Consider the following 56,173-nt stretch of genomic DNA (forward strand, 5'->3'; position numbering starts at 1 on the left):
CGGCGGCGGCGACGACGGTCGAAGACCAGCTCGTGAACAGGACCTGATAGTCGCGCCCGACCGAATCGAGCGCCGCGCAGGCGATCTGCCGCCACTGGCAGTCGCGCCGGCCGACGGCGAGCGGCACCGGCGCGTTTTCCGGCAGGGGATGGTTGGCCGACATGACCCAGCAGAGCGGCTCGGTCCTGACGACGTCGGACTGCCGCTGGCGCGGATTGTGCGTCACGAGCGCGATGTCGAGTTCGCCCTTGGCCATCTTCTCGGCCAGATCCACCGAGGGCTCGCAGACGATGTAGAGCTCGACATTGGGATGCGTCTTGGCGAAGCGCATGATGATTTCCGGCATGTAGCGGTCGGCATAATCATCCGGCGTGCCGATGCGCAGCATGCCCTCAAGGCGATTGTCGTCGAAGGCGGCGATGGCCTCGTTGTTGAGGCGCAGCATGCGGCGGGCATAGTTGAGCAGGCGCTCGCCTTCGGCGGTCAGCCGGTTGCCGCGGCCGTCCTTCATGAAGAGCTGCTTGCCGATGCGCTCCTCGAGGCGCCGCATCTGCATCGAGACGGCCGACTGGGTCTTGAAGACCCGCTCCGCCGCCCGCGTGAAACTCCCGGTATCTGCAATCGCAACGAAGGTCTGGAGCTGGTCGATGTCTAACGGAGCGGACATAACGATACTCATAAGATTGTTTGATTGATACTATTAGAAACATTCGTTGGACTGATCAATGGGATTCTGCGAAAAAGCAATTGTTGAACGATTGATCCGGGATGCCGGGCACGTTCGGCAGGATCTGCCGCTTCGCCAAGACCTCCCGGCTGTGGCTCTTCTTGAGACTTGACCTTTGAACCGCCGCCCAAACCCTGTGGGCGGCGAACGATCACGGGCGTCGTGCGAAACCCCATCGAAGGACGATGGAGCGCCGCGCCGGAAAGGAGAAATGCCATGCGCATGATCGACCGCAGAATGGAAATCGATATTCTCGCAACGCGCCGTCCGGCTCCGAGCCTCTTCGGGCGTGTCCGCAGCGCCGCCGGGAAACTCGTCCGCGCCTGGCAGAATCGCCGCGTGATCAACCGGCTCAGCGAGCTCGACGACTACCAGCTCTATGACATGGGGCTGTGCCGCAACGACGTTCACGAGCTCCGGTCCGCGTCCTTCTTCTCCGATGCGGGCCTGCATCTGACGATCACGGCGCGCGAGCGCGCCCGCCGTCACCTGCGCAACGGCCGCCTGGATTGATTTTTACCGGCGTCGTCCTACCTCTGAGGGCGGCACCTAGCTTCCCCGCAGGGTGAGAGCCAATAACCCTGCCGCTTGCCCGGCGCGTGACTCCCAAGGTCCGCGTCGGGCTTTTTCGTTCGGTGCTAGATTTCGGTTAGCGCCCGCGTCATTTCACGACGATGGCGACGACGCCCGATTGATAGCGGTGCACCTCCGAGCCGGCGGCGACGCCGGTCGCGTTCACGGCGCGGGTGGGAACGCGCCTCCCGCAATCCTTGCTGACGCGGCTGGACGGCCCGCCGTCCGAATAGGTGACGATGGCCGATTTCGGCAGGCGGCTGGCGATCGCGTCGAAGCTCGGCGGCGTCCCGCCGCAACCGTTCGCCCGGTAGGCGGTCAGATGCCGGGTTTGCCCCACGGAAAGCTCGACCGTCTTGTCCGCGCTGCCGGCGCTGACGCAGCCCGTCATCACCAGTGCGGCAAGTGAAAGGCCGGCTAGAATTCTGTATTCCCTCATCATTTTTCCCTCGATCGATAGAGCGCCCCAGGCGCTGCCCAGCAGGTCCGGATGTTCGGACCCGGAAGGATTGAGGGCGGAGATCGCGCTGCCCCGCAAAGGAAAAGTCGAGTGATTTTCGGAAAGTCCGGAAACTCCGCAGCAAATCCGTATTCCTATCAACCTGAAACGACTTATAATTCCGGTCTCTGCGAGTAGGGGCGGGGTGATTTGTTGGAACTCGAAAACCGGGAAGATTTCCGGACCTGGCATGAAATGTTCGATCTGCTTTGCCAGCGTGCGGGCTATAGCGGCAATGCCGAGCTGGCGAGCCGCTATTGTTCACGGATCGGCAAGACGGGGCGGGATGATTTCGAGGCGGTCCAGAAGAATTTGAGAAACTGGCGTCTGGGGCGCCATCTGCCGCTGCGCCGCAATCTCGTCCTGCTGGCGGACCTGCTGCGCGTGCAGGAGGACCGGGAGCTTCTGCGCCGGTGGAACGCACTCTACACGGCGGCGCGCGGAGAGGTGCCGCAGGCCGACCTCGTGGCGGATGCCAGTGGTGAAGCGACAGCAACGGCCGTCTCTCCTTCCGCGTCTCCCTCGCATCTGCGGCGGCTCGCGCCCTGGGCGGCGCTGGCGCTCGGGATCACGGTCGGCGGCGGCCTGGCATGGAGCGCCTTCGACGAGCACCGGCAATTCAAGCGCCTTCCAATGATCGGATACGATGCGAGGGTGAAGATGGTGGTGGGCGAAACGCGTCTCATCCATGGAGACCGCGGCGATTGCGGGGGAGAGCCGCCGGACTGGTACTACATCCTGCCGCAGGTTCCGCCGAGCGCGCTGGGCATTTTCTCGGACGGCGGGATCGCCCGCAAGATGGACAATGGCTGCAACGCGGTGGTGCGGGCGCGGGCGGTCCGCTTCACGGCAAGGACAGCTGGTTCCGAAGAGCTCAAATTGCTTGGGGACTACATGAAGATCGTCGTGACGGACCGCGGCCATCCGCGGACCGAGTGATTATTCTGCCGGAGGGGAAGGATGGAAGAACAGGATCTGATCGATGCCGAGACATGGCATGTGCTCTTCAACGAATTGTGCAATCGCGCCGGCTATTTCGACGATGCCGCCCTAGCCGCGGCCTATTGCGGCCTGATCGGCAACAAGGACCAGAAACAGTTCGATACGGTCCTGCGCAACCTCAACAACTGGCGCTCCGGCCGCCATCTGCCTCGTTCCGGCAACCTGCGCATCCTCGAAAACCTCCTCGCGATCCGCAAGGGAACCGCATTGCAGGCGCGCTGGCGCGAACTCCACCGCATGGCAAAGCCCCTCGAGGAAGAGGTGCGCGCGATGCCAGACACGACGAGGGTGCAGACGTCCCCTCCCGTGCCGACGCGCGCAAGCCAGGCCGGGCGCTGGAAGGTGGCGCAGGCGGTTTGCGCGGGGATCGCCCTGTTCTGCGCCGGCGCCTTGGCGGGCGGCGGCGTGGTGGCGTCCGGCTGGCGCCCCTGGGCGGGCCCCGCCGACAACGCCCCGATCATTCCCTTCCGTCCTGACATCACGATGAAACGCGGGGAAACCCGGCCCATCTATGCCGTTCGCGGCGATTGCGGGGAACTGCCGAAGGACTGGGCGGACCTGTTGCCGGATCTCCCCGAGACCCGGACGGGAAGCCTTTCCGACGGCGGTCTCGCCCGCCGTCACAGCAAGTTCTGCCAGGGCCTGACGCCGGCGCGCGCCATCCGCTTCACCGCCAGCGTCGTCGGCACCGAGGAATTCGAGATTCAGGGCGATTTCTTCAAGATGACAGTGACGGAGTAGAACCGCGCGGAGGGTCCGGACGATACGCCGCCGGCGAACGCCTGTGCGTCAGGCCTTCTTGCCGCCATCGGCTGCCGCGCCACCTCGCATCGTCTCGAAGATCGTCTCGACATTGCGCTGGTAGTCCTTCTGCATGTCGAGGCCGGTGTCGAACATCGTGTTGACGAGGGTCTTCAGCGAATCCGCCGGCGAGGCGTCGGGCTCGCTCGGCTTCTCGCTTGCCGCCGTCTGGCCGCCGGCGCTCGCCATCATGTCCTGGAAGGCCTTGGCGAACGGATTGTCGGTGAAGGGGTTGGCCGGCGCATCCTTCTTCTGGTTCGTGCCGAAGAATTCCTGTGCCGCCTGCGTGAAGGGGTTGTCGGTGAAGGGGTTGGCCGGTTCCGGCTTCTTGGCAAGACCTGTCGCCTCGGCCCATTGCTGCATCATCTCGGCGAAGGGATTGGCCTGCGACGTGCCGGCGCCGGGGAAGAACGGCGCGAGCGACTGCTTGAAGATGCCGCCCATCAGCGTGCTCGCCATGACCGGCAGCATCTGCTTGTAGATTTCCTGGCCGATGCCGGTCATCTGGGCCGCCTGCGCGGCGATGGCGCGGGAGACGTCCTTGTTGCCGAAGAGATGGCCGAGAATGCCGTTGCCCTCCGCCATGCCCTGCGGCGTGAAGGCCTTGCTGATATCCTCGAAATACTTGGCGTGCTCGCCCGATGTCAGCGCCTTCATGAAGGCGGCAAGGTCGTAGGGGTTGGCGGCGTTGCGCTTGAAGCCCTCGGAAAAGGCCGGCATCAGCGCGGCGACAGCCTTGGCCGCCTGCTCCTGCGCGAGGCCGAACTGCCGCGCCATGGTCTCCACGGCATGGCCGTTCTGCGCCTGCATCATCATGTCGTAGAGCGAAAGCATGGCGAACCTCTTCCCGTTGGCAGGCCTGTGGCAGGCATGTATCTGCACTATAACGGGAATTTCGGCCGCGCAAACTGCTTTCTTAGGGGGCGCTCAGTACTGGTAGTCGGTGAAGACCGGCTCGACCGAACCGTTCCAGCGCCCGTTGTAGAGCGCCAGCATGTCCTCGGCGAGCGTCGCCTTCTTGGCCAGAACCTCGTCGAGCGGCGCGAGGAAGATCGTCTCGTCGATGCCGTCGCCATTGAGGCGGGCGCGGGCGGCAAGGCCCTGGCGGGAGATCGAGACCACCTCGCGCGCGACGTCGAGGAGCGGCTTGCCGCGGAACTCGGCCCTGAGGCCTTGCGCGGGCACGGCATTGCGCAGCGCGGTGACTTCCTCGACCGTCCAGTCGCGCGTCAGCCGCTCGGCGGCGTCGAGCGCGCCGTCGTCGTAGAGCAGGCCCACCCAGAAGGCGGGCAGCGCACAGATGCGCCGCCACGGCCCGCCGTCGGCGCCGCGCATTTCGAGGAACCGCTTCAGGCGCACGTCCGGGAAGAGCGTGGAGAGATGGTTCGTCCAGTCGCCGAGGTTTGGCTCCCAGTCGGATATCTCGCCCTTCAGCGCGCCGGCCATGAACTGGCGGAAGGTGATGTGCGTGCAGTCGTGGTACTTGCCGTCGCGCACGACGAAATACATCGGCACGTCGAGCGCCCATTCGACATAGTCGGTGAAGCCGAAGTCCGGCTTGAAGGCGAAGGGAATGAGGCCGGAGCGGTTGTTGTCCGTGTCGCGCCAGATGTCGCCGCGCCAGGAGAGCAGGCCGTTCGGCTTGCCGTCCCTGAAGGGCGAGGAGGCGAAGAGGGCGGTCGCCATCGACTGCAGCTTCAGCGAGACCTGCATCTTGCGGCGCATGTCGGTCTCGGAGGAGAAGTCGAGGTTCACCTGGATGGTGCAGGTGCGGTACATCATGTCGAGGCCCTGGCTGCCGACCTTCGGCATGTAGCGGGTCATGATGTCGTAGCGGCTTTTCGGCATGCGCGGCGTCTCGGCGAAGGTCCATTTCGGGCTGCCGCCCATGCCGAGGAAGCGGATGCCGAGCGGTTCGGCGATCTCGCGCAGCGTCGCAAGGTGCTGGTTCGATTCCTTGCAGGTCTGGTGCAGGTTCTCAAGCGGCGCGCCGGAAAGCTCGAATTGGCCGCCCGGTTCCAGCGAGATCGCGCCCATGCCCGAGGGCTCGGCCAGGCCGATGATGTTGCCGGCATCCATGATCGGCTCCCAGCCGGTCTTGGCCTGCATGCCGTTGAGCAGCGCCGAAATGCTCGCCTCGCCGAAATAGGGGACGGGGCTGTTGTCGGCCGTAAAGAAGACGAATTTCTCGTGCTCGGTGCCGATGCGGAACTTCTCCTTCGGCTTGTTGCCGGCGGCGAGGTATTCCGCCATGTCCGCGACGGTGCGGACGGGCGTCTGGTCGGTGGTGTCACGGGCCATGGGCGTCTTCTTCTGAACGGATGGCGCCCGGCGGAACCGTCGGGCCTTGAGAGGGTGCTTGAACCGGAATTAGATGCGGTGCAAGCGAATTCCTTTCAAGGCAGATTCAAAAAAACCCATTCGACTTTCGGAAATATTATTCCCAGTCCCCGATCGCTGCCTGGATGACCGCCATCGCCGCCACGGCCGCCGTATCGGCGCGCAGGATGCGCGGGCCGAGCGGAATGGCGGTCACGAAGTCGAGGCCGCGCAGAAGCGTGCGCTCCTCGTCGGAAAAGCCGCCTTCCGGGCCGACGAGCAGGGCCAGCTTGCGCTCCTTTATGCCTTGCAGCACCGGCAGCGGATTCTGGCTGCCATGGCCCTCGTCGCAGAAGACGATGCGCCGCTCGCGCGGCCAGTCGGCGAGGAGGTCGTCGAGCCTCCTCGGCGCCGCCACCTGCGGAATGGCCAAAATGCCGCACTGTTCCGCCGCTTCGACGGCATTGGCCTCCAGCCGTTCGAGGCTGGTGATCTTGCCCTGCACATGCTGCGTCATGACGGGCTGGAGAACGCCGGCGCCCATTTCCACCGCCTTCTGCACCAGATAGTCGAGCCGCCCGACCTTCAACGGCGCGAAGAGATAGTGAAGGTCGGAAGGGGCGGGCTGCGGCCGGGTCTGTTCCACCGGCATCAGCAGCAGGCGCTTGCGGGTCGGGAAGGAAAGCTCGGCCCGCCACTCGCCGTCGCGCCCGTTGAAGACGAGCACGGCATCGCCTTCGGCCATGCGCAGCACGTTGGCGAGATAGTGGAAATGTTCCTTCGCGGCCTCGAAGCCTTGTCCCGCTGCGAGGGCGTCGCCGACGAAGAGGCGCTGCATCCGATAGTTGGCGCGCATGGTCGGCCTCTTACGTGAACAGCAGGTTGAGGGCGAGGAAGACGAGGGCGGAAAGGACCGCCGAGATAGGCAGGGTCACGATCCAGGCCGAGACGATGGTCATGAAATGCGAGCGCCGCACGAGATAGCGCCGGCGCGTCTCGTCCGGGTTCGACGGCTCTTCTTCAGGCGCGATGCGGTTGCCGCGGTTGCGGATATAGTCGATGCGGCGCTGCGAGTTGCGCGTGTACCATTCGCGGAACAGGCCGACGCCGAAGACGGCCCCGACGGCGATGTGCGTCGAGGAGACGGGAATGGCGAAGGCGGAGGCCGTCAGCACGGCGACAGCGGAGGAGAGCGCCACGCAGAAGGCGCGCATCGGGTTGAGCTTGGTGATCTCGTTGCCGACGATGCGGATGAGGCGCGGGCCGAAGAGCAGCAGGCCGAGCGAGATGCCGAAGGCGCCGATGACCATCACCCAGAGCGGAATGGCCGCCGTGCTGCCGTCCGTGCCGGAGCGCAGCGCCGAGACCACGCCGTAGAGCGGGCCGACGGCATTCGACACGTCGTTCGCCCCGTGTGCGAAGGAAAGCAGCGCCGCCGAACAGATCAGCGGGATGCGGAAGAGCGTGCGCAGCGACTGGTTGCGGTTGTCGAGGCCTTCCGCATGGCGGCGGATGATCGGGCGCGTAACGACATAGGTGGCGATGCCGAAGGCAAGGCCGATGAGGAGCGCCTTGGAGAAGGAGAGATCGTAGAAGCGGTTCGTGCCGCCATTGGCGAGGAACGCGGCGAAGGAGCCCGCCATGATCGCCACGAGCACCGGAACCCAGGTCTTGGCCGCGTCGATCTTGTCGTCGCGGTAGATGATGAATTCCTTGATGAAGTAGAGGAAGGCCGCCGCGATCACGCCGCCCAGGATCGGCGAGACGGTCCAGCTCACGACGATGACGGCGATGGCGTCCCATTGCACGCTGTGGAAGCCGCTGGCCGCCGCGCCGGCGCCGATGACGCCGCCGATGATGGCATGGGTGGTGGAGATCGGCGCATTGGCGAGCGTTGCGATGTTGATCCACAGCGCGGCCGAGACGAGGGCCGCCATCATGGCAAGCGCGTAGGCATCGGGGGTCGGAAAGATCGCGCGGTCGACGATGCCGGAGGCGACGGTCTGCGCCACGCCCTGTCCGGCCAGCAAGGCCCCGGCGATCTCGAAGACCGCGGCGATGACGAGCGCGACACCCATGCTCATGGCGCGCGCGCCGACGGCAGCGCCCACATTGTTCGTCACGTCGTTCGCGCCGATGTTCATGGCCATGTAGGCCGCGAGCGCCGCGGTGACGGCGACGACGAGCACGCCCGGCGTGCCGGTGGCGAAACTGCTGGCGACGGCCATGGCGATCAGCAGGAAGACCAGGGAGATGCCCACGCCCGTCCACGACCGCAGCACGAAATGCGTGGCCTGTTCGGTGAAGGTGAGTTTTTCGAGGTCCTTGTCCAGCGTCGGCTTGCGAAGCTGGACCTGAGAATTCGCCATTCATGCTGCTCCGTCTTTGCCGACAGGCACTATCGCCTCATGGCATCGGCGGCAATATGACAATGGCCAGATCAGGTGCCGGTCGTGCCGTTTTTGGCAATGGGTCCGAGCCCGGCGAGGATTTTCTGCTCGAAGGCGAGGATGAGCGTCTTCAGGCCCGGTTCCTGCACGCGGCTTGCCGCCTCCGCGCAATCGACCCATTCGGCCTGGCGTTCGCCCTTTTCGGGAAAGTTCTTGCAGATGTCGTCGACGGCGAGGGCGAAGACGCGCACCCGGCAATCGACCTTCAGCCCTTCCGGCAGGCCCTTCATATAGTGGTAGTTGCCGATCGGTTCGTTGTCGACGACGCCCTTGACGCCGGCTTCTTCCCAGGCTTCCCGGGCAGCGGCGGCGGACGCGCTCTTGCCGTCCATCGGCCAGCCCTTGGGAATGACCCAGCGGCCGGTATCGCGGCTGGTGATGAGGAGGATCTCGACCGCCGAACGCTTCTTCTTCACCCGATAGCACAGCGCTCCATATTGCTCGCGGACGGGCCGCCGGAACATGAGATGAACGTCGCTGGCAATACGGTTGAGAATGTTCAAGGTCTTTTTCATTCCTTTTATCGGGATACGCTCGCTGAGTCGTTATCGGATATCTTGCTTGCGCGAGATTTGCGGCGCAAGTCAGGCTTGTGGGAGAGTCCCGTGTTTTTGCATGCGCAATTGGGAGATTCTCTGCCATTCGCCACTGCGCTCGGCTTCCCGGATCGCGACGGCGATATAGTCCATATGCGCTTGGGCGGCATGCCGCGCCGCAGGCCCGTCGCCGGCCATGATCGCGGCATAGATCGCCTCGTGCTGGGCGAGCAGGTGTCCGCGCGCTTCCGGCGAGGAGAAAACGAGGTGGCGGTGGAAAAAGATCCCCTGCGCCAGCAGCCGGTAGCAGGCCCTGAGCGTATGGAGCAGCACGATATTGTGCGCCGCCTCGCCGACGGCGTTGTGTAATTCGACATCGGTTTCCAGCTCCGCGTCGAACGAGCCGTTTTCATGCGCCGCGCGCATCGCCCCCATGATGCGGGTCAGCATCTGCCGGTCGTAGTCCGTCGCCCGGCGCGCGGCGAGTTCCGCAGTGATGCCCTCCAGCTCGCGGCGGTATTCGATATAGTCCTCCGTCGCCCGCTGGTGGCGGGCGATGAGGTCGACGACGGGGCGGGAGAAGACCTGGCCGATGATGTCGGCGACATAGGTGCCGCCGCCGTGCTGGCTGATCAGCAGCCCGCGGTTCTCCAGCTCCTTCAGTGCCTCGCGCAGGATCGGCCGAGACACGTCGAAACGCTTGGAAAGTTCCCGCTCACCGGGCAGCCGGTCGCCGTCGCGCAGCACGCCCTCGAGCAGCAATAGCTCGATCTGCCGCACGACCTCGTCGGAGGTCCGGCTGTGGCTGATGCGGCCGAAAAGGTCGAAGGCGGTGTCTGTCACGCCGCCACTCTACCAATGCGCGCGGAAACTGGTCAATAATCTTGTCCACTCTTCTCCTGTGGCCCTGCGTCAATGCGCCCTATCGGCGCATCCCTGACATTTGTTAAGACTATGCTGTTGCACATGAGGGGAAGGTGCAGACACATGGCAAAAGGCAGCTTCGCCTTTCCGCAGGCGACAGCGCGTGCGCAGGCGCTCGGCGAAATTCATGCAAGACCGTATGCGCTGGTGCCGTCGCCGCGCGTCATCTTCCAGCTTGCGTTCCTCACGGAAGGCGGCTCGGCGGTGGACCATGCGGTAATGGCGGAACTGTCGCGCTCGCGCGGCATCTCGCCGCCGGGGCGCGATTCCAGCCACCACGTTTTGAGCTGGGGGCAGGGCACGCTGCGCTGGGAGCGGCATACGGAATTCTCGACCTATTTCTGGGATGCGCCCGCGCCGGAGAAATTCGGCGGCGAGGTTCCGGTGCATCCGTTCGGCGACAGCTTTTCGCCGCCCGGCACGCTGATCTCCGGCATCCGCCTCGAAATCCGGCCGGATTCGCCGGAAGCGCGCGAGGCGGTCTCGGCGTTCGACCCGACGAGCCTCTGTTACAGCGAGATCAAGAACGGCCAGGGCGTCGTGCTCACCGACTTCCGCCAGAACGGTGACGGGCTGACGCAGATCCTCGTCATCGACCGCGGCATGACGGAGGCCGGGCGCGGCGCGCTCGTCCAGCGCCTGCTCGACATCGAGACCTATCGCACGCTGGCCATGATGGGCCTGCCGCTCGCCCAGTCGCTTTCGCCGGATATCCGCCGCATCGAGGACGGGCTGACGGGCATCACCAACGCGATGAAGCAGCACGCCCGCGAAAAGGCCGACGAGCTGCTGACGGAAATCACCCGGCTTGCGGCGGAGCTGGAGGCGAATGCCGCGCTCAGCCTCTACCGCTTCGGCGCCAGCCGCGCCTATTACGGCATCGTGCAGGAGCGCATCCGCACCCTGGCGGAAATGGCGGTGCCCGGCTACGAAACGCTCGGCTTCTTCCTCGAGCGGCGCCTGGCGCCCGCCATGCGCACCTGTCAGTCGGTCGAGGAGCGGCAGGCGAACCTGTCACGAAAGCTCGCCCGCGCCACGGCGCTGCTCAGGAGCTGGATCGACGTGGAGCTGGAACAGCTCAACTCGACGCTGCTCAATTCGATGGACCGGCGCGCCAAGCTGCAGCTCCGCCTGCAGCAGACCGTCGAAGGCCTGTCCGTGGCGGCGATCTCCTACTATGTCGTCGGGCTTTTCGGTTATGTCGCCAAGGCGGCGCACGGGTTGGGCCTGCCGGTGAAGCCGGAAACGCTGACCGGCATCGCGGTGCCCTTCGTCATCCTCGGCATGTGGCTGCTCGTTCGCGCGATCCGTCATCGCCACGCGGAAGAGGACAAGCACTGATCCGGCAGGTCAGGTGGAAAGGTCGCACTGGTAGCTGGGCTCGCCGTTCGTGACGGCAAAGCCCGTCGTCCAGCCGAAACCGCTTTGGTCCTGCGCCGCGAGCTTCTTCTGCGCCGCAAGGCCGCGTGCCTTGAAGGCTGCCTCCGCTGCTTTCAGGGCGTCCGCCGGAAAGACCACGGCGTGCGAGCTGAACCCGCTTTCGAGCGGGGTGATATAGGCGTCGATCTGCCTCACCGGCACGCCCCGCCAGGTGCCGTCCGTCACCGGCAGGGCGATGTGCAGATAATCCTCCACCGGCGTGACGGTGGGCGTGCCGAAGGCCGCCTCGTAGCCGGCGGGGATGACCACTGTGCCTTCCTTGCGGGCGAAGGCATAACTCGACTGGAGCAACGCGCCCAGCGCATCGGTATAGCTGCAGGCGTCGTCGAAGCCTTCGAGCAGCGGATCGAGCGGCACGGCGCTCGCCGGTGCCGCCGCCAGCCCGAGCAGGGCCGCCAAGCCTATCGTTCTGCCGATCATGCATCTTCCTCCCTGGATATCTGCAAGCCAGCCGGTCGTCGTCACCGCTCCCAATAGGGCAGGGGACCGTAGAGATCGGCGAGATAATCGATGAACAGCCGCACCTTGACCGGCAGGAACTGCCGGCTCGGATAGACGGCGGAGAGCACCACGTTGCGCGAGCCTTCATAGTCCGGCAGCACCTGGCTGAGCTCTCCGGTCTTCAGCGCCGGGCCGACATCCCAGGTCGAGCGCAGCGCGATGCCCATGCCGGAGAACACCGCCTCGCGCACCACCTCGCTGGAATTGGTGTAGAGCGGTCCGTGCGGGCGATAGGTGACGTTGCCTTCCGGGCCCTCCAGCCGCCAGACATCCTGCGTGTGCGGCGGCAGGCAGACGTGGTTCGCTAGGTCCTCCAGCGAGGCCGGCATGCCGTGGCGGGCGATGTAGTCCGGCGAGGCGCAGAGCACGCGCCGCACCGAGGCGAGCCTGCGCGCGACGAGCGAGGAATCCGACAGTTCGCCGATGCGGATCGCCAGGTCGAAGCCGCCGCCGACGATGTCGGAGAAGTCGTCGGTCAGGAGGAGATTGACGACGAGTTCCGGATAGGCGTCCATGAAGCCCTTGAGATTGGGCGCGATGTGCATGCGGCCGAAGGAGGTGGGGGCGGAAATCCGCAAGGTGCCGCGCACCGCGCCGGACCGGCCGGAAACGAATGCTTCCGCCTCCTCGATCCCAGAGAGAATGCCGACGATGCGCTCGTAGAAGCCCTGGCCCGCTTCCGTCAGTGAAATCTGCCGGGTGGTGCGCTGGAAAAGTCGGGTGCCGAGGCGTTCCTCCAGCCGTTTCACGCGCTTGGAGACGACGGCGGGCGAAAGCCCGAGGGCCCGCCCCGCCGCCGACATGCTTCCCATTGAAATGACGCGGGAGAAGATTTCGAGATCGCCGAGATTTGTCACGCGCCGTTTTCCTTAAAGCCGCCCCTGGCCGGGTGGTAGGCTGCATGCGATTGCGCCGACTCCCGGGCACGCGACTGTCGCATTCGCGCTCCGGACGGTCAATCGCCTCTCGTTGCTACCGCCGCGTTTGGCGGTGGACGGCGGGTTGATGGTTGCCGGTGCGGCGGAAGTGCTTAGTATTTGCACCATGAAGGTGTGAGTGGTAAAGAAAAAAGACCACTTGAAAATGGAGGACGGAGATGGATCAGATCGGGTTCCTGGAGCCGCGGCCGGCGGTTCTTGCCCGCCGCCGCGAGATCGTCGCCGACCTTCTCGATCTCCTGCCGGAAGGCTGTCTCGTGCATGAGCCGCGCGAGCTCGTGCCCTTCGAGACCGACGCTTTCGTCTCCTACCGCCGCCTGCCGCTCGCCGTCGCCCTGCCAGAGACGACGCGCGAGGTCGCCGCCGTGCTCAAATACTGTCATCGCTACGGCGTGCCGGTCGTGCCGCGCGGTGCCGGCACCTCGCTTTCGGGCGGCGCGATCCCGCAAGAGGACGCCGTCGTCATCGGCCTCTCGAAGATGTCGAAGATCCTTGATGTCGATTACGCCAACCGGACGGCGACCGTTCAGGCCGGCGTCACCAATCTCAACATTTCCGAGGCCGTGTCCGCCGACGGCTATTTCTATGCGCCCGATCCGAGCTCGCAGCTCGCCTGCACGATCGGCGGCAATATCGGCATGAATTCCGGCGGCGCGCATTGCCTGAAGTACGGGGTGACGACCAACAACCTGCTCGGCGTCAAGCTGGTGCTGATCGACGGGACGATCGTCGATCTCGGTGGCAAGGCGCTCGATGCTGGCGGGCTCGACCTGCTCGGCCTCGTCTGCGGCGGCGAGGGCCAGCTCGGCATCGTCACCGAGGCGACGGTGCGCCTCATCGCCAAGCCCGAGGGCGCGCGCCCGGTGCTCTTCGGCTTCGACAGTTCGGAGGAGGCGGGCGCCTGCGTCTCCGATATCATTGCCGCCGGCATCATCCCCGTCGCCATCGAGTTCATGGACAAGCCGGCCATCGAGATCTGCGAGGCCTTCGCCCAGGCCGGCTATCCGATGGATGTCGAGGCGCTGCTGATCGTCGAGGTCGAGGGCTCCGAGGCGGAGATGGACGCGATGCTTTCAAGCATCATCGAGATCGCGGGGCGCCATGGCGTGAAGGTCGTCAAGGAAAGCCAGTCGGCGACCGAGGCGGCGCTCATCTGGAAGGGCCGCAAATCCGCCTTCGGCGCCACCGGCCGCATCGCCGACTATATCTGCATGGATGGCACGGTGCCGCTCGGCCAACTGTCTCATGTGCTGCGCGGCACGGCGGAGATCGTCGCGAAATACGGCCTGCGCGTCGCCAACGTCTTCCACGCCGGCGACGGCAACATGCATCCGCTGATCCTGTTCAACGCCAACGACCCGGAGGACGCGGCGCGCGCGGAAGCGGCCGGCAACGATATCCTGAAACTCTGCGTCGATGCTGGCGGCTGCCTTACCGGCGAGCACGGCGTCGGCATCGAGAAGCGCGACCTGATGCGCCATCAATATTCGCAAACTGACCTCGCCCAGCAGATGGCCGTGCGCGCCGCCTTCGATCCGCAATGGCTGCTCAATCCCTCGAAGGTCTTCCCGCTTGAAGGGCGCCCCGCCGCATGACGCCGATCCACGAACCGCTTTCCGAAGAAGGGGCCGCGCGCCTCATCCAGGTTGCCGCCCTCTCCAGGACGCCCCTTGTCATCCGCGGCGGCGGCACACGCAGCCTCCATGCCGCGCCCGACGGGGCGGATGCGCTTTCGGCGCGCGGCCTTTCCGGCATCGTCGCCTACAATCCCGCTGAGATGACCATGACGGCCCGCGCCGGCACGCCGCTGGAGGTGGTGGAGGCGGCGCTGGCCGAAAAGCGCCAGATGCTCGCCTTCGAGCCGAACGACCTGCGCGGCGTGCTCGGCACATCCGGTATCCCCACCATCGGCGGCGTCTTCGCCACCAACGCCTCCGGCCCCCGGCGCTTCGTGGCGGGCGCGGCGCGCGACAGCCTGCTCGGCGTGCGCTTCGTCAACGGCAGGGGCGAGATCGTGAAGGCCGGCGGCCGGGTGATGAAGAACGTCACCGGCCTCGATCTCGTCAAGCTGCTTGCCGGCTCGCACGGATCGCTGGCGCTCCTGACGGAAGTCACCTTCCGCCTGCTGCCCGTGCCGGAAACATCGCTCACCCTCGTCGTCTCCGGTCTCAACGACGCCGAGGCCGCCGCCGCGATGGCGACGGCCATGTCCATGTCGGTGGAGGTCTCCGGCGCGGCCCACCTGCCGGAAAGCGTGCGCGGCCGTTTCGCCGGCGGCGCGCTGCCGGACGGCGCGGCCACCGTGCTGCGCCTCGAAGGCCTTTCCGCCTCCGTCACCGTGCGCGCGGAAAAGCTTGCCGCCGCCATGACCGGCTTCGGTTCGCTCTCGCGCCTCGACGCGGACGTCACGCGCCGCCTCTGGCGTGAGATCCGCGACGGCGCGCCCTATGCCGACGGCACGCCGCGCCCGCTCTGGCGCGTCTCCGCCGCCCCGATCGCCGGCCAGCAGCTCGTCGCAGCCCTTCGTCTGGAAACCGGCGTGGATGCCTTCTACGACTGGCAGGGCGGCCTCGTCTGGCTGCGCATGGAGGCCGATCCCGAAGCCGAGATGCTGCGCCGTTACCTCAAGGCCGTCGGCGGCGGGCATGCCACGCTGCTGCGGGCCCGGCCGGACGTGCTGGCGGCGACCGAGGCGTTCCAGCCGCAGGCCGACGCCGTCGCGGCGCTTTCGGCGCGGGTGAAGGCGAGCTTCGATCCGGCGGGGTTGTTCGTGTCGCGGATGGTGGGGTGAGGGGACATTTATGGACGGTATTGCAATGATCCACCCCCCTCTGGCCTGCCGGCCATCTCCCCCTCACGGGGGGAGATCGGATGGAGAGCCGCTTCGCCCATCTTCGACGGTGCAATTCGAGCGAGGTTTCCGCCTCTTGCCGATCTCCCCCCTTGAGGGGGAGATGGCCGGCAGGCCAGAGGGGGGTATCCCCGCCGCGCCCTTCGACGAAAAGGACGCTCGCTGATGCAGACCAACTTCACCGCCGAGCAACTCGCCGACCCGCATGTCGCGACATCGGAAAAGATCCTCCGCAAATGCGTGCATTGCGGCTTCTGCACCGCGACCTGTCCCACCTATGTGACGCTCGGCAACGAGCTCGACAGCCCGCGCGGCCGCATCTACCTCATCAAGGACATGCTGGAGAACGGCCGGCCGGCCGATGCCGAGGTCGTCACCCATATCGACCGCTGCCTTTCCTGCCTTGCCTGCACGACCACCTGTCCCTCCGGCGTCGACTATATGCACCTCGTCGATCACGCTCGCATGCATATCGAGGAGACCTACCGGCGGCCCTTCTGGAACCGCTTGACGCGCAATGTGCTTGCCGCAGTGCTGCCCCATCCCGGCCGCTTCCGCCTCGCGCTGAGGGCGGCAAATATCGGCCGTCCCTTCGCCGGTCTCCTCAAGCGTTTCAAGCCGCTCGAACCGTTCGGCGCCATGCTGGACCTTGCGCCACGCAGGCTGCCCAAGGCTTCCGGAAGCGCCGGTCCGGGCACGCATCCGGCCATCGGCCCCCGCCGCGGGCGGGTGGCGATCCTCTCCGGCTGCGCCCAGCCGGTATTGAAGCCGGAGATCAACGCGGCGACGATCCGGCTGCTCACCCGTCTTGGCGTCGAGGTCGTGGCGCCGGCGGGCGAGGTCTGCTGCGGCTCGCTCGTGCACCATATGGGCCGTGAGGCGCAAGCGCTGGAAGCGGCGCGGCGCAATGTCGATGTCTGGCTCGACGAGGTCGAGAAGGGCGGGCTCGATGCCATTATCATCACGGCTTCCGGCTGCGGTACGACCATCAAGGACTACGGCTTCATGCTGCGCCTCGATGCCGCCTATGCCGGCAAGGCGGCGCGGGTCTCCGCCCTAGCCAAGGACGTGACGGAATATCTGTCGTCGCTCGACCTGCCGCAGCAGGAGGCGAAGGGCCTGACCGTCGCCTATCACTCCGCCTGCTCCATGCAGCACGGCCAGAAGATCACCATGCTGCCGAAGACGCTCCTCAAGAAGGCCGGCTTTACTGTCCGCGACCCGGCCGAAGGGCACCTGTGCTGCGGCTCCGCCGGCACCTACAACATCCTCCAGCCGGAGATTTCGGCAAAGCTCAAGGCGCGCAAGGTCAGGAATATCGAGGCGACGAAGCCCGATCTCATCGCGACCGGCAATATCGGCTGCATCACGCAAATCGCGACGGGCACGGAAATCCCGATCCTCCACACCGTGGAACTCATCGACTGGGCCTATGGCGGAGAGAAGCCCGCCGCGCTCTCCTGATCCTGCCGCGCACAGTAAAGATCGCCTGCGCCGTCGGCTGAAAAAAGAATGCCGGCGCGAGGCCGGCATTTTGCAGAGATGCGATGGTGTCGGCTCAGCCGCCGAAGCCGAACAGCGTGCCGAAGAAATCGACGCCGCGATCGTTGTAGCTGACGGCGCCCTGCCTGTTGCCGGGGCCGACCACGATGACCTTGGTGCCGATGTCGGCGCGGGCGTAGAGATGTTCCACGTCCTTGTTCATCATGCGGATGCAGCCCGACGACATGTTCTGGCCGATCGTCCAGGGCTGGTTCGTGCCGTGGATGCGGAAGATCGTGTCGCGGCCGCCCTTGAAGAGGTAGAGCGCGCGGGCGCCGAGCGGATTGTCCTCGCCGCCGGGCTGGACGACGGGCAGGATGCGGCCCTTCTTGGCCTCGCGCCGGCGCATTTCGGCCGGCGGCGTCCAGGTGGGCCATTCGGCCTTGCGCCCGACCTTCACCACGCCCGACCAGCCGAAGCCGTCGCGCCCGACGCCGATGCCGTAGCGCGTCGCCCTGTTCTTGCCCTCGACATAATAGAGGAACTTGTTGTTCGTATCGACGATGACGGTGCCCGGTTGCTGGTCGGTCACGAAGCGGACCTTGGTGCGCCTGAACTTCGCCGCGACCTGCTTCTTGCTCTGCGACTGCGCGACGAGCGTCACGTTGGAGGTCGTTTCGACCTGGCCGCCCTGCAGGGCGCCGGGAAAGGCGTTGGCCGACGTCGCCGGCATGATCGCCGTGGCGGCAACGGCCGCCGCGAGCAAGATCGATGCGTATTTCCGCATGGTATAGTCCCTCTCAATCCTCAATTCCGCGAGGCTAGCCGAGTCCTGAGCGATTTCAAGCCGGCCCACGGACAGTAGAACGATTGTGAGGGCGGATTTCTTCGGGGCGTTGCATTTCAGGCGACGGAAAAAGAACATCCCCGGCCATGCGAGCGGCCGGAGATGTTCAGTCAAGCCTGCGCTCGGCGCGGGTCCGTCAGATCACGATGACCTTGGTGCCGACCTTCACGCGCTCGTAGAGATCGACGACGTCCTCGTTGCGCATGCGGATGCAGCCGGAAGAGACGGCGTAGCCGATCGTCCAGGGCGCGTTCGTGCCGTGGATACGATAGAGCGTCGAGCCGAGATACATGGCGCGCGAGCCGAGCGGGTTCTCCGGGCCGCCGTCCATGAAGGCCGGCAGGTAGTGACCCTTGGCGGCCTCGCGCCGGATCATCTCCTTGGGCGGCGTCCAGCTCGGCCATTCCGCCTTGCGGGTGATCTTGTGCGCCCCGGCCCATTCGAAGCCCGGCTTGCCGACGCCGACGCCGTAGCGCCGCGCCTTGCCATCGCCGAGCACGAGATAGAGGAAGCGGTTGTTGGTGTCGATGACGATCGTGCCGGCCTTGTGCTCGCTGCCGTAGGAGACGATCTGCGGCAGGTATGTCGGGTCGAGCTTCGAGCGGACCGGGTTCTGCACGCGGCCCGTCACCGCCACCTGCTCGACGCGGGCCGCGCCCTCGCGGCGGATGACGCGGCGCTGCTGCACCTGCTGGCGCCGGATGATGCGGCGCGTGTTGACGGCTGGCTGCACGCCCTCGCCGGTGAGCTGCATCAGCCAGGGGGCGGTAAGGTCCGGGCTGACGATGACGGGCGGCCGGCTTCCGTACCGGTCGCTGGCATGGGCGGGGGCCGTGGTGGCCAGGATGGCTGCTGCAAGAAGGGTTCGTATCAACATCGGACGTACTCGCTACTGATCGTCGCCGGGCTGCGCCGCCAGATGGGAGAGACGGCGCCGGTTCGGGAAAATGCTTGCACCTTCCGATGAAGCGAATGGTAAACGGCGGTTCATTCGACTTGCACGATGCGGATAAAGCTTTGAGTAGGGTTATTGCCTGCTTTCCAAAGGTGGTTGATGAGTGGTAAAGCGGAACAAAATGGCAACGGAGACGGCAATGACGGAACGGGGATTGTTGGTTGGCGAGGATGGCCGGACGCGCTGCGCCTGGCACGGCGGGCTGGACGACTACCGCCGCTATCACGACGAGGAATGGGGCCATCCCGTCACCAGCGACCAGCGCCTTTTCGAGAAGATCTGCCTCGAAGGGTTCCAGTCGGGCCTGTCCTGGCTCACGATCCTGCGCAAGCGCGAAAGTTTTCGCGCCGCCTTCGCCGGCTTCGACTTCGACAAGGTGGCGACCTTCGGCGAGGAGGATATCGCCCGCTGTCTTGCCGATACCGGCATCGTGCGTCACCGCGGCAAGATCGTCTCGACGATCAACAATGCCCGCCGCGCGCAGGATCTGCGCGCCGAATTCGGCACGCTCGCCCGTTACTTCTGGAGCTTCGAGCCGAAGCCCGAGGAACGGCCGGCGCGGGTGGAATGGGACGTCATCGTCGCCAACCCGACGACATCGACCTCCGTGCGCCTGTCGAAGGACCTCAAGAAGCGCGGCTGGACCTTCGTCGGTCCCACCACGGTCTATGCTTTCATGCAGGCCATGGGCCTCGTCAACGACCATGTGGAAGGATGTTTTTGCCGCGCCGAAGTCGAGAACAAGAGAAATCTGCTCGCGCGGCCATGATTACTGCCGCAAGCCGGCAAACAGCTATTTGATTTTACAACGAATCATGTAGCCTAAGTTGAGCGGCAATTTCATACATCGGAAGTTCTGGGGTCGATCTGCGCGTGCGCAATCGCGATGTGCCGCTTTGTGCTGAATGATTTGGCATGGGGGAATCATGGCGCCAAACGCATCTGCAATCGAAGAATCTCGACTTGAACTCTGGGCCTGCGACAAGGCGCAGGAGATCATGCTGCGGGAAGGTTTCCGCCTGATCCGTTCGGCCCGCAGCGGCAGCAATATCGAAATTCGCGAGACGAGCCTGATGATGGCCCGGGCCATTGCGGCCTCGCTGGTCGAGGCTTCGTTCGCCCGCCAGCAGCCGGCCGGCGAGTAACCATGCAAGAAGGCCCGCCTCGCGGCGGGCCTTCCATGCGTTACTTGGCGTTCTTCGCCAGCCATTCTTCCATCATCTTGATCTCGCCCTCCTGGGCGGTGATGACGTCTTCGGCGAGCTTGCGGATCGCCGGGTCCTTGCCGTGCTCTAGTTCCACCTTCGCCATGTCGATTGCGCCCTGGTGATGGGCGATCATGCCGCGCACGAAGTCCACGTCGGCATTGCCGGTGAATGCGATGTCCATCGCCTTGTGCATCTTCGTATTGGCGTCGATGAAGGCCTGCGTGGAAGCGGCCTGGCCTTCGGCGGGGGCCTCCATCGTCATGCCCTGATGGCCGGAATGGTCGGCCTCCTGGGCGGCTGCGGGCAGGGTGAAGGCGAGCGTGAGGGCCGCGCCGAGAAACAACGTCTTTGCGTTCATTGGTTTTTCCAGTTCTGAATACGGTTGGGGCCGGGCGCCGGGCGCCCGGGATTTCACATCAAGCGTGGTTCAGGATCGGGGAGGGGGATCGAGCGGGGAGAGGGCAATGCCGGCAAGTGGCGGCGTTTCGGCCGAAAAACGGCTCGCGATGTCGAGCGCGCGGTTCATCGGTTCCAGCCGCACGGCCTCGATCGCGAAACAGGCGGAACAGGCGACGGGATGCGCTGCCGGTTTCGTCTTGCCGTGCTCGCTGCCGCCGTCTTCGCTTGCCGTCTGGTGCATGGCATGCATGCCGGCCGGCGAGGCGGCATGCAACGTCGCCGCGATCGCCGGCACCCAGCCGGAGAGAACGGCGCCCAGAATGGCGAGCACGAAGAGAATCTGCCTCATGGCGACAGAGATAGGCATTCGCCGCGCGGAAGGAAAGGGTCAGTTCAACCTGTCGCGTTTTGCCGAGGTCGTCTCGAGACAGAGGCGGGCGATCGCGAAGGTGCCCTGAATGATGCCGCCGGCCCCGTCCGCCGTCTCGGACTGGCCGAAGCAGAAGACCGGCCGGTAGAGGTCGGGTCCGGGCCGGATGGTGGTGGCGAAGCTGAAGGTGGTGGAGATCGTCGCCGCCTCTTCCAGCGCTAGCAGCACTTTCGGCCAGTCGGACGGCTCGTAAAGCTGGATGAGGTCCATGATGCCGCAGCGGGTTCCGGCAATGTCGTGCAGCCTGGCCGTCTCGGGGCCGAGCCGGAGCAGGCCGGTCGAAAGCTCCGCGCTCCATTCCTCGCAGACGAAGGCATCTTCAAGTTCATGGGGATCGATGCCGATGAGTTCGGCGACGGTGGAGAGGCGCGTGGCTGTGGTAATCGGTTTCAATGCCATTCGGTCGGTCCGCGAAGGTGCAGCCCGATGTCCGCAAGGACATGCGGTCGGCGACGGTTATGCACCAGCCCTATCGGCCGTCGCCTGCTGGAAAACGCCCACGGCATCCTTTGGCCGCTTGCCAAACGACAGGGATGGACGTTTACCTGTCCTTAAGGGTAGCCGACATCGAAAGCCGCCGGAAGCGGATCGACTGGTCGTTTACTCGACCGATGGGTGCGGAATTGCTTTTTGTCACGTTTAAGGGTTGAATTTGCCGGCTGTCGTCCTCACCACCGGCCATGATCTGGTCGATCAGCTTCGAGCCTACCGCCTCAAGGTGGGCCTGACCCAGGACGACATCGCCTGGAAGCTCGGCTTTGCGTCAACCACCGTCTCGCGCTGGGAGCGCGGCATCGCCGTGCCGGATCTGCGCGCGACGGGCGCCATCGTCGATTTCCTGCGCCGCGCCGACGCGCAGACCGAGCGCCGCCTGCTGAAGGCCATCCTCGCCGCGCGCGACAGCCGCAATCTGTGGGAGGGCCGCGACATCCGCTATCTCGGCGGTTCGCAGCAGGAATACCGCGAGAGCCCGGAAATGCGCGCCGTCGTCGGCACGAGCATCCGCCGCTACCTGACCGGCCACTATCGCGACTGCTTGGAGGACCGGGCGCTGGTCGCCAGCCTCTATGCCCGCGACATCGCCAGCATCGAGATCTACGGCGGTACGGCGCTTTCGGTGACGTCCATCCCGGCGGGCCATGTGCAGATGAAGCGGCTTTGCTTCCAGTCGGAGATGCGCGGCATCATCCGCGGCGATACCCATTCAGTCCTCATTCCCGAGGCCCAGGCGCCCGTCTCCTCCGCCGTCATCGTGCACAGTTGGGACGGCCTGTTGCGCCGGCCTTGATGCGGGGCGCCTCTGCCCTTGCCGCTGCCCGTCCAATCCGCTAGGGAAACCGGCAACAGAAATACAGGATTTTCGGGTATCCCGATGAGCGAAAAGCAGAAAAAACCGCAGAAGCTGAGAGCCCGCCTGCCGCGCGGCTTCGTCGATCGCGATGCCGCGGACATCCGCGCCGTCAATGAGATGACCGCGAAGATCCGCGAGGTCTACGAGCATTACGGCTTCGATCCGGTCGAAACCCCGCTCTTCGAATATACCGACGCGCTCGGCAAGTTCCTGCCCGACAGCGACCGCCCCAACGAGGGCGTCTTCTCGCTGCAGGACGACGACGAGCAATGGATGTCGCTGCGCTACGACCTGACGGCGCCGCTCGCCCGCCATGTCGCGGAAAACTTCAACGAGATCCAGCTTCCCTACCGCACCTATCGCGCCGGCTACGTCTTCCGCAACGAGAAGCCGGGCCCGGGCCGCTTCCGCCAGTTCATGCAGTTCGATGCCGATACGGTCGGCGCGGCGGGCGTGCAGGCGGATGCCGAGATGTGCATGATGATGGCCGACACGATGGAAGCCCTAGGCATCCAGCGCGGCGACTACGTCATCCGCGTCAACAACCGCAAGGTCCTCGACGGCGTGATGGAGGCGATCGGCCTTGGCGGCGAGGAGAAGGCGGGCGCCCGCCTTACGGTGCTGCGCGCCATCGACAAGCTCGACAAGTTCGGCCCCGAGGGCGTGACGCTCCTGCTCGGCCCCGGCCGCAAGGACGAATCCGGCGACTTCACCAAGGGCGCCGGTCTTGCCGCCGACCAGATCGAGAAAATCCTCTTCTTCGTCGGCATCAAGGACTATGCGGCAAGCGCCGCCGACCTTGCCAAGCTGGTCGAGGGCAGTGCCCGCGGCGGCGAGGGCGTCGAGGAGCTGAACCAGATCGGCCACCTGATCGCCTCGGCCGGCTACGGCCCGGATCGTATCAAGATCGACCCGTCGGTCGTGCGTGGCCTTGAATATTACACCGGGCCCGTCTTCGAGGCCGAATTGCAGTTCGCCGTCACCAACGAGAAGGGCGAGAAGGTCGTCTTCGGCTCGGTCGGCGGCGGCGGGCGTTATGACGGCCTCGTCTCGCGCTTCATGGGCCAGCCGGTGCCGGCGACGGGCTTTTCCATCGGCGTCTCGCGCCTGATGACGGCGCTGAAGAACCTCGGCAAGCTCGGGCAGGACGAGGTTCTGGCGCCGGTGCTCGTCACCGTCATGGACGGCGATGTCGAGAGCATGGGCCGCTACCAGCGCTTCACGCAGGCGCTGCGCGCCGCCGGCATCCGCGCCGAGATGTACCAGGGCAACTGGAAGAAGTTCGGCAACCAGCTGAAATATGCCGACCGCCGCAACGCGCCCGTCGCCATCATCCAGGGCGGCGACGAGCGCGCCGAAGGCCTCGTGCAGATCAAGGACCTGATCGAGGGCAAGCGCCTTTCCGGTGAGATCGAGGACAACACCACCTGGCGCGAGGCGCGCGTGGCGCAGGTCTCCGTGCCGGAGGCCGACCTCGTCGCCAAGGTCCGCGAGATTCTCGACGCGCAGGCCGAAGACCGGGCGCGGCAGGGGTGATGGGCGTGTCGGTTCACCCCCCTCTGGCCTGCCGGCCATCTCCCCCTCAAGGGGGGAGATCGGCAAGATGCTCTGGCATCGTACTTTTTGCATCGTTCCGGAGGAGCGAAACGCTGCCTCATGCGATCTCCCCCCTTGAGGGGGAGATGGCCGGCAGGCCAGAGGGGGGTATCACGCCATGCCCCTGATCAATCTTCCCGCCTTCGCGCCCGATCTCGTCGCCGACCTTGAAAGGCTCGGCACGGAGCGCGTCGATACGCCGGTCATCCAGCCGGCCGATCCCTTCCTCGACATGGCGGGCGAGGACCTGCGCCGACGCATCTTCATGACGGAGAGCGAGACCGGCAAGAGCCTGTGCCTGCGCCCCGAATTCACCATTCCCGTCTGCCTGCGCCACATCGAGACGGCGACCGGCACGCCGAAGCGCTATGCCTATCTCGGCGAGGTGTTCCGCCAGCGCCGCGAGGGCTCGAACGAGTTCTACCAGGCCGGCATCGAGGACCTCGGCGAGCCGGATGTCGCCCGCGCCGATGCGCGCGCCGTCTGTGATGCCCTCGACGTGCTGGCCCGGCGCCTGCCCGGCACGACGCTCTCGACCGTTCTCGGCGACCAGGCGATCTTCGAGGCGGTGGTCGCGGCCTGCGGCCTGCCGGCCGGCTGGCAGAAGCGGCTGGTCCACGCCTTCGGCAATCAGGCGCAGCTGCAGAAGCTGATGGCCGACCTTTCCGATCCCACGCCATCGGGCGTCTTCGGCCCGGAGGTCGATCGCCTCGCCATTCTCGGCAAGCTCGACGACGAGGCGACGCTGATCGCCCATATCGACGAGACCATGGAAGCGACCGGCTATTCCACCAATGCCAGCCGCAGCCCGGCCGACATCGCAAGGCGCCTGCGCGAGAAGATGGAGCTCGCCAACACGCGGCTCGACAGCCGCACGCTCGCGCTGCTGAGGGAATTCCTGGCGCTGGAAGTGGACCTTGCCGAAGCGCCGCAGGCGCTTGCCGCCTTTGCCGGAAAGGCGGGTCTTGTGCTCGGCGAGGCGCTTGTCCGCTTTGAAAGCCGCGTTATGGCCCTGCGCGAGGCCGGCGTCGATCCCGCCGGCATCACCTATCGCGCCGCCTTCGGCCGCCCGCTCGATTATTATACCGGCCTCGTCTTCGAGGTCGGCCCGGCCGGCGACGCGCTGGTGCTCGCCGGCGGCGGCCGGTTCGACCGGCTGCTGACGCTGCTCGGCGCGAAGGAGCGCATCCCGGCCGTCGGCTTCTCGCTCTGGCTCGACCGTATCGCGAGCGTGAAGGGAGGCGCCGCATGACCATCACCATCGGCCTGCCCTCCAAGGGCCGCATGAAGGAGGACAGCTCCGCCGTGCTCGCCCGCGCCGGCTTCACCGTCACCGCCGTGGGCAACGACCGCTCGTATCGCGGCCGCGTCGAGGGCCGCGACGATATCGAGATCGCCTTCCTCTCCGCCTCCGAAATCTCCCGCGAGATCGCGGCCGGCACCGTCGATTTCGGCGTGACCGGCGAGGACCTCGTGCGCGAGGGGCTGGCGGAGGCCGATGCCCGCGTCGAATTCTGCGCCCGCCTCGGCTTCGGCCATGCGGATGTCGTCGTCGCCGTGCCGGAAATCTGGCTCGACGTCGACACGATGGCCGATCTCGGCGACGTCGCCGCCGATTTCCGCGCCCGTCACGGCCGCCGGCTCACCATCGCCACCAAATACTGGCGGCTGACCCAGCAGTTCTTCTCCGGCAATCACGGCATCCAGCTCTACCGCATCGTCGAAAGCCTCGGCGCCACGGAAGGCGCGCCGGCCTCCGGCTCGGCCGACATCATCGTCGACATCACCTCGACCGGCTCGACGCTCGTCGCCAATCACCTGAAGATTCTGACCGACGGCGTGATCCTGAAGTCGGAAGCCTGCCTCGTGCGCGCCCGCAAGCCGGAACACGAGGGCAACCCGGTGGTGGCGGAGGTGATCGCGGCGGTGCGCGGGGCACTTTGAATGATGGAGTGATCGCCGTCTTGGCGTGCCGCACCCCCCTCTGCCCTGCCGGGCATCTCCCCCTCAAGGGGGGAGATTGGATGGGGCACTGTCTTGCCCCGCTTTGACCTCGCCATGTGAATGACGTCGTCGCCTTTTGCCGATCTCCCCCCTTGAGGGGGAGATGCCCGGCAGGGCAGAGGGGGGCTTGGGATGCCATCCCCGACCGGAAATTTCCGCTCTCACCCTGACATCGCCCGGCGACCTGTCCTATCTATGAACTCCCACCCGCAAGGAGCCCTCATGTCAGACCTGTCGTCCTTCCCCATCACCAAGAAGTGGCCCGCAAAGAACCCCGGCATCATCCAGCTCTATTCGCTGCCGACGCCGAACGGCGTGAAGGTGTCGATCGCGCTGGAGGAGCTCGGCCTTGCCTATGAGCCGCATCGCATCGAATTCGGCCCCGACGGCGTGAAGTCCGCCGACTTCATCTCGCTCAATCCCAATGGGCGCATTCCCGCGATCGTCGATCCGGATGGCCCCGGCGGCAAGCCGATCGGCCTCTTCGAGTCCGGCGCGATCCTCGTCTATCTCGCGGAAAAGACCGGCAAGCTGATCCCGGCCGATCCTGCCGGGCGTTATGAAACCCTATGCTGGGTGATGTTCCAGATGGGTGGCATCGGGCCGATGTTCGGCCAGTTCGGCCACTTCCACAAGTTCGCCGCCGACAAGGTCGCCAACAATTCCTATCCCGTGGAGCGTTACCGGGACGAGTCCAAGCGCCTGCTCTCCGTTTTGGAAGAGCGCCTGAAGGACCGCCAGTGGATCATGGGCGACGAATACACCATCGCCGACATCACGACCTTTCCCTGGGTGCGCGGCGCGGATGTCTTCTATGGCGGCCGCGAGGCACTGGACTATGCGGGCTTCCCCGCCGTCATGGCCTGGCTGGAGCGCTGCCTTGCCCGCCCGGCCACGCAGAAGGGCCTTGAAATCCCTGCAAACTCCTGACGCAAACGAAAAATCCGGCGGCGCGGCGGCGCGTTGACGCCGCCCGCCGGGCCGCGCTACCTCTAGGACAAGACAAAGACAGGGACGGGACATCGTGACGGGAAGACTGGTTGTTGTGGGCGGCGGTCAGGCGGCATTTGCCCTCGTTGCCAAATTGCGCGCGCTGAAGGACGAGCGGCCGATCACCATTCTCGCCGCCGAGGCGAGCCACCCCTACCAGCGCCCGCCGCTGTCCAAGAAATACCTGCTCGGCGAGGCCGACCTCGAACGCCTCAAGTTCCGCCCGGAAAGCTGGTATCCGGACAACAATGTCGAGATCCGCCTGTCGAGCGAGGTGACATCCATCGACCGCGCGGCCAAGACCGTCACGCTCGATGACGGTTCGACGCTGCATTACGGCGTGCTGGCGCTTGCCACCGGCGCGACGCCGCGCCGCCTGCCGGCCGAGATCGGCGGCGACCTCGACGGCGTCTTCACCGTGCGCGATTATCGCGACGCCGACCGCCTCGGCCTCGAAATGCAGGAAGGCCGGCGGGCGCTCGTCGTCGGCGGCGGCTATATCGGCCTCGAAGCGGCCGCCGTCGCGCGGGGCAGGGGGCTGCATGTGACCGTCATCGAGATGGCCGACCGCATCCTCGCCCGCGTCGCCTCGCCGGCGACGGCGACCATCCTCAAGGCGATCCACAATGCCCGCGGCGTCGACGTGCGCGAGAAGACCGGCCTCGTGCGCCTCGTCGGCGAGAACGGCCGCGTGACCGGGGCGGAACTCACCGACGGTTTCGTGCTGCCCGTCGACGTGGTGATCGCCGGCATCGGCGTGACCGCCAACGACCGGCTCGCCCGCGAGGCCGGCCTCGAAGTGGCGAACGGCATCGTCGTCGATGCCCATGCCCGCACCTCCGATCCCGCGATCTTCGCCATGGGCGACTGCGCGGTCCTTCCTTTCGAGGGAAACAGGGTGCGGCTCGAATCCGTGCAGAACGCCGTCGACCAGGCCGAGGCCGCGGCGGCCGTCATCGCCGGCGGCGAAGCGCCCTATGAGCCGAAGCCGTGGTTCTGGTCCGACCAGTACGACGTGAAGTTGCAGATCGCCGGCTTCTGCATGGGCTTCGACGATACGTTCGTGCGCCCCGGCCAGCGCGAGGGCGCCGTCTCCGTCTGGTATTTCCGGCAGGGCCGGTTGATCGCGGTCGATGCGATCAACGACGCCAAGGCCTATGTGGTCGGCAAGAAGCTGATCGAGATGGGTCGCACGCCGGACCGCGCGGCTCTGGAAGACCCGGCGGCGGACCTCAAGGCGCTGACGCTCTGAGAGCGCGGAAATCCTGAAAGTTGAGTTCCGGTTTGGGCGCTGAATGGACCGGTTGTGATGGTTGCCTCTTTGTTAAGTATGACTAACGAAGACCTAGCCAGATTTAGCCGCGCTTTTTCCAATTCACTGATTTTTTAGGGTTATCCGGCTCATTGAGGTCAACTTGCCTCCCACCCGGTGTCCCTCAATGGTTCGCATCCTCACCTGCATCGTCGTCGAGCATGATCTTCGCCTTGTCCTGCTTGCGGCGCTCATCTGCTTCCTGTCCTGCTATGTGGCGGTGACGCTGGCGCAAAGGGCGTGTGCGGCAGGGGGGACGGCGCGCAATCTCTGGCTGGGCGCGGCCGGCACGTCGAGCGGCTTCGGAATCTGGGCGACGCATTTCATCGCCATGCTCGCCTACGATCCCGGCATGGTCATGGGCTACGACATGAAACTGACGCTCGTCTCGCTCGGCGTCGCCATCGTGGTGACGACGATCGGCCTTGCGCTCGCCACCTATGTCGCGGGCCGCAGCGCCGTCGTGGCGGGCGGCCTCATCATCGGCGCCGGCATCACCTCCATGCACTATATCGGCATGTCCGCCGTGGAACTGCCGGGCACGATCCACTGGGACGCCGCCTATGTCGCGGCGTCCGTCGCCTGCGCGGGCCTTTTCGGTGCGCTGGCGCTCCTCGCCTGCATGCGTCCGCAGCCCCGGATGCGCGACCGGGCGCTGGCCACGGTGCTGATGGCGCTCGGCGTGGTCTCCCTGCATTTCACCGCGATGGCCGCCGTGACGATCGAACCGGGCCTTATGCCGGTGAGCGATGATACGCTGATTTCGACGGGCCTGATGGTGCCGCTGATCGCGGTCGTCGCCTTCTCGCTGCTGTTCACCGGCCTGACGGCGGCGGTTTTCGCGCGCCAGGCCGAGTTTGCCGCGAGCGAGAGCACCCGCCAGTTCGCCATGCTCGTGCAGGGCGTCAAGGACTACGCGATCTACATGCTCGATCTGGACGGCCGCGTCGCCAACTGGAACGAGGGCGCCGAGCGCCATAAGGGCTACAAGGCGCACGAGATCGTCGGCCGGCATTTCTCGCAATTCTACAGCGAGGAGGACCGCACGGCAGGCCTGCCCGACCGGGCTTTGAAGATCGCCCGCGAGGAAGGCAAGTACGAGAACGAGGGCTGGCGCTACCGCAAGGACGGCTCGCGCTTCTGGGCAAACGTGGTGCTCGATCCGATCCACGACGCCGGCGGCATGCTGGTAGGCTATGCGAAGATCACCAAGGATGTAACCGAGGAAAAGGTCAATGCCGACCGGCTGGCCGAAGTGACGAAGAACCTCGATCTCGCCCTTGAGAACATGTCGCAGGGCCTCTGCCTGTTCGACAAGGACGAACGCCTGTTGATCGCCAACAAGCGCTACAGCGAGATCTTCGGTTTTCCGGAAGGCCGTATCCGGCCCGGCATGAGCCTGCGCGAGATCGTCGAACAGGGCGTTGCCGACATCTATGCCGCCGATGCCGATATCTGGCAGACGAAGGCGCGCGACGTCTATGCGCGCCGCCGCGCCGCAATCCAGGCGAACGACGGCGGAGCGATCGTCGAGCGGCTGCCGAGCGGGGTTTCGGTACAGCTGCGCTACCGCACGCTGCCGGACGGCGCCTGGGTCGCGACCTATGAGGACGTGTCGGAGCGTCTGCGTTCGGAGGAGCAGATCTCCTTCCTCGCCCGCCACGACAGCCTGACGGGCCTGCCAAACCGGGCGAGCTTCAACCACCGGCTCGAAACCGATCTCGACGCCGCGTTGCGCTCGGGCGGCAAGGTCGCGGCGATCGGCATCGACCTCGACAAGTTCAAGGAAATCAACGACACGCGCGGCCATGCGGCCGGCGACGAGGTGCTCGTCACGCTTTCCAGGCGCATGCAGGCCTGCCTTCAGGCGGACGAGACGATCGCCCGTTTCGGCGGCGACGAATTCGCGGCGGCAAAACGCTTCGAGGACATGTCCGATCTCACCGACTTCATCCAGCGCCTCGAAACCTGCCTCAACGAGGAAATCCGCATCGACGGCTACGATATAAAGCCGGGTGCGAGCCTCGGCGTGGCCATCTATCCGCAGGATGCCGACAATATCGAAGCCCTGCTCAACAATGCCGACCTTGCCATGTATCGCGCCAAGGATGCGCTGACGCAGACCGTCTGCTTCTACGAGGTTTCCATGGACGAAGCCGCCCGCAGCCGCCGCCTCATCGCGAACGACCTGTGGCAGGCCGTGGAGCGCAACGAACTGCAATTGCACTATCAGGTCCAGAAGGCCGTCCACACCGGCGAGACCGTCGGCTATGAAGTGCTGCTGCGCTGGCATCATGCGGTACGCGGCACCATTCCGCCGGGCGAGTTCATCCCGATCGCGGAAGAGTGCGGCGCCATCCTGCCGATCGGCGAGTGGGTGCTGCGCGAGGCCTGCCGCGAGGCGGCGACCTGGGACAACGACCACAAGATCGCCGTCAACCTGTCGCCGGTCCAGCTCGGCAATGCCGACGTCGCGGACCTCGTGCACCGGGTCCTCCAGGAAACCGGCCTCAGCCCGCACCGCCTCGAGCTGGAAATCACCGAATCGACGATCATCGGCGACAAGGAGCGCGCGCTGAACACGCTGCGCAGCATCAAGGCCTTCGGCGTCACCATCGCCATCGACGATTTCGGCACCGGCTATTCCTCGCTCGAAACCCTGCGCGCCTTCCCCTTCGACAAGATCAAGCTCGACCGCAGCTTCATGAACGAGGTGGAGGCGAGCCCGCAGGCGAAGGCCATCGTCCGCGCCATCCTGGCGCTCGGCCAGACGCTGCGCGTGCCGGTGCTGGCCGAAGGCGTGGAAACGCGCAGCCAGCTCGATATCCTTCTCGACGAGGGCTGCGACGAGGCGCAGGGCTATTTCCTGGGACGGCCGGTTCCCGTCGAGCGCATCCGGGTCGGCGAGGAGAAGAACAAGGCGGCCTGACGTCGTGAAACGACCTTCTGCCCTGCCGGGCAAAGGGGGGCTTCTCTACTGCCGCTTGAAGCGGCGTCCCGCCAGATCGATCTGGAAGCGCGGGAAGATGAAGACGCCGATGATCGTGCCGGCATATTTCTCTTCCAGGCCGGTCGATTCGCCCACGCAGAACACCGGCTGGCGCGGCGCGCCGTCGAGGTGGATGGTCGTCGAGAAGCAGAAGGACGATGAGGAGGAGGCCGCCTGCTCGAAGAGCTCCAGCACGCGCGCGCGATCGAGCGGCTCATAGCAGCGGATGAGGTTCAGCAGGCCGCAGGTGCGCTGCGGCAGGCCATGCGCCTGCATCGCCTTGTCCCCGAGCATGAAGAGCCCGTTGGAAAGGTCGCCGGTCCAGCGCTCCGTCACGCAATACTGCGTCAGCAGCTCGTTGTCGCTCTCGTCGAAGTCCATCGAACCCGGCAGGAAGGGCGAGGAGAGATCGGTCTTGATTATCTTGAACACCTACGACCCCAGGGCAGTTGCTCGAATTGGATCCGCACGCCCCGCCTTTGGGGGTGCGACACGCTAAAAAGCAGCGCTGGCTGACTCCCCCGAAGCCGGCCGAACCACTTTCTCATGTACTGAACTGCGTCCGGCTCCTACGGTGTGTATCGGATCGGACGTACGCGCAAAAACCGCCGCTGGCTCTCCGTCAGAGCCTTCCGGCGGTTCTCATGGGACTCAAGGGTTCCGTCAGCACACCGACTGTCATCGAAAGCAGGCACTGAACCCCGGGTGAATCTTAAAGTTCACTTGGAGCGCTTTTATAGTGCGTTTTGAATGCCATCAACGGCTTTTTGATAATTATTGTACAAATGGAAAAAATCTTTTCACGGTAACGATACAGGTGCCGCCGCGCCGCAAAACAGAAAGGGCGGCCCGAAGACCGCCCTTTCCGAACTGAACCGGATGGCTCAGACATAAGACCCGAAGGTCTTACATCATGTCCATGCCGCCCATGCCGCCCATGCCGCCGGGCATGCCGCCCGGTGCATCCTTCTTCGGCAGTTCGGCGATCATGGCTTCCGTCGTGATCAGCAGCGAGGCAACCGAAGCGGCGTTCTGCAGGGCGGTGCGGACAACCTTGACCGGGTCGACGATGCCGAGGGCGATGAGGTCGCCGTATTCGCCGGTCTGGGCGTTGTAGCCGTAGTTGTCTTCGTTCTTGTCGAGGATCTTGCCGACGACGATCGAAGCTTCGTCACCTGCGTTTTCCGCGATCTGGCGAACGAGGGCCTGGAGGGCGCGGCGGATGATGTTGATGCCGGCTTCCTGGTCGTCGTTTTCGCCCTTGGCGGCGATCTTCGTGGAAGAGCGGAGCAGGGCTACGCCGCCGCCCGGTACGATGCCTTCCTGAACGGCAGCGCGCGTCGCGTTGAGGGCGTCGTCGATGCGGTCCTTCTTTTCCTTCACTTCGACTTCCGTCGAGCCGCCGACGCGGATGACGGCAACGCCGCCAGCGAGCTTGGCCAGGCGCTCCTGGAGCTTCTCGCGGTCGTAGTCGGAGGTGGTTTCTTCGATCTGGGCCTTGATCTGCGCGACGCGGCCTTCGATTTCAGCCTTCTGGCCGGCACCGTCGACGATCGTCGTGTTTTCCTTGGAGATCGAAACCTTCTTCGCACGGCCGAGCATGTCGAGCGTGACGTTTTCGAGCTTGATGCCGACGTCTTCGGAGATCACCGTGCCGCCCGACAGGATGGCGATGTCTTCGAGCATGGCCTTGCGGCGGTCGCCGAAGCCCGGAGCCTTGACGGCAGCGATCTTGAGGCCGCCACGCAGCTTGTTGACGACGAGCGTCGCGAGGGCTTCGCCTTCGACGTCTTCAGCGACGATGACCAGCGGCTTGCCGGTCTGGACGACGGCTTCGAGAACCGGGAGCATCGCCTGCAGGTTCGAGAGCTTCTTCTCGTGGAGGAGAATGTAGGCGTCTTCGAGGTCGGCGACCATCTTTTCCGGGTTGGTCACGAAGTAGGGCGACAGGTAGCCGCGGTCGAACTGCATGCCTTCGACGACTTCGAGTTCGGTTTCGGCGGTCTTGGCTTCTTCAACCGTGATGACGCCTTCGTTGCCGACCTTCTGCATGGCTTCGGCAATGTCGAGGCCGATCTGCTTCTCGCCATTGGCGGAGATCGTGCCGACCTGGGCGACTTCTTCCGACGTGTTGATCTTCTTGGCCTTGGCCTGGAGATCCTTGACGACTTCCGCGACGGCGAGATCGATACCGCGCTTCAGGTCCATCGGGTTCATGCCGGCTGCAACGGCCTTGGCGCCTTCGCGAACGATGGCCTGGGCAAGAACGGTTGCGGTCGTGGTGCCGTCGCCGGCGATGTCGTTGGTCTTGGAAGCGACTTCGCGAACGAGCTGGGCGCCCATGTTCTCGAACTTGTCTTCCAGTTCGATTTCCTTGGCGACGGAAACGCCGTCCTTGGTGATGCGCGGAGCGCCGAAGGACTTGTCGATGACGACGTTACGACCCTTCGGGCCGAGCGTTACCTTGACGGCGTCTGCGAGGACGTCGACGCCACGCAGCATCTTTTCGCGCGCGGTGCGGCCGAATTTGACTTCTTTGGCTGCCATTGTGTGAACTCCTGAATGAGGTATCAGCGAATTTCGAAAGGAACGTTACCGGCAGATCAGCCGATGATGCCCATGATGTCGGCTTCCTTCATGATCAGAAGGTCTTCGCCGTCGAGCTTGACTTCGGTGCCCGACCACTTGCCGAACAGAACGCGGTCGCCAGCCTTGACGTCGAGCGCGATGACCTTGCCGGATTCATCGCGGGCGCCGGAACCGACGGCGACGACTTCGCCTTCCTGCGGCTTTTCCTTGGCGGTGTCCGGAATGATGATGCCGCCCTTGGTCTTGGCTTCGGATTCGACGCGACGAACGACGACGCGGTCATGAAGCGGGCGGAAGGTGGTGCTTGCCATTGTCTTATCCCTCGATCAAATGACACTGCGGATCGTGAACGGATCCGCCGGATTGATGTTAGCACTCTCCGTTTGTGAGTGCTAGCGATGCCGAGATAGGCGGCGGCGGCTTATGAGTCAAGAACGGCGCCCCTAAATTATTTCGGCCGGAATGGTTACCGCTGCCGCCAGATGGGAGCGATATCCCACGGCATCAAGGCAGCCCGATGAAATTTCGTCCGTTTCCCTGTGGATGGGGCAAAATTGCGGGGAGAGGCTTGTTTTCTTGGCGTCGCTTTGCAATGTCGTCCGGCTTATCTCGATACGGAAACCGTTCATGGCTCAGCGCATCCAATCCTTCCGCGACATCGCCTCACACTATGACGTGGTGCTTTGCGACGTCTGGGGCGTCCTGCACAACGGCGTCGAGGCTTTTTCCGCCGCCTCCGAAGCGCTGGCTGAAGCCCGCGCGGCGGGCCTGACGGTGGTCCTCATCACCAATTCGCCGCGCCCGCATCCGGGCGTCAAGGTGCAAATCCGCGGCCTCGGCGTCACCGACGACGCCTATGACCGCATCGTCACCTCCGGCGACGTCACCCGCGCGCTGATCGAGGATGCTCCGAAGAGGGTCTATTTCATCGGCGCGGACAAGGATCATCCGCTGCTCGACGGCCTCGGCGTCGAGCAGGCGGGCCTGGAGGCGGCCGACGTGGTGGTCTGCGCCGGCCTGCGTGACGACGAAGTGGAGAGCATCGAGGATTACCGCGCCGAGCTGACGGCGCTCGCCGCGCGCGATCTGCCCTTCATCTGCGCCAATCCCGATCTCGTCGTCGAGCGCGGCCACCGGCTCATTCCCTGCGCCGGCGCGCTTGCCCAGCTCTATGAGGTCCTTGGCGGCACCACCCGCATCGCCGGCAAGCCCTATCGGCCGATCTACGAGAAGTCGCTGGCCGAGGCGCGCGAGATGCGCGGCGCCTTCGACCTTTCCCGCGTGATCGCCATCGGCGACGGCATGCCGACGGACGTGCGCGGCGCCGAAGGCTTCGGCCTCGACGTGCTCTATATTTCGGGCGGCATCCACGCGCAGCACTATGTCGAGGCGGGGCGCACGGACGAGGCGAAGCTGGCGGCTTTCCTGGCCGAGGAAAACGCCCACCCGAAATGGTGGATGCCCCGGCTGCGGTGACGGGACGGAGACGGTCGTCATGACGGTATTTCACAGGAACGAGACGAAGCAGCCGCTGCCGGAGCACCTGCGCGGCGGCGTCATCGCCATCGGCAATTTCGACGGCGTGCACCGGGGCCACCAGTCGGTGCTGCAACGGGCGCTCGACATTGCGAGGGAGCGCGGCATACCCGCGCTCGTCCTCACCTTCGAGCCGCATCCGCGCACGGTCTTCCGCCCGGCAAGGCCCGTCTTCCGCCTGACGCCCGCGCCGCTGAAGGCGCGCATCCTCGAAGGCATGGGCTTTTCCGCCGTCATCGAATATCCCTTCGACCGCAGCTTCTCCGAAATCTCAGCGCACGACTTCATCCGCGCCATTCTGATGGACTGGCTGCACGCCTCCGAGGTCGTCACCGGCTTCGACTTCCATTTCGGCAAGGGCAGGGAGGGCGGCCCGGCCTTCCTGATGGCCGCGGGGCAGGACAACGGTTTCGGCGTGACGCTGGTCGATGCCTTCCGCGACGAGAACGCCTCGGTTATCTCCTCCAGCTTCATCCGCTCCCTGCTCGGCGAGGGCGCGGTCGTCGAAGCGGCCGGCCAGCTCGGCTACCGCTACACGGTGGAGGCCGAGGTGATCGGCGGCAAGCAGCTCGGCCGCACGCTCGGCTACCCGACCGCCAACATGCAGCTTCCGCCGGAAGTGGAGCTGCGCAACGGCATCTACGCCGTGCGCTACCGCCGCCCGGACGGCAGCCTCCATGACGGCGTCGCCAGCTACGGCCGCCGCCCGACGGTCGATACGGACGGCGCCCCGCTGCTTGAAACCTTCCTCTTCGACTTTTCCGCCGATCTCTACGGCGAGGTCTCCGCGGTGTCCTTCTTCGGCCACCTGCGCGACGAACTGAAATTCGACGGCCTCGATGCGCTCGTCGTCCAGATGAAGCGCGACGAGGAGGAGGCGAGGGCGCTGCTTGCCGGCGTCACGCCGCTGGGGCCGATCGACCGGCGTCTCTGTTTCTAGGCCTGCCATGGCAACCGCGCCGTGTCCCCTCTATCTCTTCCGGTCGCCCGGATTTGCGCCGTCCGGCGACACGGTGGTCAGCATCGCGCCGCTGGAGCAGATCGTCGCCGTCTTTGGCGGGGGTGGCGTTTTCGGTACGGACGGGCTTTCCGCAGCCTTCGGTGGGGCGGCCATCTTCAGAAACGATGCGACGGGCGCTGAGTTCGCCGGCGTCTGGGGTGCCCGCAATGCGTCGCGCTTCCGCCGCCGGATGCGGGAGAACATGGCCGTCGTGCTGTGCCGCGAGGCTCCCGACGCGCGGCTTGTCGTCTGGAATGCCGAAGCTGCGCGCCCTGCAAGAGGGCAGGGCGGCGAAGGCTGACATCCTGCCGGCCAAAGTGTCCGTTTCGCTTTTGCGCCCTTTTCAAACCGCCGAAAAGGCCGTAATACCGCGCGCATGATGCTCAACCGGCTGACCATCGATCTGCGAATTAGTGGCCCGGCCTTCCGCGCGCTCTGAGCGAGGCCGGAAGGTCCGGGATTTCGGGCGTTCTCGAAAGCGCCCTCGCCGTCATTGCCCGGTGCATAACAAATGCATTGACTGACACCTCCCCGCATGCGCGAAGACCCGCGCGACGAGACGATAGCCACACCCATGACCGATACGCCTGAAAAAGTCGATTATTCGTCCACCCTCTACCTGCCGCAGACGGATTTCCCGATGCGCGCCGGCCTGCCGCAGAAGGAGCCGGAAACGGTGGCCCGCTGGCAGCAGATGGGCCTCTACAAGAAGCTGCGCGCCTCGGCCGCCGGCCGTGAAAAGTTCGTGCTGCACGACGGCCCGCCCTATGCCAACGGCAACATCCACATCGGCCACGCGCTGAACAAGATCCTCAAGGACGTCATCACCCGCTCGTTCCAGATGCGCGGTTATGACTCGAACTACGTGCCCGGCTGGGACTGCCACGGCCTTCCGATCGAATGGAAGATCGAGGAGAAGTACCGCGAGAAGGGCAAGAACAAGGACGAGGTCCCGGTCAACGAATTCCGCCAGGAATGCCGCGACTTCGCGGCCGGCTGGATCAAGATCCAGTCGGACGAGTTCAAGCGCCTCGGCATCGAGGGCGACTTCGACAACCCCTACACGACGATGAACTTCCACGCCGAGGCCCGCATCGCCGGCGAACTCCTGAAGATAGCGAAAAGCGGCCAGCTCTACCGCGGCTCCAAGCCGGTCATGTGGTCGGTCGTCGAGCGCACGGCGCTGGCGGAAGCCGAAGTCGAATATGCGGACGTCGAGAGCGACATGATCTGGGTGAAGTTCCCGATCGTAGAAGGCCCTGCTGACCTCAACGGCAATTTCGCCGTCATCTGGACGACCACGCCGTGGACGATCCCCGGCAACCGCGCCATCGCCTTCTCGTCGCGTTATCCCTACAGTCTCTACGAGGTGGAGAGCGCGCAGAACGACTTCGGTCCGCAGCCCGGCGAAAAGCTGATCTTCGCGACGCGCCTTGCCGACGAGGCCGCCGCCAAGGCGAAGCTCACTTTCAGGTTCGTGCGTGACGTTGCGCCCGAAGAACTGGCCGGCATCACCTGCGCCCATCCGCTGAAGGACCTCGGCTACACGTTCCCCGTGCCGCTGCTCGACGGCGACCACGTCACCGATGATGCCGGCACCGGCTTCGTGCACACCGCGCCGAGCCACGGCCGCGAAGACTTTGACGCCTGGACCGCCAAGGCCCGCGAGCTGGAAGCGCGCGGCATCTCCTCGAAGATCCCGTTCCCGGTCGACGACGCCGGCTTCTACACCGCCGACGCCCCCGGCTTCGACGGCGCGCGCGTCATGGACGACAACGGCAAGAAGGGCGATGCCAACGAGCGTGTCATCAAGGCGCTGATCGCCTCCAACACGCTGTTCGCCCGCGGCCGCCTCAAGCATTCCTATCCGCATTCCTGGCGCTCAAAGAAGCCGGTCATCTTCCGCAACACGCCGCAGTGGTTCGTCTACATGGACAAGGAACTGGGTGACGGCACCACACTGCGCTCGCGTTCGCTGAAGGCGATCGACGACACCCGCTTCGTGCCCGCCACCGGCCAGAACCGCCTGCGCGCCATGATCGAAAGCCGCCCGGACTGGGTGCTCTCGCGCCAGCGCGCCTGGGGCGTGCCGATCGCCGTCTTCGCCGACGAGAACGGCGAGGTGCTGGTCGACGAGGCCGTCAACGCCCGCATCCTCGACGCCTTCGAGAAGGAAGGCGCCGATGCGTGGTTCGCCGAGGGCGCCAAGGAACGCTTCCTCGGCAACGACCACGACCCGGCCAAGTGGACCCAGGTTATGGACATCCTCGACGTCTGGTTCGATTCGGGCTCGACGCACACCTTCACGCTGGAAGACCGCCCGGACCTGAAATGGCCGGCCGACGTCTATCTGGAAGGGTCCGACCAGCATCGCGGCTGGTTCCATTCCTCGCTGCTGGAAAGCTGCGCGACGCGCGGCCGCGCGCCGTACAACGCGGTCGTCACCCATGGCTTCACCATGGACGAGAAGGGCGAGAAGCAGTCGAAGTCCAAGGGGAACGTCGTCTCGCCGCAGGACGTGATGAAGGAATCGGGCGCCGATATCCTGCGTCTCTGGGTCATGACGACGGATTACTGGGAAGACCAGCGCCTCGGCAAGACGATCATCCAGACCAACATCGACGCCTACCGCAAGCTGCGCAACACGGTGCGCTGGATGCTGGGCACGCTGGCGCACGACACGGGCGAGGAGATCGCCTATGCCGACATGCCGGAGCTGGAAAAGCTGATGCTGCACCGGCTGTCGGAGCTCGATGCGCTGGTGCGCGAGGGCTACGACGCCTTCGACTTCAAGAAGATCGCCCGCGCGCTGATCGACTTCTCCAATGTCGAGCTGTCGGCCTTCTACTTCGACATCCGCAAGGATGCGCTTTATTGCGACGCGCCGTCCTCGCTGAAGCGCCGCGCCGCGCTTGCCGTCATCCGCAAGCTGTTCGAATGCCTCGTCACCTGGCTTGCGCCCATGCTGCCCTTCACGATGGAAGAGGCCTGGCTGTCGCGCAAGCCCGATGCGGTCTCGGTCCATCTGGAACAGTTCCCGACGGTGCCGGCCGAATGGCGCAACGATGCGCTCGAAGCCAAGTGGGAGAAGATCCGCGACGTGCGCTCGGTCGTCACCGGCGCGCTGGAGATCGAGCGCCGCGAAAAGCGCATCGGCGCCTCGCTCGAAGCCGCCCCGGTCGTGCACATCGCCGATCCGGAGCTGCTGGCAGCGCTCGAAGGCCAGGACTTTGCGGAGATCTGCATCACCTCGGCCATCACGCTTCTTTCCGGCGAAGGCCCGGCCGACGCCTTCCGTCTCGCGGAGGTCGCCAAGGTCTCGGTCGAGCCGAAGCTTGCCGAGGGCCAGAAATGCGCGCGCTCCTGGCGCATCACGACGGATGTCGGCGCCGATCCGGAATATCCCGACGTTTCGGCGCGTGACGCCGCGGCGCTGCGCGAAATCGGCTTTCGCCGCGCCGCCTGACGGGCGCGCCTGTTGACGGCCGGTTCTTTCCGGCCGTCGATGAGCCCGGATGAATTGCGCTTGCGTGCTTCATCCGGTATTGCTGCCTGAAAATGGCCGGATTGTTCCGCCATGGCACGGCGGACTTTTGCCGTGAGGTGGGTTTTCGGCGTACCGGCTCTGCTGGAAGGGTGTTCATGGGAATGACGCGAAATATTCGGGTGCGTACCGGCCTTCTCGGCCTTTTCGGCGCAAGCCTCCTTTTGACCGGCTGCATGGGCCCGACCTACGGCACGAGCAAGACCGCTGGCGAGCAGCTGATCGACGATCTCGGCGACGCCATCATGGTCCAGTCGTCGAGCGCCGAGGAAGCCAAGAAGATCCGCTACCAGCCGCGCGGCAGCCTCGTGGTGCCGAAGGACAAGCAGGCGCTTGCCAACCCGCAGCAGTCCGTGGCCGGCAAGGACAATGCCGAATGGCTCGAAAGCCCCGAGGAGATGCGCGAACGCCTGCGCACCGAGGCGGACGAAAACGCCGACAATCCGAACTACCGTTCGCCGCTCGCCTCGCAGGGCACGACGAACCGCAAGCTTTCGGCGGCCGAACAGACGGCGGCCTATCGTGAAGCCCGCCGCCTGCAGATGGGCGCCTATGCCGACAAGCGGCGCTACCTGAGCGACCCGCCGATCGAATACCGCCGCATGCCGGAAGAGGCGCAGGCCGACCTCGGCGAGCCGGAAAAGCAGAAGGAGCGCCGGCGCAAGAAGGAAGCGCGGGCCGCCAAGCAGGGCAGCTCGTGGTGGCCGTTCTGAGGCCGTTCCGTATTGCGGGCAACTGAAGAGGCGCATCCATGACGGCCTATCGCATCCGTCCGGCGACCGCGGCCGATGCGGCAGTCATCCTGCGCTTCATCCGCGAGCTTGCGGAATATGAAAAAGCCCTCGAAGAGGTAAAGGCTACGGAAGAGACCGTCGCCGCCTCCATCTTCGGCAAAGGCTCCGTCACCCGCGCGGCGATCTGCGAGACGGAAGCGGGCGAACCGGCCGGCTTTGCCGTGTGGTTCAAGTCCTACTCCACCTGGCAGGCGAAGAACGGCCTCTATCTCGAAGACCTCTATGTGACGCCTGCCCATCGCGGCGGCGGTGTCGGCAAGCTGCTGATGCGCCATCTCGCGCGCGTCGCAGTGGAGGAGGGCTGCGGCCGCTTCGAATGGAGCGTGCTCGACTGGAACGAACCGGCGATCCGCGTCTATGACTCGATCGGCGCGGAGCCGCAGAACGAGTGGATCCGCTACCGGCTGAGCGGCGACAGGCTGAAGAAGTTCGCCGAAGGCTGATCAGCGCCGCTCGGCAAAGAAATCCTTGAGAATCTCCGCCGCTTCCGTGCCGCCGATGCCGGAATAGACGTCGGGCGCATGGTGGCAGGTGGCTTGCGCGAAGAAGCGCACGCCATTGTCCACCGCGCCGCCCTTTGGGTCCTCCGCGCCGTAATAGAGCCGGCGGATGCGGGCGAAGGAGATGGCGGCGGCGCAGAGCGTGCAGGGTTCGAGCGTCACGTAGAGGTCGGCGCCCGTCAGGCGCTCCTGCCCGAGCTTGCGGGCAGCCTCGCGGATGACGGCGACTTCGGCATGGGCGGTCACGTCGTTCTCGGCGCGGGTGCGGTTTCCGGACTGCGCGATGACCACGCCGTCCTGCACCAGCACCGCCCCGACGGGCACTTCGCCGCGGCTCCCTGCGGCCCGGGCCTCGCAAAGCGCGATGTCCATGAAGCGATTTGTCATGACCGGCACGAATTCCTCTTAACCCCGGACGCCTGACCTGATAGGACACGGCAAAACGCAGGCAGCACAAATGACATTCAAAGACAAGCCAAAACGGCCGGGCACCAAGCCCGCGGGCCGCGATACCAAGCCGCGTGGCGCCGCATCGGCCGCCGCGGACAAGAAACCTTTCGCCAAGGGCAAGCCGTCAGGCAAGAAGCCGGGCGCAAAACCCTTCGCCGACAAGGCCGCGCCGCGCGATGCGAAACCGGCCCGCGCCGGCAAGCCCGCCGCGAGCGTATCGGCCGGCGCCGACCTTGCGCCCGAGCGCATTTCCAAACTGCTCGCCCGCGCGGGCGTCGCCTCGCGCCGCGATATCGAGCGCATGATCATGGAAGGCCGCGTCAGCGTGAACGGCACGGTGCTGGACACGCCCGTCGTCAACGCCACCTTCGCCGACCGCATCGAGGTCGACGGCCAGCCGATCCGCGGCATCGAGCGCACCCGCCTCTGGCTCTACCATAAGCCGGCCGGCCTCGTGACGACGAATGCCGACCCCGAGGGCCGCCCGACCGTCTTCGAAAACCTTCCCGAAGACCTGCCGCGTGTCATGTCCATCGGCCGCCTCGACATCAATACCGAGGGCCTGCTGCTTCTGACCAACGACGGCGGCCTTGCCCGCATGCTGGAGCTGCCGACCACCGGCTGGCTGCGCCGCTACCGCGTGCGCGCCCACGGCAAGATCGAGCAGGCCGATCTCGACAAGCTGAAGGAAGGCATCGCCGTCGACGGCGTGCTCTACGGCGCCATCGACGCGACGCTCGACAAGGCACAGGGCTCCAATGTCTGGCTGACGCTCGGCCTGCGCGAGGGCAAGAACCGCGAGGTCAAGAACGTGCTCGGCGCGCTCGGCCTCGACGTCAACCGCCTGATCCGCATTTCCTACGGTCCGTTCCAGCTCGGCGAGCTGCCGGAAGGCCACGCCCAGGAAATCCGCGGCCGCACGCTGCGCGATCAGCTCGGCCCGCGCCTCATCGAGGAATCCAAAGCGAATTTCGACGCGCCGCTCTTCGACCATGCATCCGACGATGCGCAGGAGAAGCCGGAGAAGAAGAGCCGCGCCGAGGCCGCGCCCGCCTGGGGCGAACGGCCGGCCGAGCGGCACGAGAAGCCGGCGGACCGCCGCGAGAAGGCCCGCGCCCGGCTTGACACCAGGCGCGACGACCGTTTCGGCGACAAGCCGCGCGGCGGCGGCCGCGACAAGGACCGCGACGGCGACCGTTTCGAGGCCAAGCCGAAGCGTGAGCCGGCGACCCGCGCCCGCAAGTCGAATGTCTGGATGGCGCCCGGCGCCCGTCCGGTTGCAGAGAAGAAGGCCGAGACCGCCGAGGGCGTGAAGCGCGAGCCGCGCGAGCGTCCGGAAGGCGCGCCGAAGACCAAGCGCTACGGCCGCACGGCCGATGGCGGGCTGACGCGCTCGGGCAAGAAGTTCGATCCCGATCGCAAGGGGCCGGCCCGCGGCCGCCCCGGCGACGACCGGGTGGAGAAGCCGCGCATCCTGAAGACGCGCGACGAGGACGGCGAGTGGATCCGCGCCGCCGAGCCGGAAACGCGCGACCGCGATGACGGTGGCCGTGGCGGCTTCGGCCGCAAGCGCTCCGGCGCCGGCGACGACCGCGCCCCCCGCGATTTCGGTGACCGCCCGCCGCGCGGCGACCGCTCATTCTCGGACCGCAAGCCCCGCGCCGAGGGCGAACGCTCCTTCGGCGACCGTCCGGCCCGCGGCGACCGTTCCTTCGGCGACCGCAAGCCGCGCGCGGAAGGCGAGCGTTCCTTCTCGGACCGCCCGCCGCGTCGTGACGGCGGCAAGCCCTTCGGCGGAAAGCCGGGCGGCGGCAAGTCCTTTGGCGGCAAGCCGGGTGGACGTCCCGCCGGTGGCAAGCCCGGCGGTGGCCGTCCCGCGGGCGGCAGCCGCCCGCGCGGCAAGGGGAAGTAAGCGCAAGTGCGGATCGTCGGCGGAGAGTTCCGCGGCCGTTCGCTCGCGACGCCGAAGTCGGACGACATCCGTCCGACGACGGACCGCACGCGCGAAAGCCTGTTCAACATCCTGTCGCATGCCTATCCCGAGGCGCTCGACGGCACGCGCGTGCTCGATCTCTTCGCGGGAACGGGCGCGGTCGGCCTCGAGGCGCTGTCGCGGGGCGCGCGCGCCGTGCTCTTCGTCGAGCAGGGCGTCGAGGGCAGGGGGCTCCTGCATTCCAACATCGAAACGCTCGGCGTGATCGGCCGCGCCAAAATCTTTCGGCGCGATGCCACGGCGCTCGGCGGCGTCGGCACGATGGAGCCGTTCGATTTCCTCTTCGCCGATCCGCCCTACGCCAAGGGGTTCGGCGAGCGGGCGCTCGATGCGGCCGCCCGCGGCGGCTGGCTGGTCGACGGCGCCCTTGCGATCCTAGAGGAGCGCGCCGATATTCAGCCTGCCGCCGTCGACGGCTTCGATCTCATCGAAGTGCGCACCTTCGGCGACACGCGCATGCATTTCTATCGCTACCGGGCCGGCTGACCGTCAGGGCCTGCGCAGGAGATCTGAGCGATGACCGGTGCCCTCGTTTCCGTTGAACATCCGCAGGCCGGCGGGCCGACCGTCGCCATCGCGCTCGGCGGCGGCGGGGCGCGGGGCCTTGCCCATATCCATGTCATCGAGGTGCTGGACGAACTCGGCATCCGCCCGGTGCTGATATCGGGCGCCTCCATCGGCGCCATCATGGGCGCGGCCATGGCGGCCGGCATGTCGGGCAGGGAAATCCGCGAGCACACGCTCGCCGCCATCGGCCGGCCGGGCCAGATCATGAACCGGCTCTGGAGCCTGCGCCCGGCTCGCTTTTCCGAAATGGTCGCCGGCGGCTTCCGCGTCGGGCAGTTCAACCTGGAACGGGTGCTCAAGGCCTTCCTGCCGGACCGCCTGCCGGAGACCTTCGAAGAACTCGCCATCCCGCTGAAGGTCATCGCGGCGGATTATTACGGGCAGTGCGAATGCGTCTGCGAGCGCGGCCCGCTCCTGCCGGCCATCGCCGCCTCCGCCGCCCTGCCGGCCATCTTCCGCCCGGTCGTCATCGACGGCCGCGTGATGATGGACGGCGGGCTCTGGAATCCGGTGCCGTTCGATCATCTCGCCGGCAAGGCGGACATCACCATCGGCGTCGACGTCATCGGCCAGCCGCCCGCCGGCACCGCGGACCTGCCGAACAGCATCGACAGCCTCTACGGCGCCACCCAGCTCACCATGCGTTCCATCGTCACGCTGAAGCTGGAAAAAGGGGCGCCCGACATCTTCCTGCGCCCCGACGTCGGCCGCTTCCGGGTGCTCGATTTCGTCAAGGCCGAGGAAGTGCTGTCGGCCTCAGCAGGCATCCGCGACGAGCTGAAGCGGGCGCTGGAGGAAAAACTCTCGGCCTTGAGCGCGCGGTAAGCGGCAACCGCTACCCTCCCGATCAGGCGCTCTCATCCGCTTGCGTCTTCTTCTTCGGCTTGACCAGCGGCTCCGGCTTCACCGGTTTGGAATGCAGCATGTGCCGCCCGGCTGCGATACCCTCGACGGCTTGAAGCTCGAGGCGGGCCACGTCGCGGCGGCGGATGTCGTCGCCGATCGCCAGCGCGTCGTCGGGTTCGACCCCCAGTTCCTCCAGCGTTTCCCGGCCGAAGAGCAGGGCGGATTCGAAGGTCTCGCGCACGTCGTGCTGCACGCCGCGCGCACGCAGCGACAGGGTGTGCACGCGGTCGTAGGAACGCACGAAGAGGGTGGCGTTCGGATATTCCGACTGGACGAGATCGACGATGCGGTCGGTGGCCGCCTTGCCCTGCGTGCAGATGGCGACGATCTTGGCGCGCTCGATGCCGGCGGCGCGCAGCACGTCCTTGCGCGTGCCGTCGCCGAAATAGATGCGGAAGCCGAAGCTCGCCGCCTGGCGCACGCGGTCCGTCGAATGGTCGATGACGGTCACCTCGCGCCCGCCGGCGAGCAGGATCTGCGCGGCGATCTGGCCGAAGCGCGAAAAGCCGATCATCAGCACGTCCGCGCCCGCGCCCTCGAAATCCTCCTCCATCTCCTCCGCCGCGTCCTCGACGAGCAGGAAACGCGAGAGCGCCGCGGCGATGGGCGTCAGCGCCATGGAGATGGTGACGATGGCGATCAAAAGCGAGGCGAGCCCGCCGGAAAAGATGCCGGCGGCCGACGCGGCGGTGAACAGCACGAAGCCGAATTCGCCGCCCTGCGGCAGCACCAGCGCGATGCGCACCGCGTCATTGTGCGAGGAGCCGGTGAAGCGGCAGAGTGCATAGATGACGAGGCTCTTGACCAGCATGACGGCGGGCGTGGCGACCAGGATCGTCAGCCAGCTCGCAAAGATCACGTCGAGATGCAGCGAGAGGCCGACGGCCATGAAGAACAGGCCGAGCAATATCCCGCGGAAGGGCTCCACGTCCGCCTGCAATTCATGGCGATAGGAGGAATCGGCCAGCAGCACGCCGGCCAGGAACGCCCCCATCGCCATGGAGAGCCCGGCCATCTGCAGCAGCATGGCGGCGGCCAGCACGACGAAGAGTGCCGCCGCGATCATCGCCTCGCGCGCCCCGGTGCGCGCGATGACCTGGAACAGCGGATTGAGCAGGTAGCGGCCGGCGACCAGCAGGGCGGCGATGGCCGAAAGGGCGATCAGGAAGTCCTCGAAGGCCGTCGTCGTGTCCTCGGGCGCCTGTTCGGCGAGCAGCGGGATCAGCGCCAGCAGCGGCACGATGGCGAGGTCCTGCAGGAGCAGCATGGAGAAGGCGCGCTGGCCGTAGCGCGTGTTGGTGTCGCCGCGCTCGTCGAGGATTTGCATGGAGAAGGCGGTGGAGGAGAGCGCCAGGCCGAAGCCGATGATCAGCGCGCCGTCCCATCGCTCCAGGCCGGTGAGCAGGGTCAATCCGGCCAGAGCGAGGCCGGTCGCGACGACCTGCGCCATGCCGAGCCCGAAGATGTCGTGCCGCATCGCCCAGAGGCGGGAAGGCTTCAATTCCAGCCCGATCAGGAACAGCAGGAACACCACGCCGAGCTCCGCGACGCCGAGCAGTTCCTCCCCGTCGCGGATCTGGTGCAGGATGGGGCCGATCACCACGCCGGCGGCGAGATAGCCGAGAATGGTGCCGAGCCCCAGCCGCTTGAAGATCGGCGCGGCCAGAAGCGCGCCGCCGAGCATCAGCAGGACCTCGTTGTACGGGCTGTGGGTATAGGGCATGCGGAAGGCTTTCTCCGGAGGCCGGTCGGCGGGCAAAAAGAGGGCGGGGCCCTTGATGCTCGTGCCGGCGCACAATAAATGGGGCATCAAAGAAAGGCCAAGTCATGTCACAGACGATCGATTCCGCAAGCCTTCTCGCGCGCGCCGGTGAACTTATCGACCGCGCCATAAAGGCGGGGGCGGATGCGGCCGATGCCGTCGTCGTCCGTGGCCGCTCCTCCTCCGTCAGCGTACGGCTCGGCAAGGTCGAAGGCACGGAAGCGTCCGAGAGCGACGACTTCTCGCTGCGCGTCTTCGTCGGCAGGCGCGTCGCCAGCGTCTCGGCCAATCCCGGCTTCGACCTGACCGTGCTCGCCGAACGCGCGGTGGCCATGGCCAAGGCCTCGCCCGAGGATCCGTTTTCGACGCTCGCCGATGAGGCCGACCTTGCCAGGGAGTGGCCGGACCTCGATCTCTTCGACCCGACCGAGGTCACCGCCGACCAACTCGCAGAAGCCGCGCTCGCCGCCGAAGCCGCCGCGCTCGCCGTCCCAGGCGTCACCAATTCGGGCGGCGCGGGCGCGTCCGCCGGCATGGGCGGCCTCGTGCTCGTCACCTCGCACGGCTTTTCCGGCGCTTACAGCGCCAGCCGCTTCGGCCGCTCCGTCAGCGTCATCGCCGGCGAGGGCACGAAGATGGAGCGTGACTACGACTTCGATTCGAGCCTCTATTTCGCCGACCTGCGCGATGCCGAGGAGATCGGCCGCGAGGCCGCCGCCCGCGCCGTGCGCCGCATCAATCCGCGCCAGGTGCCGACGGCGAAGAACGTCACCGTCGTCTACGATCCGCGCGTGGCGCGCGGCATTGCCGGTCATATCGCCGGCGCGATCAACGGCGCCGCCGTCGCCCGCAAGACCAGCTTCCTGCGCGACCGCATGGGCCGGCAGGTGCTGAAGGCGGGCCTTTCCGTCACCGACGATCCCCTGATCGTGCGCGGTTCCGCCTCCCGCCCGTTCGACGGCGAGGGCATTACCGGCAAGCGTCTCGCCATGATCGAGGACGGCGTGCTGCAGCACTGGTTCCTCTCCACCTCGACGGCAAACGAACTCGGCCTCAGGACCAATGGCCGCGGCGTGCGCGGCGGCACCGCGGTCAGCCCCGCCTCGACCAATCTCGCGCTGGAGCCCGGCGACATTTCGCCGGAAGACCTGATCCGCTCCATCGGCACCGGCCTCTACGTCACCGAGCTGATCGGCCAGGGCGTCAACATGGTGACGGGCGAATACAGCCGCGGCGCGTCGGGCTACTGGATCGAGAACGGCGAGCTGACCTTCCCGGTCTCGGAAGTGACGATCGCCTCCAATCTCGTCGATATGTTCCTGCGCATCACGCCGGCGAGCGACATCGATCGCAGCTTCGGCGTCGCCGCGCCGACGCTCGCCATCGAAGGCATGACGCTTGCCGGAACGTGAGACCATGACCACCCCCGCCAGCACCTTTACCGCCGACCTCGACCTCCTCGTCGGCGCCGCGCGGCTTGCGGGCGCCCGCGCGCTGGATTTCTTCCGCAAGGGGCCGGAGGTCTGGTGGAAGAACGGCGGCCGTTCGCCGGTGAGCGCGGCCGATTTCGCGGCCAACGACATCCTCAAGAAGGAGCTGCTCTCCGCCCGGCCGAATTACGGCTGGCTGTCGGAGGAGACCGACGACGATGCGGGGCGGCTCGATTGCGAGACCGTCTTCGTCATCGACCCGATCGACGGCACGCGCGCCTTCATCGGCGGCAAGGATATCTGGTGCGTCAGCGCCGCCGTCGTCCACAATGGACGGCCCGTCGCCGGCGTGCTCTTCGCGCCTGCGCTGGACGAGCTCTTCACCGCCTCTCTCGATGGGCCGGCGCTGAAGAACGGCCAGGTCATCGCGACTACTGCGGCGGACGGCGCGCGCCCGACGCGCATTGCCGCGCCCGAGGACATGGCGCATGGCATCGACCGGCACATGACGGGCGGTGTGCACCGCATCTCCCATGTGCCCTCGCTCGCCTATCGGCTCGCCATGGTGGCGGACGGGCGGATCGACGCGACGCTCGTCAAGCGCAATTCGCACGATTGGGACCTAGCGGCGGCCGACCTCATCCTCGCGCGGGCCGGCGGCGCGCTCGTCACGCTCGACGGCGAGCCCCTTTCCTACAACCGGCCGACCGTCAGCCACGAGACGCTGGCGGCCGCCGGTTTATCCCGGCTTTCCGGGCTTGTGGAGGCCTCCCGGCACCTTGCCGGCCATTGACCTTTCCTGCGGAATGCCGCAAACCCATTGCCGAAATCGGCACAATAAAAGAGAGAAAACATGACCGAATCGACCGAACCGAAACAGCTTCTTCATCTCGTTTTTGGCGGCGAGCTGAAGACCCTCGCGGATCTCCAGTTCCGCGACCTGAACAATCTCGATATTGTCGGAATCTTTCCGGACTATGCGAGCGCGCTGGCGGCCTGGAAGTCTAAGGCCCAGCAGACCGTCGACAATGCGCATATGCGTTACTTTATCGTGCACATGCACCGCCTCCTGGACCCGCAGCAGGGCTGAGCCGCATTTCCCGACACCGTCCCGCGCGGCCCGGCCGCGCCGGACAGAACGACTGGACCTTCCATGATCGCTGACCGTCTGAAAGCCGCAACGAGGGTGCCTCGCCTATGAGCAGACGGCTCGCCCGCGCCGCGCTTTCGCTGTACCGCTGGGGCGGCGTCGCGCTCTATCCGGTGGTCGGCCCCTATCTCGCGCTGCGCGCGGCGAAGGGCAAGGAGGAGCGGTCCCGCCGCCGCGAGCGCTACGGCGTTTCCAGCGTCGAGCGGCCCGCCGGCCCACTCGTCTGGTTTCATGCCGCAAGCGTCGGCGAGACCAATGCGATCGTTCCGCTGATCAAGGAAGTGCGCCGCCGCGGCATCGCCGTCGTGCTCACCACGGGCACCGTCACCTCGGCCAAGGTCGTGCAGGATCGCCTCGGCACGGATGTCATCCACCAATATGTGCCGCTCGACCTGAAGCCGGCGGTCAGCCGCTTCCTCGAATTCTGGCATCCCGACCTTGCCATCATGGCGGAGTCGGAGATCTGGCCGATGACCATCCTGGAGCTCGGCCGCCGCCAGATCCCGCAGGTCCTGGTGAACGGCCGCATCTCCGACCGCTCCTTTCCGCGCTGGAAGCGGCGGCATGCCATCGCCGATGCGCTGTTCGAGAATTTCTCGCTGGTCATCGCCCAGTCGGAGGTCGATGCCGAGCGGTTCCGCGCGCTCGGCGCGCTTCCGGTCCTGGTCTCCGGCAACCTCAAGGTCGATACCGATGCGCCGCCGGCCGATCCGGTCGTGCTGAAGTCCTATCTCGACCAGATTCCGGGCCGGCGCACCTGGGCGGCGATCTCGACCTTCGAGGGCGAGGAAGCGGCCGCCGGCAATGTGCACCGCGTGCTGAAGGAGCGTATCCCCGGCCTTCTCACCATCGTCGTGCCGCGCCACCCCGAACGCGGCGACGCCGTCGCCGATATGCTGACGGCGCGTGGGCTCAAGGTCGTGCGGCGCACCTCGGGCGAGCCGGTGACGCCGGACACGGACGTCTTCCTCGGCGACACGATCGGCGAGATGGGGCTTTACCTGCGCATGACGGAGATCGCCTTCGTCGGCCGCTCGCTGTTTGCCGAGGGCGGGCAGAACCCGCTGGAGCCGGCCATGCTCGGCTGCGCGGTCCTGTCGGGCGCCAACGTGCAGAATTTCCGAGACACCTACCAGCAGCTTGCCCGCAGCGGCAGCGCCAAGATGGTGCGCGACGTGGAGATGCTGGCCAAGGGCGTGCACTATCTTCTGACGAACGACGCGACGCGCCGGCAGATGATCGAGGCGGGGCAGGAGACCGTGCAGGAGATGCGCGGCGCGCTGCGCGCCACGGTCAAGGGGCTGGAGCCCTATATCAACCCGCTCACCGTGAAGGCGCGGCTGCATCCGCGCCAGACCTCCTGAAAGGAAAAGGCATGACCAAGGCAGCGACGATCTCCGGCATCCTCTTCGACAAGGACGGCACGCTGCTCGACTATGCCAAGAGCTGGGTGCCGGTGAACTACGAGCTTGCCCGCATCGCCGCCGCCGGGGACGAGGCGCTCGCCCGCAAGCTGCTTCTCGCGGGCGGGATGGACCCGGATACCGGCTACGTCACGCCGGACAGCCTGCTGGCCGCCGGCAACACGGTGGAGATCGCCGAAGGCTTCGTTGCCGCGGGCGCGCCCTTCACCGTGGAAGCGCTTGCCGCGCATTTCGACGGCCTCTTCGCCAGATCCGCCGAGCTTGCCGTCGCGGTCACCGACCTTGCGGATTTCTTCGCCACCATGCATGCGCGCGGCTTCTGGCTCGGCGTCGCCTCCAGCGACAACGAGGCGTCGATCCGCGCGACGGCCAAACGCTTCGGCTTCGACGGCTACCTGCACTATGTCGCCGGTTACGACAGCGGCTTCGGCACCAAGCCGCAGCCCGGCATGGTGCACGGCTTCTGCGCGGCGACGGGCCTCGAACCGCATCAGGTCGCCGTCGTCGGCGACAACAACCACGACCTGCACATGGGCCGCAACGCCGGCGCCGGCCTCACCGTCGCCGTGCTGACGGGCACCGGCTCGCGGGACTCCCTGTCGGAGGCGTCCGACTATTGCCTCAACGACATCACCGAGCTTTTCCCGCTCTTTCCCGAAGCGGCCGTCGCGCGTCCGGCGGCGTGAGTGCGCGCATCCGCGGCCGGATGAGGGGCCAGACCACGGTCGCTCTAGTCCCGTGTGCCACGCTTGCAGTTGATTTTCCGCGCCGCCTCGCGTTTCTTGGGCCACAACGACCGGGCAGGGACACCCGCGGGGGATTGCATGGTAACTGAAGCGCCGCCTTTCTGGTGGACGAAGCCGGACTGGCGCGCCTATGCGCTCTGGCCCGTCTCGCGCCTTTACGGATTGATCGCCGGTCGGCGCATGCGCAAGGGCCGCCGCCTTGCGGTGCCGGTGCCCGTCATCTGCGTCGGCAATTTCACGGTGGGCGGGGCCGGCAAGACGCCGACGGCGATCGCGATCGCCCGCGCCGCCAAGGCGCGTGGCCTCAAGCCCGGCTTCCTCTCGCGCGGCTATGGCGGCTCGCTGGATGTCACGACCGTCGTCGATCCGCATCACCACCGCGCCCGCGCGGTCGGCGACGAGCCGCTGCTGCTCGCCCGCGAGGCCTTGACCGTCATTTCGCGCAGGCGGGCAAAGGGCGCGATGAAGCTGGTCGAGGAGGGCGCCGACCTCATCATCATGGACGACGGCTTCCAGAGCGCCCAGCTTGTCTTCGACTATGCGCTGCTCGTCATCGACACGCGCCGCGGCATCGGCAACGGCCATCTCGTGCCCGGCGGCCCGGTGCGCGCGCCGCTGGCCGAGCAGATGCGGCAAGCGAGCGCCCTGCTGGCGATCGGCGATGGAGCTGCGGCAGACCGGCTGATTCGCCAGGCGGCGCGCGCCGGCAAGGCGATCCACCCCGCGACGCTCGTCACCGTGGGAGCGGACGATCTGGAGGGAGAGGTCGTCATGGCCTGGTCGGGCATCGCCGACAACGAGAAGTTCTTCCGCACCGTCAACGAGACCGGTGCGCATCTCTACGTCACGCGCAGCTTTCCGGATCACCACTATCTCAGCGACGACGAGGCGGCGGAAATCCTCGACCATGCCGAAGCGCATAGCTACCAGCTCGTCACCACTGCCAAGGACAGCGTGCGGCTCGGCGGCGGCCATGGCCGGTCGGAGGAGTTGAAGGAGAAGAGCCGGGTGATCGAGGTCGAAATCCGCTTCGACGACCCGAAAGGGCCGGACGCGATCATCGACGCGGCGATCGCCAATGCACGGCGCCGCAAATTGCAGGGGATCGGAAAGGCGTAGCTACCGCTTCTGGTTCGGCAGCGCCCCGGCGCGCTTTTCGGCGTCCAGCGAGGCGGCGCAGCTTATATAGGCTTCCTGCCGCGCGACGCTCCAGTAGCGCAGCTCATCGACCGGGACGGTCTCGCCGGTCATCGCGCAGGTGACGTGCGAGCCGGGCATCAGGATCTGGAAATCGCCGTCGAGATAGCGGATCTTCGCTTCGCGGCTGCCGCCGCGGCCTTCCAAACGGTTCATCATCGATCCCGGTTCCAGTGTGGTTTGCGCGTCCTGTTGCATATCGCGGCAGGGGCCAAATTTCCAGCCTTTTCGCCCTCAGCTCCGGCCGAACAGCCGCTCGATATCGGAAAGCTTCAGTTCGATATAGGTCGGGCGCCCATGGTTGCACTGGCCGGAGCCGGGCGTCGCTTCCATCTGGCGCAGCAGCGCGTTCATCTCCTCCGGCCGCATGCGCCGGCCGGAGCGCACCGAGCCGTGGCAGGCCATGGTCGCCGCCAGGTATTCGAGCTTGTTCTTCAGGCCGCTCGCCGTATCCCATTCGGCCAGCTCGTCGGCAAGCTGGCGGACGAGGCCGGCCGCGTCCATCTCGCCGAGCATGGCGGGCGTCTCGCGCACCGCGACCGCGCCGGGACCGAAGCGCTCGATGCCGAGGCCAAGTTTGGCGAATTCTTCGGCGTGGGCGACGAGCCGGTCGCAATCGTCTTCCGGAAGATCGATAATCTCGGGGATCAGCAGGGCCTGCGCCGGCACGGCGCGGAAATGAAGGGCATTGCGCATCGTCTCGAAGACCAGCCGTTCATGCGCGGCGTGCTGGTCGACGATGACGAGCCCGTCCTCGGTCTGCGCGACGATGTAGTTCTCGTGCAGTTGCGCGCGCGCGGCGCCCAGCGGATGGCGCTGCGGCTGTTCCTCCTCTCGCACGGCGGGCGAGGAAGCGAAGGCCGGCTCGCTGCGCGCCGAGGGCGTGGCGAACTCGGCAAAGCCCGCCTGCTGTTCGCGGAACGGCATAGCGGCCGCGGTCTCGAAGGGGCGGTAGGGCGAGGCGGCGGGCGTCCACGGCGCGGCGGGGCGCTGCGCCTCCGGCCGGAAGGCGCGCATCAGGCCGCTCGCGCCCGTCGTGGACGCCCGGTCGCCCTCGCGGGCAAGCGCCTCGCGGATCGCGCCGATGATCAGGCCGCGCACGAGGCCGGGGTCGCGGAAGCGCACGTCGGATTTGGCCGGATGCACGTTGACGTCGACCAGCGCCGGATCGATCTCGATGGCGAGCACGGCGACAGGATAGCGGCCGTGCGGGATCGTCTCGGCATAGGCGGCGCGCAGCGCCGACCAGACCAGCTTGTCCTGCACCGGCCGGCCGTTGACGAAGGCGAACTGGTTGAGGCTGTTGCCGCGGTTGAAGGTGGGAACGCCGGCAAAGCCGGTCAGCCGCACGCCCTCGCGCGCCGCGTCGATCTCGATGGCGTTGTCGCGGAAATCGCGGCCGAGCACCTGGGCGATGCGGGCAAGCCGGTCCGTGCCGGTCGCCGGGAATTCCAGCGTCGTGCGGTCGGCGCCCGACAGCACGAAGCGCACATGCGGGAAGGCGATCGCCATGCGCCGCACGACATCCGAGATCGCCGAGGCCTCGGCCTTCTCGCTCTTGAGGAACTTGAGGCGGGCGGGCGTGGCGAAGAACAGGTCACGCACCTCTACCACGGTGCCGCGGTTGGCGGCGGCCGGGCGCACCGGCTCCACCTTGCCGCCCGTCACGCTGATCTCCGCCCCTTCGCTCGCCTCCGCCGTGCGGCTGAGCAGGGAGAGCCTGGCGACGGAGCCGATCGATGGCAGCGCCTCGCCGCGGAAGCCGAGCGTGCGGATGTCGAGGAGGTCCTTGTCGAGCTTGGAGGTGCAGTGCCGGCGGATCGCCAGTTCGAGGTCGGCGGGCGCCATGCCGCCGCCATTGTCGGTGACGCGCAGCAGCGTCTTGCCGCCGCCGGCCGTCGCGATCTCGATGCGCGTCGCGCCGGCGTCCAGCGCGTTCTCGATCAGCTCCTTGGCGGCGCTCGCCGGCCGTTCGATCACTTCGCCGGCGGCGATCTGGTTGATGAGGGTTTCGGAAAGCTGCCTGATGGTCATGGCGCCATTTTCGCGGATTCGCCGCCCGCCCGCCAGTGGTCAGATCGGCTTATCCCGGCCTCAGCGCGAGCGCCGTGTGAAATCGTTTAATCAGGCTTTAATAAAATGCTGCGAACGTGCCCTTGCGCTTGTATGAGCACAAGCCGGCCGGTTCTCCGGTGGACGATTTCAGCGTCGCTGGCCGCTGACATTCCCGCAAAGTCCCAAGGTGCACGCGCGCCGATCAGCATGTTTTCGGGAATGCCAGACAGGCGAGGACTGCCATTATGAATGATGTAGCGCCGTCAGACGCGCACATCCGGCTGGGAATGTTCGAGGCCGCGTGCGATATCCTCGCCGCCGCCGTGATCGTCTATGACAGGAACGATTGCCTCGTCTTCGCCAGCCGCCAGGTTCTGCGGCATTTCCCCATCCCCGCCGATACGCTGAGACCCGGCACGCGGCTGCGCGACGTGCTCGGCGCGATCTTCGACAGCGGCGTGCGCTACGGCATCGCGCCGGAGCAGCGCAGCAAGGCGATCAACCGCGAAGAGTGGATTTCCGCCCGTATTTCCGCCCATTGGCGCGAGCAGTACGAGGCCGTCGAACGGCTCGGCCGCGACCGCTGGGTGCATTTCCGCAAGCGCCGCCTGCCGAACGGCTACAACGTCACGACCCTCGTCGACGTCTCCGAGCAGAAGAAGCAGGAAGAGCAGTGGCGCACCGATCTCGAGCGCATCGCGCTCACCGAGGAGATTCTTGAGACGCTGCCGTCGCCGGTTGTCATCAAGGACCGCAACCTTGCCTATATCGCGGTCAACAAGGCCTTCTGCGCGATCCACGACACCAGCCCCGACAGCATTCTCGGCCGGTCGATCTGGGCGCTGGCCGATGCCGAAAGCGCCGGCCGCATCGAGGCCAGCGACCGCGGCGTGCTGGAGACGGGCGAGCCCTTCACGCTTGCCGAACACCTCGTGCGCGCCGACGGGTCCGATCTCTACGTCATCACGCGCAAATACCGGATTGGCGCACCGGGCAACCACGCGATCGTGACGCTGATGCAGGACGTGACGGCGCTTGCGGCGGGGCAAAAGGTCGTGACGGATTCGGGCGATGCGCTGCTGCGCGTGCCGGGTGGCTTCGTCGAGGCGCAGAACTGCCTCGATCCGGTGCGCGACGCCGAGCGCCGCCTTCTGCTCGACCAACTGGCGCCGGAGGACCTGCGCGCCGCCGCGGGCAGGCGCGTCCTCATCGCCACGCCGAGTCCGCGCATCGAGGATATCCTCGTCGGCGAGTTCAAGGCACGCGGCGCAGATTGCTGCGCCGTCGCCAGCGTGCACGAGCACGACGTCTTCCTTGCCATCGCGGCCGAACACGGCCTTTCGATCGACCTGATCGTCGTCGACAACAGCCTGCCCTCGCACGACGCTCTCCTGAGAAACGGCCGC

The 56,173-nt window shown here is 66.3% G+C and carries 55 protein-coding genes (2 of these 55 cut by a window edge); 32 read left to right on the top strand and 23 right to left on the bottom strand.

Going from position 1 to position 56,173, the window contains the following annotated elements; translation table 11 throughout:
- Positions 1-667 carry the 5' portion of a LysR substrate-binding domain-containing protein gene (locus tag Q9316_RS03885; RefSeq protein WP_306033934.1) on the bottom strand. The gene continues 287 nt to the left of window position 1, outside the view, so the window shows 667 of its 954 coding nt (coding positions 1-667); its start codon is at positions 665-667; the stop codon falls past the left edge of the window.
- 8 nt (positions 668-675) lie between these two features.
- Positions 676-945: a hypothetical protein gene (locus Q9316_RS03890; RefSeq protein WP_306033935.1), complete on the bottom strand. Its 270-nt coding sequence runs from the start codon at positions 943-945 to the stop codon at positions 676-678.
- Between Q9316_RS03890 and Q9316_RS03895 the strand changes: the two genes are divergently transcribed.
- On the top strand, positions 944-1,240 hold the full coding sequence (locus Q9316_RS03895) for a DUF1127 domain-containing protein (protein ID WP_306033936.1): 297 nt from the start codon (positions 944-946) through the stop codon (positions 1,238-1,240). The genes Q9316_RS03890 and Q9316_RS03895 overlap by 2 nt on opposite strands.
- Positions 1,241-1,388: 148 nt before the next feature.
- On the opposite strand, the gene Q9316_RS03900 is transcribed toward Q9316_RS03895, so the two are convergent.
- On the bottom strand, positions 1,389-1,739 hold the full coding sequence (locus tag Q9316_RS03900) for a hypothetical protein (RefSeq protein WP_306033937.1): 351 nt from the start codon (positions 1,737-1,739) through the stop codon (positions 1,389-1,391).
- 213 nt (positions 1,740-1,952) lie between these two features.
- Here Q9316_RS03900 and Q9316_RS03905 point away from each other — a divergent pair, with 213 nt between their 5' ends.
- Complete coding sequence (locus Q9316_RS03905) at positions 1,953-2,738, top strand: hypothetical protein (protein ID WP_306033938.1); 786 nt, start codon at positions 1,953-1,955, stop codon at positions 2,736-2,738.
- 21 nt (positions 2,739-2,759) lie between these two features.
- On the top strand, positions 2,760-3,542 hold the full coding sequence (locus Q9316_RS03910; RefSeq protein WP_306033939.1) for a hypothetical protein: 783 nt from the start codon (positions 2,760-2,762) through the stop codon (positions 3,540-3,542).
- 48 nt (positions 3,543-3,590) lie between these two features.
- On the opposite strand, the gene Q9316_RS03915 is transcribed toward Q9316_RS03910, so the two are convergent.
- The 6 genes from Q9316_RS03915 to Q9316_RS03940 all read right to left on the bottom strand — a co-directional run bounded on the left by Q9316_RS03915 (position 3,591) and on the right by Q9316_RS03940 (position 9,750).
- On the bottom strand, positions 3,591-4,436 hold the full coding sequence (locus tag Q9316_RS03915; RefSeq protein ID WP_306033940.1) for a DUF937 domain-containing protein: 846 nt from the start codon (positions 4,434-4,436) through the stop codon (positions 3,591-3,593).
- A gap of 93 nt (positions 4,437-4,529) precedes the next feature.
- The gene (locus tag Q9316_RS03920; protein WP_306033941.1) at positions 4,530-5,903 is read right to left on the bottom strand and encodes a glutamate--cysteine ligase; all 1,374 of its coding nucleotides are present in this window, start codon (positions 5,901-5,903) and stop codon (positions 4,530-4,532) included.
- Between the two features lie 136 nt (positions 5,904-6,039).
- On the bottom strand, positions 6,040-6,777 hold the full coding sequence (locus tag Q9316_RS03925) for a 16S rRNA (uracil(1498)-N(3))-methyltransferase (protein WP_306033942.1): 738 nt from the start codon (positions 6,775-6,777) through the stop codon (positions 6,040-6,042).
- Positions 6,778-6,787: 10 nt separating this feature from the next.
- Positions 6,788-8,290: an inorganic phosphate transporter gene (locus Q9316_RS03930; RefSeq protein ID WP_306033943.1), complete on the bottom strand. Its 1,503-nt coding sequence runs from the start codon at positions 8,288-8,290 to the stop codon at positions 6,788-6,790.
- 71 nt (positions 8,291-8,361) lie between these two features.
- A complete protein-coding gene (locus Q9316_RS03935) occupies positions 8,362-8,874 on the bottom strand; it encodes an NUDIX hydrolase (protein ID WP_306035199.1) in 513 nt (170 codons plus the stop codon).
- A gap of 81 nt (positions 8,875-8,955) precedes the next feature.
- The gene (locus Q9316_RS03940) at positions 8,956-9,750 is read right to left on the bottom strand and encodes a FadR/GntR family transcriptional regulator (protein WP_306033944.1); all 795 of its coding nucleotides are present in this window, start codon (positions 9,748-9,750) and stop codon (positions 8,956-8,958) included.
- 144 nt (positions 9,751-9,894) lie between these two features.
- On the opposite strand from Q9316_RS03940, the gene Q9316_RS03945 reads away from it, so the two are divergent.
- Positions 9,895-11,172 (top strand): DUF3422 family protein, encoded by a 1,278-nt coding sequence (locus Q9316_RS03945; protein ID WP_306033945.1) that lies wholly within the window; start codon positions 9,895-9,897, stop codon positions 11,170-11,172.
- A gap of 9 nt (positions 11,173-11,181) precedes the next feature.
- Here Q9316_RS03945 and Q9316_RS03950 read toward each other — a convergent pair whose 3' ends face one another.
- Both Q9316_RS03950 and Q9316_RS03955 read right to left on the bottom strand, forming a co-directional pair.
- Complete coding sequence (locus Q9316_RS03950; RefSeq protein ID WP_306033946.1) at positions 11,182-11,691, bottom strand: hypothetical protein; 510 nt, start codon at positions 11,689-11,691, stop codon at positions 11,182-11,184.
- 41 nt (positions 11,692-11,732) lie between these two features.
- Positions 11,733-12,629 (bottom strand): LysR family transcriptional regulator, encoded by an 897-nt coding sequence (locus tag Q9316_RS03955; protein WP_306033947.1) that lies wholly within the window; start codon positions 12,627-12,629, stop codon positions 11,733-11,735.
- 239 nt (positions 12,630-12,868) lie between these two features.
- Between Q9316_RS03955 and Q9316_RS03960 the strand changes: the two genes are divergently transcribed.
- The 3 genes from Q9316_RS03960 (at position 12,869) to glcF (ending at position 17,025) form a co-directional block, all read left to right on the top strand.
- Positions 12,869-14,305, top strand: coding sequence for an FAD-linked oxidase C-terminal domain-containing protein (locus tag Q9316_RS03960; protein WP_306033948.1), 1,437 nt, complete (start codon positions 12,869-12,871; stop codon positions 14,303-14,305).
- The gene (locus Q9316_RS03965; RefSeq protein ID WP_306033949.1) at positions 14,302-15,501 is read left to right on the top strand and encodes an FAD-binding protein; all 1,200 of its coding nucleotides are present in this window, start codon (positions 14,302-14,304) and stop codon (positions 15,499-15,501) included. The genes Q9316_RS03960 and Q9316_RS03965 overlap by 4 nt, the downstream gene beginning before the upstream one ends.
- A gap of 225 nt (positions 15,502-15,726) precedes the next feature.
- Positions 15,727-17,025: a glycolate oxidase subunit GlcF gene (gene glcF / locus Q9316_RS03970; RefSeq protein ID WP_306033950.1), complete on the top strand. Its 1,299-nt coding sequence runs from the start codon at positions 15,727-15,729 to the stop codon at positions 17,023-17,025.
- Between the two features lie 94 nt (positions 17,026-17,119).
- Here the strand turns inward: glcF and Q9316_RS03975 are convergent, their stop codons facing one another.
- Together Q9316_RS03975 and Q9316_RS03980 are read right to left on the bottom strand one after the other, a co-directional pair.
- Positions 17,120-17,830, bottom strand: coding sequence for a L,D-transpeptidase (locus Q9316_RS03975; RefSeq protein ID WP_306033951.1), 711 nt, complete (start codon positions 17,828-17,830; stop codon positions 17,120-17,122).
- Positions 17,831-18,026: 196 nt separating this feature from the next.
- Positions 18,027-18,767, bottom strand: coding sequence for a L,D-transpeptidase (locus Q9316_RS03980; protein WP_306033952.1), 741 nt, complete (start codon positions 18,765-18,767; stop codon positions 18,027-18,029).
- Positions 18,768-18,984: 217 nt separating this feature from the next.
- Between Q9316_RS03980 and Q9316_RS03985 the strand changes: the two genes are divergently transcribed.
- The gene (locus Q9316_RS03985) at positions 18,985-19,614 is read left to right on the top strand and encodes a DNA-3-methyladenine glycosylase I (RefSeq protein ID WP_306033953.1); all 630 of its coding nucleotides are present in this window, start codon (positions 18,985-18,987) and stop codon (positions 19,612-19,614) included.
- Positions 19,615-19,771: 157 nt separating this feature from the next.
- Positions 19,772-19,990, top strand: a complete 219-nt coding sequence (locus tag Q9316_RS03990; RefSeq protein WP_306033954.1) for a hypothetical protein — start codon at positions 19,772-19,774, stop codon at positions 19,988-19,990.
- A gap of 40 nt (positions 19,991-20,030) precedes the next feature.
- Here Q9316_RS03990 and copM read toward each other — a convergent pair whose 3' ends face one another.
- The 3 genes from copM to Q9316_RS04005 form a co-directional block, all read right to left on the bottom strand.
- Positions 20,031-20,411 (bottom strand): CopM family metallochaperone, encoded by a 381-nt coding sequence (gene copM, locus Q9316_RS03995; RefSeq protein WP_306033955.1) that lies wholly within the window; start codon positions 20,409-20,411, stop codon positions 20,031-20,033.
- A gap of 69 nt (positions 20,412-20,480) precedes the next feature.
- Positions 20,481-20,819, bottom strand: a complete 339-nt coding sequence (locus Q9316_RS04000; RefSeq protein ID WP_306033956.1) for a hypothetical protein — start codon at positions 20,817-20,819, stop codon at positions 20,481-20,483.
- 21 nt (positions 20,820-20,840) lie between these two features.
- Entirely contained in the window at positions 20,841-21,281 is a 441-nt protein-coding gene (locus Q9316_RS04005; protein WP_306033957.1) for a hypothetical protein, read from the bottom strand.
- Positions 21,282-21,534: 253 nt separating this feature from the next.
- On the opposite strand from Q9316_RS04005, the gene Q9316_RS04010 reads away from it, so the two are divergent.
- The 7 genes from Q9316_RS04010 (at position 21,535) to Q9316_RS04040 (ending at position 31,064) form a co-directional block, all read left to right on the top strand.
- Positions 21,535-22,170, top strand: coding sequence for a helix-turn-helix domain-containing protein (locus Q9316_RS04010; RefSeq protein ID WP_306033958.1), 636 nt, complete (start codon positions 21,535-21,537; stop codon positions 22,168-22,170).
- Between the two features lie 84 nt (positions 22,171-22,254).
- Positions 22,255-23,769 carry a histidine--tRNA ligase gene (hisS, locus tag Q9316_RS04015; protein WP_306033959.1) on the top strand — a complete coding sequence of 505 codons (1,515 nt, stop codon included), beginning with the start codon at positions 22,255-22,257 and terminating at the stop codon, positions 23,767-23,769.
- A 178-nt stretch (positions 23,770-23,947) separates the two neighbouring features.
- Positions 23,948-25,081: an ATP phosphoribosyltransferase regulatory subunit gene (locus Q9316_RS04020; RefSeq protein WP_306033960.1), complete on the top strand. Its 1,134-nt coding sequence runs from the start codon at positions 23,948-23,950 to the stop codon at positions 25,079-25,081.
- The gene (hisG, locus tag Q9316_RS04025; protein ID WP_306033961.1) at positions 25,078-25,773 is read left to right on the top strand and encodes an ATP phosphoribosyltransferase; all 696 of its coding nucleotides are present in this window, start codon (positions 25,078-25,080) and stop codon (positions 25,771-25,773) included. Before Q9316_RS04020 ends, hisG begins: the two co-directional genes overlap by 4 nt.
- Positions 25,774-26,055: 282 nt before the next feature.
- Positions 26,056-26,763, top strand: coding sequence for a glutathione binding-like protein (locus Q9316_RS04030; protein WP_306033962.1), 708 nt, complete (start codon positions 26,056-26,058; stop codon positions 26,761-26,763).
- A 94-nt stretch (positions 26,764-26,857) separates the two neighbouring features.
- A complete protein-coding gene (locus tag Q9316_RS04035) occupies positions 26,858-28,075 on the top strand; it encodes an NAD(P)/FAD-dependent oxidoreductase (protein ID WP_306033963.1) in 1,218 nt (405 codons plus the stop codon).
- 187 nt (positions 28,076-28,262) lie between these two features.
- Positions 28,263-31,064 (top strand): bifunctional diguanylate cyclase/phosphodiesterase, encoded by a 2,802-nt coding sequence (locus tag Q9316_RS04040; RefSeq protein WP_306033964.1) that lies wholly within the window; start codon positions 28,263-28,265, stop codon positions 31,062-31,064.
- A gap of 45 nt (positions 31,065-31,109) precedes the next feature.
- Here Q9316_RS04040 and Q9316_RS04045 read toward each other — a convergent pair whose 3' ends face one another.
- The 3 genes from Q9316_RS04045 to groES all read right to left on the bottom strand — a co-directional run bounded on the left by Q9316_RS04045 (position 31,110) and on the right by groES (position 34,024).
- Positions 31,110-31,556, bottom strand: a complete 447-nt coding sequence (locus Q9316_RS04045; protein ID WP_306033965.1) for a hypothetical protein — start codon at positions 31,554-31,556, stop codon at positions 31,110-31,112.
- Between the two features lie 474 nt (positions 31,557-32,030).
- On the bottom strand, positions 32,031-33,671 hold the full coding sequence (groL, locus tag Q9316_RS04050; protein ID WP_306033966.1) for a chaperonin GroEL: 1,641 nt from the start codon (positions 33,669-33,671) through the stop codon (positions 32,031-32,033).
- Positions 33,672-33,727: 56 nt separating this feature from the next.
- Entirely contained in the window at positions 33,728-34,024 is a 297-nt protein-coding gene (gene groES / locus Q9316_RS04055; RefSeq protein ID WP_261002022.1) for a co-chaperone GroES, read from the bottom strand.
- Positions 34,025-34,340: 316 nt separating this feature from the next.
- On the opposite strand from groES, the gene Q9316_RS04060 reads away from it, so the two are divergent.
- From Q9316_RS04060 to Q9316_RS04085, 6 genes are all read left to right on the top strand, one after another.
- On the top strand, positions 34,341-35,189 hold the full coding sequence (locus tag Q9316_RS04060; protein WP_306033967.1) for a TIGR01459 family HAD-type hydrolase: 849 nt from the start codon (positions 34,341-34,343) through the stop codon (positions 35,187-35,189).
- Between the two features lie 19 nt (positions 35,190-35,208).
- Positions 35,209-36,189: a bifunctional riboflavin kinase/FAD synthetase gene (locus tag Q9316_RS04065; RefSeq protein ID WP_306033968.1), complete on the top strand. Its 981-nt coding sequence runs from the start codon at positions 35,209-35,211 to the stop codon at positions 36,187-36,189.
- Positions 36,190-36,196: 7 nt separating this feature from the next.
- A complete protein-coding gene (locus tag Q9316_RS04070; protein ID WP_306033969.1) occupies positions 36,197-36,550 on the top strand; it encodes a hypothetical protein in 354 nt (117 codons plus the stop codon).
- 273 nt (positions 36,551-36,823) lie between these two features.
- Complete coding sequence (gene ileS, locus Q9316_RS04075) at positions 36,824-39,715, top strand: isoleucine--tRNA ligase (protein WP_306033970.1); 2,892 nt, start codon at positions 36,824-36,826, stop codon at positions 39,713-39,715.
- A gap of 176 nt (positions 39,716-39,891) precedes the next feature.
- Positions 39,892-40,506, top strand: coding sequence for a hypothetical protein (locus tag Q9316_RS04080; RefSeq protein ID WP_306033971.1), 615 nt, complete (start codon positions 39,892-39,894; stop codon positions 40,504-40,506).
- Positions 40,507-40,544: 38 nt separating this feature from the next.
- A complete protein-coding gene (locus tag Q9316_RS04085; RefSeq protein WP_306033972.1) occupies positions 40,545-41,030 on the top strand; it encodes a GNAT family N-acetyltransferase in 486 nt (161 codons plus the stop codon).
- Here the strand turns inward: Q9316_RS04085 and Q9316_RS04090 are convergent, their stop codons facing one another.
- Positions 41,031-41,474 carry a nucleoside deaminase gene (locus Q9316_RS04090; RefSeq protein ID WP_306033973.1) on the bottom strand — a complete coding sequence of 148 codons (444 nt, stop codon included), beginning with the start codon at positions 41,472-41,474 and terminating at the stop codon, positions 41,031-41,033.
- 70 nt (positions 41,475-41,544) lie between these two features.
- Here Q9316_RS04090 and Q9316_RS04095 point away from each other — a divergent pair, with 70 nt between their 5' ends.
- From Q9316_RS04095 to Q9316_RS04105, 3 genes are read left to right on the top strand one after another with little or no spacing between them, the layout of a single operon-like run.
- Complete coding sequence (locus tag Q9316_RS04095; RefSeq protein ID WP_306033974.1) at positions 41,545-43,449, top strand: pseudouridine synthase; 1,905 nt, start codon at positions 41,545-41,547, stop codon at positions 43,447-43,449.
- Positions 43,450-43,455: 6 nt separating this feature from the next.
- On the top strand, positions 43,456-44,016 hold the full coding sequence (rsmD, locus tag Q9316_RS04100; RefSeq protein ID WP_306033975.1) for a 16S rRNA (guanine(966)-N(2))-methyltransferase RsmD: 561 nt from the start codon (positions 43,456-43,458) through the stop codon (positions 44,014-44,016).
- Between the two features lie 30 nt (positions 44,017-44,046).
- A complete protein-coding gene (locus Q9316_RS04105) occupies positions 44,047-44,922 on the top strand; it encodes a patatin-like phospholipase family protein (RefSeq protein WP_306033976.1) in 876 nt (291 codons plus the stop codon).
- A 22-nt stretch (positions 44,923-44,944) separates the two neighbouring features.
- Here the strand turns inward: Q9316_RS04105 and Q9316_RS04110 are convergent, their stop codons facing one another.
- Positions 44,945-46,726 carry a monovalent cation:proton antiporter-2 (CPA2) family protein gene (locus tag Q9316_RS04110; RefSeq protein WP_306033977.1) on the bottom strand — a complete coding sequence of 594 codons (1,782 nt, stop codon included), beginning with the start codon at positions 46,724-46,726 and terminating at the stop codon, positions 44,945-44,947.
- Between the two features lie 104 nt (positions 46,727-46,830).
- Between Q9316_RS04110 and Q9316_RS04115 the strand changes: the two genes are divergently transcribed.
- The 6 genes from Q9316_RS04115 (at position 46,831) to lpxK (ending at position 52,634) form a co-directional block, all read left to right on the top strand.
- Positions 46,831-48,177 (top strand): TldD/PmbA family protein, encoded by a 1,347-nt coding sequence (locus tag Q9316_RS04115; protein ID WP_306033978.1) that lies wholly within the window; start codon positions 46,831-46,833, stop codon positions 48,175-48,177.
- A 4-nt stretch (positions 48,178-48,181) separates the two neighbouring features.
- Positions 48,182-48,988, top strand: a complete 807-nt coding sequence (locus Q9316_RS04120) for a 3'(2'),5'-bisphosphate nucleotidase CysQ (protein ID WP_306033979.1) — start codon at positions 48,182-48,184, stop codon at positions 48,986-48,988.
- A 60-nt stretch (positions 48,989-49,048) separates the two neighbouring features.
- On the top strand, positions 49,049-49,285 hold the full coding sequence (locus tag Q9316_RS04125; RefSeq protein ID WP_306033980.1) for a DUF4170 domain-containing protein: 237 nt from the start codon (positions 49,049-49,051) through the stop codon (positions 49,283-49,285).
- A gap of 107 nt (positions 49,286-49,392) precedes the next feature.
- A complete protein-coding gene (waaA, locus tag Q9316_RS04130) occupies positions 49,393-50,709 on the top strand; it encodes a lipid IV(A) 3-deoxy-D-manno-octulosonic acid transferase (protein ID WP_306033981.1) in 1,317 nt (438 codons plus the stop codon).
- 11 nt (positions 50,710-50,720) lie between these two features.
- The gene (locus tag Q9316_RS04135) at positions 50,721-51,455 is read left to right on the top strand and encodes an HAD family hydrolase (protein WP_306033982.1); all 735 of its coding nucleotides are present in this window, start codon (positions 50,721-50,723) and stop codon (positions 51,453-51,455) included.
- A gap of 138 nt (positions 51,456-51,593) precedes the next feature.
- Positions 51,594-52,634, top strand: a complete 1,041-nt coding sequence (gene lpxK / locus Q9316_RS04140) for a tetraacyldisaccharide 4'-kinase (protein ID WP_306033983.1) — start codon at positions 51,594-51,596, stop codon at positions 52,632-52,634.
- Here lpxK and Q9316_RS04145 read toward each other — a convergent pair whose 3' ends face one another.
- Entirely contained in the window at positions 52,635-52,871 is a 237-nt protein-coding gene (locus Q9316_RS04145; protein ID WP_306033984.1) for a DUF2093 domain-containing protein, read from the bottom strand. It lies immediately after the preceding gene.
- 75 nt (positions 52,872-52,946) lie between these two features.
- Positions 52,947-54,746 carry a DNA mismatch repair endonuclease MutL gene (gene mutL, locus Q9316_RS04150; protein ID WP_306033985.1) on the bottom strand — a complete coding sequence of 600 codons (1,800 nt, stop codon included), beginning with the start codon at positions 54,744-54,746 and terminating at the stop codon, positions 52,947-52,949.
- A gap of 266 nt (positions 54,747-55,012) precedes the next feature.
- On the opposite strand from mutL, the gene Q9316_RS04155 reads away from it, so the two are divergent.
- On the top strand, positions 55,013-56,173 hold the 5' portion of the coding sequence (locus Q9316_RS04155; protein ID WP_306033986.1) for a response regulator. 579 nt of this gene lie beyond the right edge of the window; only the first 1,161 of its 1,740 coding nucleotides appear in the window; it begins with the start codon at positions 55,013-55,015; its stop codon lies off the right edge, out of view.

It is taken from the genome of Shinella zoogloeoides (genome assembly GCF_030733845.1).
GTDB classification, from domain to species: domain Bacteria; phylum Pseudomonadota; class Alphaproteobacteria; order Rhizobiales; family Rhizobiaceae; genus Shinella; species Shinella zoogloeoides_C.

Bases quoted from the DNA above. Each gene is read 5' to 3' on its own strand.
- Q9316_RS03965 (WP_306033949.1), top strand. From the start codon at position 14,302: ATGACGCCGATCCACGAACCGCTTTCCGAAGAAGGGGCCGCGCGCCTC.
- Q9316_RS03910 (WP_306033939.1), top strand. From the start codon at position 2,760: ATGGAAGAACAGGATCTGATCGATGCCGAGACATGGCATGTGCTCTTC.
- Q9316_RS04110 (WP_306033977.1), bottom strand. From the start codon at position 46,726: ATGCCCTATACCCACAGCCCGTACAACGAGGTCCTGCTGATGCTCGGC.
- Q9316_RS04105 (WP_306033976.1), top strand. From the start codon at position 44,047: ATGACCGGTGCCCTCGTTTCCGTTGAACATCCGCAGGCCGGCGGGCCG.
- Q9316_RS03990 (WP_306033954.1), top strand. From the start codon at position 19,772: ATGGCGCCAAACGCATCTGCAATCGAAGAATCTCGACTTGAACTCTGG.
- Q9316_RS04095 (WP_306033974.1), top strand. From the start codon at position 41,545: ATGACATTCAAAGACAAGCCAAAACGGCCGGGCACCAAGCCCGCGGGC.
- Q9316_RS04145 (WP_306033984.1), bottom strand. From the start codon at position 52,871: ATGATGAACCGTTTGGAAGGCCGCGGCGGCAGCCGCGAAGCGAAGATC.
- Q9316_RS04030 (WP_306033962.1), top strand. From the start codon at position 26,056: ATGTCAGACCTGTCGTCCTTCCCCATCACCAAGAAGTGGCCCGCAAAG.
- Q9316_RS04000 (WP_306033956.1), bottom strand. From the start codon at position 20,819: ATGCCTATCTCTGTCGCCATGAGGCAGATTCTCTTCGTGCTCGCCATT.
- waaA (WP_306033981.1), top strand. From the start codon at position 49,393: ATGAGCAGACGGCTCGCCCGCGCCGCGCTTTCGCTGTACCGCTGGGGC.
- Q9316_RS03985 (WP_306033953.1), top strand. From the start codon at position 18,985: ATGACGGAACGGGGATTGTTGGTTGGCGAGGATGGCCGGACGCGCTGC.
- groES (WP_261002022.1), bottom strand. From the start codon at position 34,024: ATGGCAAGCACCACCTTCCGCCCGCTTCATGACCGCGTCGTCGTTCGT.
- Q9316_RS04040 (WP_306033964.1), top strand. From the start codon at position 28,263: ATGGTTCGCATCCTCACCTGCATCGTCGTCGAGCATGATCTTCGCCTT.
- ileS (WP_306033970.1), top strand. From the start codon at position 36,824: ATGACCGATACGCCTGAAAAAGTCGATTATTCGTCCACCCTCTACCTG.
- Q9316_RS03915 (WP_306033940.1), bottom strand. From the start codon at position 4,436: ATGCTTTCGCTCTACGACATGATGATGCAGGCGCAGAACGGCCATGCC.
- lpxK (WP_306033983.1), top strand. From the start codon at position 51,594: ATGGTAACTGAAGCGCCGCCTTTCTGGTGGACGAAGCCGGACTGGCGC.
- copM (WP_306033955.1), bottom strand. From the start codon at position 20,411: ATGAACGCAAAGACGTTGTTTCTCGGCGCGGCCCTCACGCTCGCCTTC.
- Q9316_RS04020 (WP_306033960.1), top strand. From the start codon at position 23,948: ATGCCCCTGATCAATCTTCCCGCCTTCGCGCCCGATCTCGTCGCCGAC.
- Q9316_RS03900 (WP_306033937.1), bottom strand. From the start codon at position 1,739: ATGAGGGAATACAGAATTCTAGCCGGCCTTTCACTTGCCGCACTGGTG.
- Q9316_RS03890 (WP_306033935.1), bottom strand. From the start codon at position 945: ATGGCATTTCTCCTTTCCGGCGCGGCGCTCCATCGTCCTTCGATGGGG.
- Q9316_RS03950 (WP_306033946.1), bottom strand. From the start codon at position 11,691: ATGATCGGCAGAACGATAGGCTTGGCGGCCCTGCTCGGGCTGGCGGCG.
- Q9316_RS03980 (WP_306033952.1), bottom strand. From the start codon at position 18,767: ATGTTGATACGAACCCTTCTTGCAGCAGCCATCCTGGCCACCACGGCC.
- Q9316_RS04115 (WP_306033978.1), top strand. From the start codon at position 46,831: ATGTCACAGACGATCGATTCCGCAAGCCTTCTCGCGCGCGCCGGTGAA.
- Q9316_RS04070 (WP_306033969.1), top strand. From the start codon at position 36,197: ATGGCAACCGCGCCGTGTCCCCTCTATCTCTTCCGGTCGCCCGGATTT.
- Q9316_RS04125 (WP_306033980.1), top strand. From the start codon at position 49,049: ATGACCGAATCGACCGAACCGAAACAGCTTCTTCATCTCGTTTTTGGC.
- Q9316_RS03975 (WP_306033951.1), bottom strand. From the start codon at position 17,830: ATGCGGAAATACGCATCGATCTTGCTCGCGGCGGCCGTTGCCGCCACG.
- Q9316_RS04090 (WP_306033973.1), bottom strand. From the start codon at position 41,474: ATGACAAATCGCTTCATGGACATCGCGCTTTGCGAGGCCCGGGCCGCA.
- Q9316_RS03930 (WP_306033943.1), bottom strand. From the start codon at position 8,290: ATGGCGAATTCTCAGGTCCAGCTTCGCAAGCCGACGCTGGACAAGGAC.
- Q9316_RS04085 (WP_306033972.1), top strand. From the start codon at position 40,545: ATGACGGCCTATCGCATCCGTCCGGCGACCGCGGCCGATGCGGCAGTC.
- hisG (WP_306033961.1), top strand. From the start codon at position 25,078: ATGACCATCACCATCGGCCTGCCCTCCAAGGGCCGCATGAAGGAGGAC.
- Q9316_RS04005 (WP_306033957.1), bottom strand. From the start codon at position 21,281: ATGGCATTGAAACCGATTACCACAGCCACGCGCCTCTCCACCGTCGCC.
- Q9316_RS04080 (WP_306033971.1), top strand. From the start codon at position 39,892: ATGGGAATGACGCGAAATATTCGGGTGCGTACCGGCCTTCTCGGCCTT.
- hisS (WP_306033959.1), top strand. From the start codon at position 22,255: ATGAGCGAAAAGCAGAAAAAACCGCAGAAGCTGAGAGCCCGCCTGCCG.
- glcF (WP_306033950.1), top strand. From the start codon at position 15,727: ATGCAGACCAACTTCACCGCCGAGCAACTCGCCGACCCGCATGTCGCG.
- Q9316_RS03945 (WP_306033945.1), top strand. From the start codon at position 9,895: ATGGCAAAAGGCAGCTTCGCCTTTCCGCAGGCGACAGCGCGTGCGCAG.
- Q9316_RS04135 (WP_306033982.1), top strand. From the start codon at position 50,721: ATGACCAAGGCAGCGACGATCTCCGGCATCCTCTTCGACAAGGACGGC.
- groL (WP_306033966.1), bottom strand. From the start codon at position 33,671: ATGGCAGCCAAAGAAGTCAAATTCGGCCGCACCGCGCGCGAAAAGATG.
- mutL (WP_306033985.1), bottom strand. From the start codon at position 54,746: ATGACCATCAGGCAGCTTTCCGAAACCCTCATCAACCAGATCGCCGCC.
- Q9316_RS03895 (WP_306033936.1), top strand. From the start codon at position 944: ATGCGCATGATCGACCGCAGAATGGAAATCGATATTCTCGCAACGCGC.
- Q9316_RS04060 (WP_306033967.1), top strand. From the start codon at position 34,341: ATGGCTCAGCGCATCCAATCCTTCCGCGACATCGCCTCACACTATGAC.
- Q9316_RS03925 (WP_306033942.1), bottom strand. From the start codon at position 6,777: ATGCGCGCCAACTATCGGATGCAGCGCCTCTTCGTCGGCGACGCCCTC.
- Q9316_RS03960 (WP_306033948.1), top strand. From the start codon at position 12,869: ATGGATCAGATCGGGTTCCTGGAGCCGCGGCCGGCGGTTCTTGCCCGC.
- Q9316_RS04065 (WP_306033968.1), top strand. From the start codon at position 35,209: ATGACGGTATTTCACAGGAACGAGACGAAGCAGCCGCTGCCGGAGCAC.
- Q9316_RS04120 (WP_306033979.1), top strand. From the start codon at position 48,182: ATGACCACCCCCGCCAGCACCTTTACCGCCGACCTCGACCTCCTCGTC.
- Q9316_RS03920 (WP_306033941.1), bottom strand. From the start codon at position 5,903: ATGGCCCGTGACACCACCGACCAGACGCCCGTCCGCACCGTCGCGGAC.